We start from the raw sequence: 57,671 nt of genomic DNA, 5'->3' as shown, positions 1-57,671 counted from the left end.
AAATGGATTGCGATTCCGGGCTTGTAGCCGGAAAAAGGGTTGGTGAATTTACTGTATTAAGAGCGAGAACAGATGGGGCTGAATAAATGATTATTAAATATGAATTTCTACAATCAATAATACAAGCAATAGACACTGCTATTCCTGGCAGTGTGATTTTTAAACTTTATCAAACTAAAAATATTTATGGCACACATACAATTGAACGACGAAAATTTACCAGGTATTATCGGTTTAATGCATTACAGCCCCAAAACGGCAAAGCCTTTAAATGAGCTGGCTGAAGTGTTATTGGTGGACGATAACAGTTTAACACGCGGCGAAAGGGAATTAATAGCATCTTCTGTTTCATACTGGAATGATTGCCATTTCTGCCACACATCGCATGGCGCTGCGGCTGCTGCATTATTAAACCAGCCTGTTTCACTTATTGCAGATATAAAAAACGGCTTACAGCAAACAGCAGTGTCTGATAAAATGCGCGCCCTGCTTGCAATAGCCAGGCAGGTGCAAAAAGGCGGCAAGCATGTTACACCTGAACATATAGAAAAAGCAAAAGCTGAAGGCGCTTCTGATAAAGAAATTCATGATACAGTTTTAATAGCGGCTGCTTTTTGCATGTATAACCGTTATGTGGACGGGCTTGCAACTTGGGCGCCCGATACCGATGAAGCATTCATGCCAATGGGCGAGATGCTTGCAGAGAAAGGTTATAACGCTGTAACGCCGGTGGAAGCTGAATAAAGATTCTCTATTATAATACAAGCAAACACGCCCTGTTATTCTTAGCGGGGCAATTTTTAAAACAATCAGGATAATCACATAAAATATTGCGTTGTGTTATTAAATTTTAATAAACACAACAGGTAAAATATAATAACAAAAAATATCATAATATAAGCAATAGGCCTTGTTATTCATAACAGGGCATTTTTTAAAAAATAAAACTGCTGATTGGTTTTACAGCGACAATATGATTGCAGTGGATGAATGAGTAAAACACCTCAAAGCAGTAATATAATTTCTGAATACAACAATGAAAGACGGAACAGCACAAAAAATATATTACACATTACGCATTGCCTGCGCCATGTGTTTTATCGGCCATGGTTCGTTTGGCATTATTACCAAAGAGGTATGGTGTAATTATTTTGGGGTGTTTGGTATTGCCCGCGATGCATCATACATGCTCATGCCTTATGTTGGAATAATGGATATATGTATGGGCCTGCTTATACTGTTTTATCCATTAAGGGTTGTGTTTGGATGGCTGGTTATATGGGGCTTCATTACAGCATCGTTAAGGCCTTTATCAGGCGAACCATTTGCAGAGTTTATTGAGCGTGCAGGTAATTACGGTGCGCCGCTGGCTTTATTGCTTTTAACCTTTAAAGGCAATAACAATTTTAAAAGCTGGTTTAAAACTGTTGGTATTAATGATGTACAGTCAAACCCGGCAGTTATTAAAAGGGTTTATATCGCTTTAAGGATAATTGTATTCCTCTTGCTGCTTGGACACGGATGGCTTAACCTGATAGAAAAAAAATCTTTATTGAATCAATATGCATCGCTTGGCTTTTCCAATACAGTGCGTGTTGCGCATATTGTTGGTTCGCTGGAAATACTTGCTGCATGCATATCACTTATAAAGCCCCTGCATTCAGTGTTGCTTATATTTTTTATATGGAAGATGTTGAGCGAACTATTTTACCCGCAATGGGAAGTATTTGAATTTATTGAACGCGGGGGCAGTTACGGAGCAATACTGGCCCTATGGTTTATTACCAAACCTTCTTCCAGGTATTATTTTAATAACAAACAGCATGCAGGCGTTTCGGCGATGCTATAGTGATGAATGATGCGTAATGAGATCACTCACTATTCACTATTGACAACTCACGATTAACTTAAAGGGAATATATATAGCGAGGTTCCAGGAAACTATTGAAAAAACAAATTTGTACGAATGAAAAAAAACGGATTATTTTTTTTAGCGTTTTTAGGGCTGCAGGCCTCGGTTAAAGCACAGCAGGACACTATTCCAACAAGGCTGTTAGACACCGTTACGGTAAGCACAAAATTAAAAGGCAGTTATTATTTACCTGCCGTTGAAGGCACGGGTTTATTCGCCGGGAAAAAAACAAATGTGTTGTATGCAGCCACAATGGATGGCAATCTGGCGGCTAATGTTCAGCGCACTGCATTTGCAAAAATACCGGGCCTGAATATGTGGGAAATGGATGGTGCGGGTACACAGTTAAACATTGCAACACGCGGCACCGATGCGCATCGTTGCATTGAAATGAATATGCGGCAGAATGGTTACAACACTAATTCAGATATGTTTGGCTATCCTGAAAATCATTACACCGTTCCGCTGGAAGCCATACAGGAAGTGCAGTATATACGCGGTTCTGCGGCGTTGCAGTTTGGTTCGCAGTTTGGCGGTATGATGAATTTTATTTTGAAAGAGGCAGACAGTATCAAACCTTTTGCACTTGAAAGTGTGCAGACAGCAGGCTCTAACAATTTATTTAATTCCTATAATGCTGTTGGCGGCACCGCCGGTAAAATAAGTTATTATGCTTATTACGATTACAGGCATGGTGATGGCTGGCGTGATGAAGCCAGGTTTGATTATCATGCTTATTATGCCAATTTCAAATATAGTTTCAACAGCAAAGGCAGCATTGCTTTGCAGTTTTCAAGAATGGATTATGTGCAGCAAATAGCAGGTGGCTTGGATGATGATCAATTTAAACAAAATAATAAACAGGCCACAAGGGCAAGAAATTATTTTCAGCCATTTATAAATATACCGGCGCTTGTCTTCAATTATAATTTATCAAACCGCACACAATTGAATGTAACTGCACATGGCATATTTGGTGAACGTAACAGTGTGCAATTTATTAATCCGCCAAATATTGCTGATACATTCAATACGGCTATCGGTTCTTATAACCCGCGCCAGCTTGACCGTGATTATTATAAAGGCTTTACCACCGAAGCAAAAATTTTGCATAGTTATAATTTGGGCAAAAATGCAAGTGCGCTTTCTGCAGGTGTTCGTTATTTTAATGAAGACACAAGGCGCAAACAAAAAGGCACAGGTACAACCGGCAGCGATTTTGATCTTACGATGATTAAACCTTACGGCATTGACCTTAAACTGCATACTGCCAACTATGCTGTATTTGCCGAGAACATGTTTGCAGTTTCAAAAAACTTTATGGTTATTCCGGGCATACGTTATGAGGTCATCAATTCTTCTATGAATGGTGTATTGAATAATGCATCAGATCATGTGGCATATAAAGGCAAGCGCAGCTTTCCGTTGGCTGGTTTAGGGTTGCAATACCAGGTTGCAAAAACAGTTCAGGTATATGGAAATATTTCGCAGGCATACAGGCCGTATATCTATGCGAATATTACGCCGGCAACACAATTGGACCAGGTTGATCCAAACCTTAAAGACAGCAAAGGTTATGATATTGACCTGGGCATAAGGGGCAACATCAATAATGTATTTCGTTTTGATATTAATCCTTATTATTTATTTTATGGCGACAGGGTTGGCCTGTTATCTTTTGTTGGCAATGATAATGCAACACATCTTTTAACCACAAATATTGGCAATTCTGTTTCGAAAGGCGTGGAAGCTTATACGGAGCTTGTTGTTTGGAAAAACGGTTATACATCCTTTTTATCAGTGTTTAATTCTTTGGCGTATAATCATTCAAGATATACAAGCGCTGAAATAAATAAGTCGGGCGTTAATACCAGCATTAAAGGAAACTATGTTGAAAATTCGCCAGACTGGCTTGAGAAAGCAGGCGTTAATATGCAGTACAGGAATTTCAGTACAGGCTTTCAGTTTAGTTATACAAGTAAATGTTACAACGATGCTTTAAATACAGTAAGCAGTACAAACGGCGTTACCGGTTTAATTCCCGCTTATCATGTATGGGACTGGAATTTTAGCTGGAACATAGTTAAGCAGTTTACCTTATCCGGTGGCATTAATAATTTCACTAATGAAAAATATTTCAACCGCAGGATCACCATGTATCCCGGCCCCGGCATTTTACCTGCAGACGGAAGAACGTTTTATATAACGGGCAGAATAAAAATTTAGGTTCTTATTACGATGAAAAACGAAAGGGATGCGTGAAGCATCCCTTTCCTGTTTTAAGAGTGGGTTTTATATTTTTTAGGTTTGCCTCTTCTTAAATAAATAAGCATGACAATACCGCCAATGAGTAAAGGCCAGATGCTGATAAGAAACAATATAAGATTACTAATGAACAATGTGCCTGTTGAAAAAGCATCTGTCATTTTTATGAAGAAATTCGGCTTTTCATCTTTTGACGTTGAGCCATTGATATATTGATAATAGCTAAGATTAATGGTGCTGTATGCAGATGAATGCTGCAGGTAATTTATTCTTCCGTTTGCCGCTTCAATATCTTCCTGTATATCATTTATTTCATTTTGTACCTGCAGGATTTCATTCATATTTTTTGCCTGTTTCAGAAGCTGCAAATATTTATCACGTACAGCTATTTTCGCCTGCATGCGTGCTTTTGTGTCAACGGTTTCGCCTGTTACATCTGCAGTTGAAATATTCTTGTTCATTATTTTAATGCCATCACCGCCAAACGAATTTACCAGTGCATCAAACTGGGCAACAGGCACCTTGATGGTAATTGTGTTTTCAATCCTGTAATCTGTTTTCTGCTGATTTTCCCCTGCTATGTAAGCCCCATATTGTTTCAGTGAATTGTGAACAGATGTATTGAACATTTTATAATCTTTTACCTGTAATTGCACATCAGCCGTTTTAATTATTTTTCTGTCCCAGTCTGCATTGCCATTTTTCGTTAAGCCCGGAACATTGTTTACCGAAGGCGAACCAGTTGTGTCGGCTGCTGTTACCTGCTCTTCCTGCTTTCCGGTTGACTTATCTTGATCTGTTATGGTTTGATCTTCTAACTGAATATCCTTCGTTTCCTTTGCTCTATTGCAAGCGGGTAGCATCATGGCAAGTATTGCCATACAATAAATATAGCGTTTCATATAAGTTGATTATTTGGTTGATGAATTGAGATGCAAAAAAGAACCTGTTTGCATAAATGCAGGCTTACTATTTATGCGGTTAAATCTTTTTATTTTGGTGATGAATGTTGTTGCAAACAATAGCTGTTATGCTGCATTATAAACACAGCACACTTTAATTTAATAAACTTGATTTTTAGAAACTGAAATGATTTGCAAGCCTGCATGAATTAATTACCGGGCAGTAATTTTTGTAACCATCTAAATGCGTTAAAAGAAAGTAAAATGGAGAATGGCTTGAATAGTGAATAGCGAATGCTGTAAAATTGAACTGAAGTGTGAGTAAAGGGTTGTCAATAATGAATAACGAATGACTGATAAAGTAAAGCAGTAAATGGACCCGCAGCTTTCTTTCTTGCAGCTTGAGGCTTGTAGCTTACAGCAGATGAATTACTCACTATTCACCCACTGGCAACTTCCTATTTCATCCCGCCTAACTGCATAACAATATCCCATTCTTCATCTGTAACGGGTTGAACAGATAACCGCCCAAGCCTTACCAGCGCCATATTTTTTAAACGATCATCTGCTTTTACCTGTGCCAGTGTAACGGGCTTCTTTATCTTCTTCACCGGCTTTAAATCAACAACCACCCAGTTTGCATCATCAGTTGTGGGGTCCTGGTAAGCTTCTTTTGCAACTTTGGCAATGCCTACAATTTCGGTGCCTTCATTGCTGTGATAAAACAATACTTCGTCACCCTTTTTCATTGCCCTTAAATTATTTCGGGCAGCATAGTTTCTAACGCCATCCCAGAATGTTTGCTTGTCTTTTACAAACTGGTCCCAACTGTATTTAAAAGGTTCTGATTTTACAAGCCAGTAAGCCATAATCTATTGGTTAAATAATTAAAAAAGATAATTGCTATATTGAAATATATGATGCATTGTGAATTATCACCACTCACGGTTCACCATTCACTTATAATTTACTTAAACATTCTTTCAAACTATCTTTCCAATCCTTCAACTGAATATTGAAAGTGTTTACAATTTTTGTTTTATCAAACACAGAGTATGCAGGCCGTTTTGCAGGTGTTGGATAAGCTGATGTGGGAATGGGATTTACTGCACAATCTAATTGCTTAATGTCTCTTATAGCAACAGCAAAATCGTACCATGATATATCACCTTCATTGCTGAAATGATAAATACCGGGAAAGCCGTGAGCTGTGAGCTGTGAGCTGTGAGCATCTTCTTCCGTTTTTCTACCACTTACAGATGGGCGCTCATTACTTACAATTTGTATTATCGCTTCTGCCAGATCTTTTGCATAAGTGGGTGAGCCGAACTGATCACTTACAACATTAAGTTCCCTGCGTTCTTTCATTAAACGCAACATGGTTTTTACAAAGTTGGCGCCATACGCACTATATACCCATGATGTGCGGATAACAATAGTTTGCGGGCTATTATTCAGTGCAAGTTGCTCACCCGTTAATTTGGTATAACCATAATAATTTACCGGGTCGGTTTTATCATCTGTTTTATAAGGCTGCGTGCCCTTTCCGTCAAAAACATAATCTGTAGAAATATGAATGAGCCTTGTATTATATTGATGGCATTGTTTTGCAATATTGCCAACTGCTTCAGCATTTATTTTATAAGCCGTTGCCTGGTCTGTTTCTGCTTTATCAACTGCCGTATAAGCAGCACAGTTGATAAAAAAAGCAGGCTTGTATTTTTCAAAAGCCTCTTTTAGAATGTCTTCGTTTGCAATATCCAAATCATCCCTGTCCGTAAAAATAAACTGATGCTTATCTTCGGATGCAATGTCTTTCAATTCGCTGCCAAGCTGCCCTTTTTTTCCTGAAACTAAAATATAGTTCATACAAATTATTCTCTTACCAGGTTGTTTTTATAATTAGAGAAACGGTTAAATTTATTTCTGCTTTGTAAATTCTTTAGGCAGTTTATACCATTCTTCGCTTGACAGGTTTTTAAAATATTCATACGTTTTTTTCAGGCCTTCTGCTCTGCCTGTTTTGGGTTCCCAGCCTAAAATATTTTTTGCTTTTGTAATATCCGGCTGGCGTTGTTTGGGATCATCAACCGGTAATGGTTTATATGTAATCTTTACACTTGCGCCTGTAAGTTTCAGAATTTCTTCAGCAAAGTCTTTTAAAGAAATTTCGTGGGGGTTTCCAATGTTTACAGGCATTGCATAATCGCTCAGCAGTAAACGATAAATGCCTTCAATCAGATCATCAACATAACAGAAAGAACGCGTTTGGCTGCCATCGCCAAACACTGTTAAATCTTCACCACGTAAAGCCTGGCCAATGAATGCGGGCAATGCACGGCCATCATTTAAACGCATGCGCGGGCCGTAAGTATTGAAGATGCGAACAATTCTTGTTTCCACGCCGTGATAGGTATGATACGCCATCGTTATAGCTTCCTGGAAACGCTTGGCTTCATCGTACACGCCACGCGGGCCAACCGGGTTTACGTTGCCCCAATATTCTTCTGTTTGCGGATGAACAGCAGGATCGCCATATACTTCGCTGGTAGATGCCACCAGTATTCTTGCTTTTTTATCTTTTGCCAATCCAAGACAGTTATGCGTGCCAAGCGAACCAACCTTTAATGTTTGAATAGGTATTTTTAAATAGTCGATAGGGCTTGCGGGTGATGCAAAATGCAATATGTAATCAAGATTTCCAGGCACATGAATAAACTTTGAAACATCGTGATGATAATATTCAAATTCCTTCAAAGGAAAAAGATGCTCAATGTTTTTAATATCTCCTGTTATAAGGTTATCCATTGCAACAACCTGGTAACCTTCTTTAATAAAACGGTCGCATAAATGCGACCCTAAAAAACCTGCGGCGCCTGTAATAAGAATTCTTTTGCTCATAATATTTTTATTTGTAAATGTTTAGCCTTGGTGGTAGTGCAATGATAAGTAATATGTACTAAAATATTGTTTGATAAATGAGGCTGCATTTGCAGTGTGCACGTTAATTAAAAAATGCGAGCATATTTTCTGTTATGTATTTCAGTTGCTCATTATCTAATTCGGGGTGCATTGGTAATGAAATAACCCGTTCTGTTAACCAGTCCGTAACGGGCAGGTCATATTCAAAACCACCAAAGGTTTCAAACATTTTTTGCCTGTGGCCGGGCACAGGATAATAGATCATGTTTGGAATTTTTTTATCTGAAAGATAAGCGCTCAGTTCATCACGCAAACCTTTTTTATCGCTGTCTAAAATAAGCGTGTATTGATGAAAAACGTGCCTGTTGTTTTTTGCCCTGAATGGTGTTTTTATAGTGGAATGATTAGCAAATGCTGCATCATAATAATCGGCCACTTTTATACGTGCATTAATGTTGGCATCAAGATACTGCAGCCTTATATTTAAAATAGCAGCCTGAATGGTATCAAGCCTTGAATTACAACCCACCACATCATGATAATACCTTTTGCTCTGGCCGTGATTGGCAATCATCGTAAGTTTTTGCGCCAACGCATCGTCATTTGTAAAAATTGCTCCGCCGTCACCATAAGCGCCCAGGTTTTTTGCAGGATAAAAAGATGTGGTTCCAATGGTTCCAATCGTGCCTGCTTTTTTACTGCTGCCATCTTTAAAAAAATAATCGCCGCCAATAGATTGCGCATTGTCTTCTATCACAAATAAATTATGTTCTTCCGCTACCTGCATCACAGCTTCCATATCACAGCTTTGCCCATATAAATGCACCGGTACAATGGCTTTTGTTTTTGGGGTAATGGCCTTGCGCAAACTATCAATATCAATATTGAATGTTTGTTTATCCACCTCTACAAAAACAGGTTTTAAACGCAGCAAAGCCACCACTTCAGTTGTGGCAATGTAAGTGAACGATGGTGTAATAACTTCATCGCCGGGCTGCAGGTCTAAAGCCATCATGGCTATTTGCAAAGCATCAGTTCCGTTGGCACATGGAATAACATGCTTTACATTCAGGTAATCTGCCAATGCTTTGCTGAATTCCTGCACAGGCCTGCCGTTTATAAACGCAGCGCTTTCTATAACATCAATAACAGCCGTATCAATTTCTTTCTTTAAACGTTGATACTCTGTTTTTAGGTCAACCATTTGTATAGCACGCATGAGAAAAATTTGCGGGCAAAAGTAGGAAAAGTTAAGGAGTATGTTTTTCAGGGTTCATTACTGTCATAAAAAAGCCCCCGCATGGCGGAGGCTTGGTGATTGGTGTTTTTTTATTCATTATCGCCTAAACTGTAGGCATTATTTTCTTCGTCTTCTTCACCAATATCTTCTTCTGCATCGTCAAGGTCTTCCCCCGGAATATCAAGGTCATCTCCGGAAAAATCTTCCCCTTCATTTAAATCTTCTCCATCTTCATCAGTATCATCAAGTTCAGATTCAAACAGGTTTTCATTATCCTCCGTATCCGTTTGTTCCGTTCTTTCAAGCGCAATCTTCTCATCTTCCGTTACGTCAGCATCGTCGCTTGAAGGTTCTTCAGTTATACCTGGATCATCTTCTTCATCGGGATCACCATCCGGTTCGTCTGTTGTTTCAGGTTCTTCATCGCTTGAAATAATAAGATCATTTTCGTCAATTTCTTCGCCCACAGGCAACCGTTCACTTGCATACTCGGCTTCATCTTCGCCAAAAAGGCCAACACCTTCTTCATCATCACTTGAAATGGTTGTATCAGCCATTTCACGCAATTCGGGTACGTGAACATTTTCCTGGCCGGGAATATCTTTTACATCGGGTAAGTCAATTGTTGTTTCTTCAGGCTCAAGCTTTGCCTTATCTTTTTCTGAATCATGAATGTCGGAAGTTAAATTTTTATCAGCCATATGCTTTTTAATTTGGAAGTTACGAAAACAATGCCATGAAGTATTTTGTTTTTTTAAGAACTATTTATTTAATACTAAAATGATATTGGTTAAACGTAGCGTAAAAATATCCACATAAATAAAAATATCAGGCGGGCTGCTTAGAAGGAAAATTTATGGCTTGGCATTTGAAACAATTACACCATTCTAATCTTTACAAAAAATAATAATTTATGAAAAAGTTAATAGGTATTATTTGCGTAGGATGCCTTGGAGTGTTTGGCGCCTGCAACAACAGTTCTTCAAACCAGGACAGCGTAGATAGTGCGCAGGACATGAACGACAGTATGCTGCCCGATAGCAATTCATCTGCTATGAATTCAGCACCAGCATCGGAAGAGGATGCAAAATGGGCCGTGGATGTTGCCAATGCGGGCATGACAGAGATTGAATTAAGCAAAGTGGCACAAATGAAAGCGGGCGACCCGAGGCTTAAAGATTTTGCTGATATGATGGTAACAGATCATACTGCCGCTGCTGATAAATTGAAACAACTTGCAGCCGCCAAAAGCATTACACTGCCGGATAAGCTGAGTGATGCTTCTCAGAAAATGCTGGATGACCTGAATAAAAAAACAGGTAAAGACTTTGATAAAGCCTACACAAATGATATGCTTGACGGGCATAAAGATGCCGTTGATGCTTTTGATAAAGGCAGCAAGAATTTACAGGACGCCGATTTAAAGAATTTCGCTTCTACAACACTGCCTACCCTTCAAATGCACCAGGATTCAATAAAGGCAATAGCAGGAAAAAAATAAATCCACTATAATCAATAAAAACCGTCTTCTTAAGAGGCGGTTTTTTTATGTATATAAATTGTGAAGATGATTGTTTGAATTAAAGTTGATGTAAGTGCCATATATAATAATTTTATTTTTTGTTTCTGCATGTTTACATTTTTCTACAACATTTTTATAAAGCTTTATCCCATTGGCGCTGCTATAATATCGCCATTTAATGAAAAAGCTGCATTATGGATAAAAGGCAGAAAAAATATTTTTAATAAAATAAGTGCGGCAATTGCTGATGATACATCGCTAAAGATCTGGATGCATTGTTCTTCACTTGGTGAATTTGAACAGGGCAGGCCGCTGCTTGAAAAATTCCGGCAATTACATCCTTCTTATAAACTGGTGTTGACTTTTTTTTCACCTTCAGGCTATGAGGTGCAGAAAAATAATAAAGTTGCTGATTATATTTTTTACCTGCCTGTTGATTCAAAACCAAACGCAAAAAAATTTGTTCAATTAATCCGGCCTTCGCTTGTTGTTTTTGTAAAATATGAATACTGGTATTATTATTTAAAAGAAATTAATAAGCGCAATATCCCGTTAATACTTGTATCGGGTATTTTCTTTCCTGGTTTTTCTTTTTTCCAATGGTATGGAAAACTGCAGAGGCAAATGCTCACGTTTTTCACGCATTTTTTTGTGCAAACGGAAGATTCTAAAAACCTGTTGCATTCAATTAATGTTAATAATGTAACCGTATCCGGCGATACCAGGTTTGATCGTGTTTTGGAAGTAGCGTCTGAATTAAAACAGTTTCCTGTAATTGAAAATTTTATTAGCGATAAAAAAGTTGTTGTCGCCGGCAGCACGTGGACAGAAGATGATGAAGCGCTTGATCATTTCGCCAACACACGCCCCGAGTTAAGATTTATAGTGGCGCCGCATGATATAAGTAAAGAAAGGCTTGAAGAATGCTGCAAATTGTATAAGCACGCCATATTATTTTCTGAATATGAGAAAGCTATTGCCGGCAGTCAGCCGTTGCCTAATAACATCAATACATTGATTATTGATAATATAGGCACACTTAAATTTCTGTACCGTTACGCAACTATATGTTATGTGGGCGGCGGTTTTGGCGATGATGGTATTCATAACATTCTTGAAGCAGCCGTGTATTATAAACCTGTTTTATTCGGGCCGGCATTTGATAAATTTTATGAAGCCTTGCAACTGATTGATAAGGGCGGCGCCTTTGATGTGGAAGATGCCATTGAACTGGAAGCACAATTAGACGACCTATTGCAGGATGAATATTTATACAGGCAGGCCTGCCGTATTGCCGGTGATTATGTAAAAGATAATGCAGGCGCAACAGGCATTATTATGAAGTATATTCAGGAAAAACGCCTTCTTACCAGTTGATCGAATAAAACGGATGCCGGGCTGTTTTCGTTCCAGCCAAGTTTTAATTTCAGTTCCCTTTTTATCCATAGTTCCGCTTCGCCATAAATATTAAAACTATTGATGGTTTTAATGCTGCGGTCATACATGGTTTGATCACCGCGGAACAATTCATTGATAAAAAGATACTGATCATTAATGCCAATGCCTTTCCGCAAATCTTTTATGGGCCCTGTACTTATATTTTGCGCAACTTCTTTTTGTGAAGATGATTGTTGTTTCAGCCTGTCATTCAAACTTTCCTGTTGCGAGAGCGTTTCATTAACTTCCTGTTGTTTCAGTGCAAGTGTTGGTATTTCTACCATTGGATTGAAATAATCAAATTTATCTTCTTCTTCATCCGGCTGAAATACCGCTTCTTCATTTTCTTCAGTTTCTATAATTGGCTCAGGTTGCTCCGGATCTGTTGATGCAGGAGGAAGTATTGTTTCAATGCTGGTTTCACTCACAAAAGCGCCGCGGGCGGCGGGATAAAATACCGCAATGGATTGCTGCCTGTGCTGTTCATTTTGGGCAGACCTTTCCAATTCAGATAAAAGCAACTGCGCTGTTATGCGCAATTGTTCATTTCCTGCTTTACTGTCATACAGTTCCTGTAAACGAGCTATTAATAAGCCGGCTTTTTCCATAAGATATCTATATTTGAAAGCTTTACGTTATGGAATAACGATGTAAAGTTAAAATTTATTTCGATGTTTATTGAACCACATATAAAAGGCGGTAAGCGGGGATGGATTGAAGTGATCTGCGGTTCTATGTTTAGCGGTAAAACGGAAGAGCTTATACGCAGGCTGAAACGGGCGCGTATAGCGCATCTTAAAACAGAAATATTTAAACCGGCCATTGATACGCGTTATGATGAAATGAATGTGGTAAGCCACGACGAAACCACCATTATAGCGCAGCCGGTGCAACATTCACAAAACATTTTATTACTGGCAGATGATGCCGATGTTATTGGCATTGATGAAGTGCAGTTTTTTGACAGCGGTATTGTTAGCGTTTGCGAACAGCTTGCTTTAAACGGCATACGCGTAATTGTTGCCGGGCTTGATATGGATTTTTCAGGTAAACCTTTCGGCCCTGTGCCGCAATTGCTGGCGGTGGCCGATTATATTACCAAGCTGCATGCCATTTGTGTGCATTGCGGCAATATTGCCAATATATCGTACCGTAAAACAAAACAAAGCGGGCAGGTGGTAATTGGTGAACTGGATGTGTATGAGCCAAGATGCAGGGTTTGTTATGAGAAAGGGGATGAGGTGTGAGGATGGTTGACTGAGTTGAAAGGAATTGGTAATTTGGAATTGGAAGCAAAAAGAAAAAATGTGCATATTGGCATATTAGAAAACATGCTCAAATTATCCATCATTATAAACCCCGCAGTAAACAAATAGAAATATTTGTTTTGCGGTATGAAACAAGACCTCGCTAAGTTTAAATATTAATACCTAGCAAATAAATCAATGAAACCTGTCTTAATCTTATTCTTTTGTATCCTGATAATATTTGTCAAAGCGCAATCAATCAGCGCTTTTAATCAATATATGCCTAACAATAACCAGGTACTTTTTGTAAAAACGCCTTCTGCCAGTTCAATAAAAGGAAATATGTTTTTGTATGAAAGAAAGAATGAAAAACAATCCTGGAAACTTGCAGATTCATTTCCTGTAACTGTTGGCCGTTCAGGACTTGCAAAAGATGCACATAGTGTAATTCCCTTGAATGATAATTTACCTGTTAAGCAGGAAGGCGATGGCAAATCTCCATCCGGTATTTTTAAGTTGTGGAAAGTGTTCAGTTATCATAACCTCCAAAATTTAAAAATGCCTTTTGTGCAGGTTGATACAAATTTTTATTGTGTAGATGATGTTAACTCCCGTTATTATAACCAGTTAATTCTTGCTGATACTGCCATAAAAGATTTCAACAGTTTCGAACACATGAAACTCAGCAGCAACGGTTATGAATACGGTGTTTGGGTTTTATACAACAGCAATCCTGCAATCGCCGGTAACGGCTCCTGTATTTTTCTGCATGTGTGGAGAGATGAAAATACGCCAACATCCGGCTGTACTGCCATGGCAAAGGAAAATATGCTGAAGTTAATTCACTGGCTTGATGAGAAGAAAAATCCTGTGTTATTGCAAGTGGTTGAAGAATAGTTGAATAGTTGATATGTTGATTGAGTTGATATGTTAACTACGTTTTGCATTGATAGTGCACGCAAGTAATTTTCTAAACCAGTCAACTTACCAACCTGTCAACTCGCTCCGTAAGCATTACAGCGGCTTCGGTTACATTAAGCTGAAAATTGCCGCCTGCTTTTAATGCATAATTTTCGTTTACATGGCCAACCGGGAAATCGAAACAAACCGGGTAATTATATTCTTTCACTTTATCAAATATCAGCTCGTATAATTCTTGCCCGAATGGAATAGTTGTGTCTTTCATATCGGCAAATTTGCCAACGATAAGACCTGAAAGACTGTCTAATTTGCCTGCACGTTTTAGTTGCAGCAACATTCTGTCTATGTTGTATAAATACTCGCCAATATCTTCAATAAACAGTATTTTATTTTTTGTGCTGATGCCTGATCGTGTTCCAACAATATGTGCCAGCAAAGAAAGATTACCGCCAATCAATTCCCCTGTGCCAATACCATTCCTGTTTAAATGATGAACCGTGGTTGTATAAGATTGCAATTTGCCTGTAATGCTATCACAGATTGATTGAATATAAATTTTATTTTCTTCTATTTCATTAAAAGCGGAAGCCATTGGCGCATGTAATGAGGCAATGTTATAGTTTGAATAGACGTGGCAAAGAAGGAGGGTTATATCGCTGTAGCCAATGATCCATTTGGGATGCTGTACAAATTTTCTGAAGTTAACATGGTCAATAATCCTGCTTAAACCATAACCGCCCCTTGCACAAAAAATGGCTTTTATATTTTCATTATCCAGCATGGATTGCAGGTCATCTAACCGTTCCTCATCAGTACCTGAAAAATAACTGCATTGGGCGCCTAATGTTTTTCCACGTTCAACTTTAAATCCCCATTGATGCAATGTATCGATGCAGCGCTGCATTTTTTCAAGCGGCATGCAACCGGAGGGACAAATCATGCCAATTCTATCGCCAGGTTTTAAGTATGGAGGAATTATAGCCATTTGTTTAAGTATTGTTTTTACATTGCCTGCTGGCTGTATTTTTCAAAATAAAATTATTTTTATCAGTAAGGATGAATATTATGAAAAGGCTACAGGTTTTATTTTTTGCTTTTATATTTTTTGTGTCATGCGGCAATAATGAAAATGATACTGTACAAAAAAGTTTTGCAGATAAATCAATCAGTAACGGCAGAACAACTGCAAAGAAATTTTTATTTGATAATACCAAAGCAGAAACTGCAGGCAATGCCGATTGGGTAATTGATGAAGATAATAATCTTGCAAAGCGGTTGCCAACACCGGCGCAGGAAAACATTAATGCATCAACACCTGAAACTTACTGGACAGGCGCTTTATCATCATGGGGTATTGCATTGGTAAAACAAAAACAGCAGGTAGAAACTTTACAGGAAAATGGCCACATTACTTATGGCGATTCAAAAAATATGCAAGACCTCTCGCATTACGATGTTTTTATTATTGATGAACCCAATATCCGTTTCAGCAATAATGAAAAATCGGCTATTATAAATTTTGTAAAGAATGGTGGCGGGTTGTTTATGATTGCAGATCATGATCATTCAGACCGCAATAATGATGGCTGGGATTCCCCTGCTATATGGAATGATTTAATGGATAATAATACCATTCAAAAAGACCCGTTTGGCTTTTCTGTTTATAAAACCAATATCAGCCAAAGGTCTTCCAATATTACAGCAGTTAAAAACCCGGTTACACAAGGCTTGCAGGGAGAAGTAACATCCCTGCAATTCAATAATGGCGCAACTATTACGCTTACGTCGCCCACTGCCAAAGGATTATGCTGGATGAATAATTACCCGCAAAATAACATACGTGCAATGGCTGCTTACAGCACTTATGGCAAAGGAAGAATAGTTGTTATTGGCGATAGTTCACCTGCTGATGACGGCACCGGCGCTAAAGGCAACAAGCTGCATGATGGCTGGAATGCTGTTGGTGAGAACCATTCCAACTTTTTTATTAATGCATCGTTGTGGCTGGCGAAGCTGCAATGATAAAGCAGGCAAATGTCAGTATTCAGCTATTGGCAAATAAGAGACCAGGCATTAATCTAGCGCCTGGTTCAGATCATTAATAATATCATCCGCAAATTCAAGTCCCACAGAAATTCTTATTAAGCCTGGCGTAATGCCCACATTCAATCTTTCCTGCTCGGTAAGTTTTGAATGTGTGGTGCTGGCAGGGTGTGATGCTATGCTTCTTGTATCGCCGAGATTGGCCGTCATAGAAAGCATCTTTAATTTATTCAGGAATTGCCTTCCTTTTTCTACGCCGCCTTTTACTTCAACACAAACAATGCCTCCGCCTGCTTTCATTTGCTTCTTTGCAATTTCATACTGCGGATGGTCTTCCATAAAAGGATATTTCACCCACTCCACATTTTTATGTTGCTTTAATGCCTGCGCCACTTTCATTGCATTCTCGCAGTGGCGCTGCAACCGCACATCCAATGTTTCAAGGCTCTTGCTTAATACCCATGCATTAAACGGCGACAATGAGGGGCCTGTATTGCGGCTGAATAGGTAGATGTCCTTAATCAAATCTTTTCTCCCAACAACAATACCACCTAAAACGCGGCCTTGCCCGTCAAGCCATTTTGTTGCAGAATGCACAATTATGTCCGCACCATATAATATGGGTTTTTGCAGCAAAGGCGTGGCAAAACAGTTGTCAACATTATAAATAAGGTTATGCTGCCTGGCAAATTTTCCAGCCCATTCCAGGTCAATAATTTCAAGCTGCGGATTGGTTGGCGTTTCAATAAATAACATCTTGCTGTTAGGCTTTACGGCTTTTTCCCATGCCGCTTTATCATCAGCATCAACCAAAGTAGTTTCAATGCCGTAACGCGGTAAAAATTTTGTGACCATGGTATGTGTACTGCCAAATACCGAACTGCAGCATATTAAATGATCGCCCTGTTTTAGCAATGCAAACATTGATGCAAACACCGCTGCCATGCCCGATGCTGTTGCATAGCCTGCTTCAGCGCCTTCCAGTGCACACATTTTTTTTATAAACTCGTCAACGTTGGGGTTTGTAAAACGGCTGTAAATATTTTCTTCCCTTTCATCCGCAAATGCAGCCCGCATGGTTTCTGCTTCATCAAAGCAAAAACTGCTTGTTAAATAAAGCGGCGCGGAATGTTCTTTTTCGCCGGTTCTTTCAATTTGTATTCTTATTGCTTCTGTTAATTCATTGCGTTTATTGCTTGTCTCGCTCATTTATTTGAGTATTGTTTATTGAATATTGATTGTTTAAAGAGCTTTGGTAAAGTCCGGAGGCTTTGCAGAGTGGCAGCTACTCATCGTTCATCACTCATTTTTCCACTTTCACACTCCACTTAATATCAGCGCCTGCCCGTCTTAATGTTTCAGCTACGGAGCAATATTTATTGATGGATAATTCAACGGCCCGTTGCGCTTTGCTTTCATCAACATCGCCATAAATTATAAATTCAAGCTCCACTTTTTTCCACACAGAAGGTTCAACACCAGCTTCTCTTTCACCCCGCACAATAGTTTTATAATCTGTTACGTCCTGTCTTTGTTTTTTCAGAATTGATATTACATCCATGCCACTGCATCCTGCAAGTGCCATTAATACCATCTGCATTGGCCTTACGCCAAAATTATCCCCGCCATGCTCCGGGCTGTTATCTATTTTAACAGATTGTCCGTATTCATCTTTTACTTCAAAACCATAATCTCCATGCACCCGGTTTAATTCAACTGTTATCATTTTTAATTTTTATTTGCCTGCAAAAATACTGTATGTTATTAATTTGATTTTATATTATGGATATTGGAAACACATATTGTTAAATTTGCCTCACATTGCAACAGTAAAAAAATCAATGAAAGATTTTTCCAGGAAAATTTATACCAATATCCGCCTTAAACTAAAGGGTGCATTCGATGCCATCAGCAATGAAAATATTAAAAGTAATATTCTGCAGGCAGTGCCTTTCTGGATAGCTTCAATTATAACAGGGTTGATTGCCGTTCTCTATACAAAAATGTTTGCGCTATCTGAATCCATAAGAGGCTGGATATTTCATTCACATTCCTGGCTTTTCTTTATAATAACACCTGTTTGCTTTATTATTTCATGGTGGGTGGTTGCAAAGTTTTCGCCTTATGCAAAAGGCAGCGGCATTCCACAGGTTATGGCAGCTATTGAATTGTCCACGCCGAGGTATAACAGCAAAATAAAAAAGATGCTGAGCCTTCCTGTTATTTTCGTAAAGATCATTTCTTCTTTAATTATGACATTGGGCGGCGGCATTATAGGCAGGGAAGGGCCCACTATACAAATTGCGGGTTCTATTTTCAGAAAAGTGAACGAGTGGCTGCCTGCTTGGTACCCGAAAATTTCAAAGCGTATTATGATCATGACCGGCGCTGCAGCCGGGCTTGCAGCGGCATTTAATACGCCGCTTGGCGGTATTGTGTTTGCTATTGAAGAGCTTACCAAAACACATCTCAGTTATTTTAAAACGGCCATTTTTACGGCTGTTATTATTGCCGGTTTAACTGCGCAAGGCTTCCTGGGCTCATATTTATATTTAGGCTACCCGCAAATCAATGCGCTTTCATGGTGGATATTCAGCGTAGTGATAGTTGTGGGCGCTGTAGCCGGTTTTCTCGGTGCATACTCAAGCCGTGTTGTGCTGCTTATACAGAAATGGAAGTCAACATTTAAATTTCAATACCAGCATATTTTATACCTGGTATTTTGTGCGCTTCTTATTGCCAGCTTTGCTTTTTTCTTTAGTGCGGATTCAATTGGTTCCGGTAAAGATTTAATGGTGAAAGCGTTATTTACTTCAGAAAAATATACAGCGTGGTATATGCCGGTACTTAGAATAACGGGCACCATTTTCTCATTTACAGCCGGTGGCGCCGGTGGTATTTTTGCGCCTGCATTAAGTGCCGGGGCAAGCATAGGCTCGCTGGTATCAGGCTGGTTTAATTTAAATGGGAGCGATGCCAACATTATTATTCTTTGTGGCATGGTAAGCTTCCTTACAGGTGTTACACGCTCGCCATTTACCTGTGCCATTCTTGTTTTGGAAATGACTGACCGTAATAACCTTATTTTTCATTTAATGTTTGCAGGCCTCGTTGCAAGCATAGCTTCGCTGCTGGTGGATAAGCATTCATTATACCATCATCTTAAAGACCAGTACCAGCATGAATTAATGCATGAAGACGATGAAAAACCACAGCAAACTGCGGGCGACATAAAAGCAGGAAGCGGCACATAAAAATGAATAATTCCAGAATTCAGATGATATACTTATTTTGATTGCGTGAAAATATTTATTCGCTTTTTTCAGTTTTTATATTGGTTGTATGCAATGCTCATGTTCATTGCTTTAATGCTTATCGTTTTTGTATTGGTATTGTTTTACCTGCCCCTGGGTAAAGTAAAGGCGGGAAACCTTGTTTATAAAACATGCCATATATGGGGTGTTATATGGTATTTTCTTATTGGGATAAAACATAAAGAAATTTATGAGGCGCCGCATAACAGGAATAATCAGTACATTTTTGTTGCCAATCATTCTTCTTACATGGATATTCCTTCCATTGTAATGTGTATGCACCAGCCGGTGCGTGTATTGGGTAAATATGAAATGGTGCATTACCCGGTTTTTGGTTTTATTTATCGCGTGGCAGTTATTTTGGTTGACAGAAGCGATGCAGCGCACCGTGCGCAGAGCCTGCGTGCTTTGAAAGCGGCCATCGGGCATGGCATTTCTATCTTTATTTTTCCCGAAGGCACATTTAATGAAACAGCAAACCCGTTAAAAACATTTTATGATGGCGCTTTTCGCACGGCTGTTGAAACGCAAACGCCCATAAAGCCAATTTTGTTTGTTGATAATGATAAAAGGCTTAACCAGGAAAGCATTTTTTCATTAACGCCGGGCATTTCGCGTTGTGTTTATTTGGATGAAATAAGTGTTGAAGGTTATACCGATAAGCAGGATATAAAATTATTGAAGCAAAAAGTATATGCTGTTATGGAGGAAGGATTGAGAAGGTACAAAGCTTCCGTCTCATAAAAGAAAACCTGGTAAGCCACTGTTGTATTTATCACTCAAAAATATTAGCTATTATATTCGCATACGGATGAATAATAATGAAGTTGAAAATAGGAATGATGGCTCCGGCGGCACCCTTTACGCCGAAATTATTATTCCGCTTGCTTTACCGCAAACTTACACGTGGCTTATCCCCTCCCAATTTCAGCAATCCGCAAAGCCGGGCATTCGCGTAGAAGTGCAGTTAAGAAATAAACGTTATTCCGGCATTATTAAAAAACTCATTCATCAAAAGCCAAACGATTTTCAACCAAAACCTATTCTTAATATTTTGGATGATGAGCCGCTGTTACACCAGCAACAATTGCAATTGTGGCAATGGATAGCAGAGTATTATATGTGCAGCGAGGGTGAAGTAATGCAGGCTGCCATGCCGGCCAACCTTAAATTGTCAAGCGAAACTATTTTGGTTTGGAATGATGAACATAATGAGGATTTTACCAATTTAAATGATAAAGAATATATTGTTGCTGAAGCATTAAGCATAAAGAAAGAACTAAAGCTGAGTAAGGTGCAGCAGTTGCTGGATGCATCGTATGTTTACCCGGTAATAAAGAAGCTGATTGAAAAAGATGTTTGCCATGTGTGGGAAGAGCTGAAAGAAAAATATAAAGAGAAGACAGAAACCTATATTGTGCTTCATCCGCAATACCATGATGAAGAAAAGCTGGCCGCATTACTCAATACTTCAACAAGGGCGCCGAAACAAATGGAATTATTGCTGTCTTATTTGCATTTAATTAAAGAAGATGGCGAAGTAACACAATCATCATTATTGAAAAAATCCAATGCCGCCGCAGCACAATTAAAAGGGCTGGTTGATAAAAATATTTTGCTTGCAGAAAAGCGTTCAATTAACCGCATAAGAAGCCTGCCAAAAGATATTCATATTGATTTCACTTTATCACCTGCGCAGCAAACTGCTTTAAATGAAATTAATGATTCATTCAAAGAGAAGAATGTTTGTTTATTACACGGCGCTACGGCAAGCGGTAAAACACAGATTTATATTAAGCTGATAGAACAATATATTCAGCAGGGCAAACAGGTTTTATATATGCTGCCGGAGATTGCATTAACAGCACAGGTTATACGCAGGTTGCAAAAACATTTTGGCGGTTATATTGCCGTATATCATTCCAAATTCAATGCGAATGAGCGTGTTGAAATATGGAACCGCATTAAAAACGGTGAGCTGAAAGTGTTGCTGGGCGCACGTTCTGCGTTGTTCCTGCCATTTAAAGACCTGGGTTTAATTATAGCAGATGAAGAACATGATGCTTCTTATAAGCAGCAAGACCCGGCGCCACGTTATCATGCAAGGGATACGGCAATTTATTATGCTTCTTTGTTTAATGCAGGCGGCAGTGCAAAAGTTTTATTGGGCAGCGCCACGCCTTCGGTTGAAAGCTATTTTAATGCGCAAACAAAAAAATATGCACTGGTTGAATTGAAAGAACGTTATGGCAATGCAGTACTTCCTTCAATAGAAATAATTGATCTTACAAAAATTGCTTCCAAAGATAGGGTGCCGGTTTCTCCGCAACTGAAAGAAGCTATTGATGAAACGCTGGCACAACATAAACAGGTATTGCTTTTTCAAAATCGGCGCGGTTATACGCCTTACATGGTTTGTAATGTTTGCGGCTGGATTCCGCAATGTAAAAATTGTGATGTAACCTTAACGTATCACAAGGCAAAGAACAAAATGATTTGTCATTATTGCGGTACAGAATATCCGGTTTTATATACCTGCCCGCAATGCGGCAGCCACGATTTTAAACAAAAGAATTTCGGTACGGAAAAACTGGAGGAACTGGTTGTTGAAACATTTCCTGCTGCCAAAGTTGCCCGCATGGATTATGATACCATGAAAGGCAAAAACAATCATGACACGCTGATAAAATTATTTGAACAGCAAAAGATAAACCTGCTGGTGGGCACGCAGATGATTGTAAAAGGTTTGGATTTTGAACATGTGAACCTTGTAGGTATTTTGGATGCTGACAGCCTTTTATATTTTGCTGATTTTCGCGTAAATGAGCGTGCTTTTCAACTGATGGAACAGGTGAGTGGGAGGGCAGGCCGTAAAGATGATAACGGCAAAGTATTGATACAGGTGCGCAATACGCATCACCCCGTTTTAAAATTTGTAAAAGAACACGATTATAAAGCCTTGTACGATTTTGATATTCAAAGCAGGCAGTTTTATCATTACCCGCCATTTACAAGGCTTATTCATTTTTCTTTCCGCCATAAAGAAAATCATATAGCGGAAGAAGCTGCAAATATTTTTACGGCAGGCATTAAGAAAGATTTTGAACCATACATAACCGGGCCCGCTCAACCTGTAATTAACCGTTTACGCAATAAATATATCTGGGATTTATTATTGAAGTTGCCGCGTAATTCAGAACTTATCAATAAATGTAAAATGCAGGCCGAACAGCAGATCGCTATTTTAAAATTCAATAAGCGTTACAGCAGCGTGGATATTGTTCCTGATGTTGATCCGGTATAATGGTAATCATCCTGCTAAAACATTTCATGCAACTTCTTGCAAAGGCAATGACTTTTATCCATTATTTTTATCTCAACTAAAATTGCTGTATGACTTTCATCATCAAAACAAAAAAGCTCTGCATGGCAGTGTGCATGGCGTTATCCATCATTGCCTGCAATGCACAAACAACTATTAGAACAGGCAGTACACCTAACCCGGATGTTGACTATAAAAAGCTCGCCAATATAGATACATTGGCGAATGGTTATGTAAACCGGAATTGGATAAAAGGCGTTGCGACCATTGTTGTGAAAAATGGGCAGATCATTCAATACAAAGGTTATGGTTATGCTGACGCAGCTTCTGAAAAACCAATGCAAAAGAACAGCATCTTTCGTATTGCGTCGCAAACAAAAGCCATTGTGAGCACCGGCATTTTAATTTTATATGACCAGGGAAAACTTTCGTTAAACGATCCTGTTTCAAAATATATTCCTGAGTTTGCACATGAAACGGTATTAGATAAATTTAATGCTGAAGATACTACTTATACAACCGTTGCTGCTAAAAGGGATATTACCATAAAAGACCTGCTTACACATACAGCGGGCATAGATTACGCAGGCATTGGCAGTGATAATATGAAAGCCATTTATGCGAAAAATAATATTCCATCGGGGCTTGGTGTGATTGATGCTGACCTGTTAACCACTGTAAAAACACTTGGCAAACTGCCGCTTGCATTTCAGCCTGGAACACAATGGCGTTATGGCCTGAACATCGATGTGCTCGGCTGTTTAATTGAAGTGATCAGTGGCATGAACCTTGAAGATTTTCTCCGGGAAAATATTTTTGAACCATTGGGCATGAATGATACATGGTTCAACCTGCCTGCTGATAAATCCAATCGTTTAACGAGTGTTTATACAGAAGATTCATTGCATAATATTATTCCCTGGAGCAAGACAAATTTTGGTGTTGACCCTACTTATCCTTTAATCAGCAAACATTATTTTTCAGGTGGCGCCGGCTTATCATCCACCACTTACGACTATGCTGTTTTTTTACAGATGATTATGAATGGCGGCAGCTATGGCAGCAAAACAATTCTTTCAAAACGCACAACACAAATGATGCTGCACCCGCAACTTGATTTTCTTTTTAACGGTAAGAATAATTTTGGCCTCGGCTTTGAAATTACAACCGATAAAGGCAGCGCAGACGGCAGCCGCAACGAAGGAAGTTTTGCTTGGGGTGGTTTTTTCGGTACAACATATTGGGCCGATCCGAAAGAACATTTAATATGTTTGATAATGACGCAGCAAACACCCAATTCTCATAACCAGTTATCACAACAATTTGAACAACTGGTATATGCGAGTTTAAAATAAACGAGGTTAACGGCGCCATATACTTCAAAAATATTTGGCCCTAACAATCAAATCAATAAATAATATGGGTAAAACAAGATTGGAAGCTTTCAGTGACGGCGTGCTGGCTATTATTATAACGATCATGGTGCTTGAATTAAAAATACCTGAAGGTGCAAGCATGCAGGCGCTAAAACATGTCCTGCCTGTTTTTCTCACCTATGCTTTAAGTTTTATTTATATCGGTATTTACTGGAACAATCATCACCACTTAATGCATCTGGTTAAGCATATAAGCGCCGGTATAATGTGGGCAAACCTTAACCTGCTTTTTTGGTTATCGTTAATCCCGTTCGTTACAGGCTGGATGGATGAAAACCATTTTGAACCGCTGCCTGTAGCATTGTATGGTATATTACTGGCAATATGCGGCATTGCTTATACCATACTCCAGGTAACGATTGACAAATGCCATAAAAGTGAAGGCGCTTTAAAACAAATAATGATGGCACAGCGCAGAAAGGGCATTATATCTTTTATTATTTACATTGCTGCCGCACCTTTGGCATATATAAATACAATTATTGCAGGCTCCCTGTTTGTGGCCGTAGCAATTATGTGGATTATTCCTGACAAAAAAATTGAACGCGTAACAACAACAGAAAGTGAATAACTTTAATCCGTGCTTTTAAAACAAATATCTCTCTACCGATAAACAATTAATATGACAACAAGACGATCTTTTATTAAAACAACATCCCTTGCTTCTGCTGCATTATTCATTAAGCCCGGCTCTATGCATTTTAAAAATTCCTACATCGGTTTACAGCTTTATACTGTAAGGGATGCTATGGGAAAAGATCCGGCTGGCACGCTGGCTAAAGTTGCATCTATTGGTTATAATTCTGTTGAAGGCGCAACTTATACCGGCACAGAAAATTTTTATGGAATGGTTGCAAAGTCTTTTGCTGCACTGCTTAAACAAAACGGTTTAATTATGCCAAGCAGCCATTACCGTCTGGGTGAAGACAAGGAAAATGGTAAAGATGTTATGGGCACTATATTGCATGATTGGGATAAAGCGGTTGATGACGCAAAAGCAGTTGGTGTTAAATACATGGTTTGTGCATGGCTTTCACCGGCTGAACGTGGCAATATTGATCATTATAAATTACTTGCAGAACGTTTAAACAAGGGTGGCGAAACCTGCAAAAAAGCAGGCATCCAGTTATGCTATCACAATCATGATTTTGAATTTACAGAAGATAACGGCCAACTGCCTTATGATATACTTTTAAAAAATACTGATAAAGACCTTGTAAAATTTGAGCTTGATCTTTACTGGGTAACAAGGGCAGGCCACAACCCAACTGCTTTGTTTAATGCAAATCCCGGCCGTTTTCCATTATGGCATGTAAAAGATATGGACAACACGCCGAAGAAGGCTTTTACCGAAGTGGGCAACGGCGTAATTGATTTTAAAACCATCTTTAAAAGCGCAGATAAAGCCGGTTTAAAATATTTCTTTGTTGAACAGGATATAACGCCGGGCGATCCTTTCATCAGTATTACAAAAAGTATTGATTACATAAAAAAGAACCTTATTTAAGCCGTTAATGATTAATGATAACAGCGCATGCAATCATAAAAATTAATTAACATTTACAAAATAAATGTGCAACGGAACTTTGCGGGATTAAATGTAAAAAACACAATTCTATTGTGTGTGAAAAAAGTTACTAATTTCACGCCGTTGCAGGAAGTGTAATTTTCACATCTTGCACTAACATTCTCCATGAAAGCGATTATCCCGGTTGCAGGCGCAGGCGCTAAGTTGCGGCCACATACATATACACAGCCAAAGGCACTTATTCCAATTGCCGGTAAAACAATTTTAAGTTTTATTGTTGACCAGTTGCATGAGGCAGGCGTTCATGAATTCATTTTTGTAATAGGATATTTGGGTGAGAAGATACAGGAATATGTGCTGCAAACATACCCGCATCTTACTTGTCATTTTGTGCAGCAGAACGAACGGCATGGTACAGGCCATGCGGTGGAGTTAACCAAGTCTTTTATTGGCCATGACGAAGTTTTGGTTACACTTGGCGATACTATTTGCGAGTACAATATTAAAGAAGTGATTAATTCGCCGGGCAATTTGCTTGGTGTAAAAAAAGTGGACGACCCGCGCAATTTTGGCGTAGCTGAAATTGATGGCGAAGGCATGATTGAGCACGTAATTGAAAAGCCTGCTATCCCCAAAAGTAATATGGCGCTGGTAGGCATCTATAAAATAAAAGATACTGGTATTTTATTTGGATGCCTGGAACAATTGTTTTCACAAAACATAACCAGCTTTGGTGAGTATAATTTAACAGATGCGCTGGATTGTATGATACGGCGCGGCGTAAAATTTAAATCGTTCAAAGTAAAAAACTGGTTTGATTGCGGCAAGAAAGAAACATTGCTTGAAACCAATACTATTCTCTTGAAAAAATTCGGCGGAACCGTAGATACAAATCTTCAGAGGGAGAATTCTATTATCATTCCACCGGTAGCTATTGGGCCGGGCTGCAGGTTAAGAAATTCTATTGTTGGCCCGCATGTATCCATCGGCGCTAATACCACGCTGGAATATTCTGTTATACGCGACAGCATTGTGGGTGCTTATACTAACCTGTTTGAAGTGGTGCTTGACAATTCGCTTATCGGCAGCGATGCCAGTGTGAAAGGCTTAAGCCGCACATTGAATATTGGCGATAATACCGAAATAGATTTTGGATAAATTTTTTGTATCGTTAATATGATATAAAGCCTTTACCAATTAACTAATAACCTTAAACAGCAACGCTGCAAGCACACCGCCTGTAATTGGCCCCAGCACTGGTATCCAGCTATATTTCCAGTCACTGCCGCCTTTATTTTTTATAGGGAGAATGGCATGCATAATGCGCGGGCCTAAATCTCTTGCAGGATTAATGGCATAACCGGTGGGGCCGCCCATACTCAATCCAATGCCCAGCACAAGCAATGCAACAGGCAAAGCATCAAGCGAACCTAATTTATCAGCGGGGGAAACAATAAACAGTACTGCAAGAACAAACGCAAACGTTCCTATTATTTCTGTAATTAAATTATGGCTTGCATTTCTTATGGATGGAGAAGTACAAAATACAGCCAGCTTGGTAGAAGTATTTTCGGTTGCATCAAAATGTTGTTTATAAGCTATCCAAACCAGCAGCGAGCCTATCATAGCACCAAGCATTTGTGCAACAATATATATAGGAACCAGGCCCCAGTCGAATTTTCCGGCTGCAGCCAATGCAATGCTTACGGCCGGATTAAGGTGGGCGCCACTTGCAGCAGCGCTCACAAACACCCCCGTAAAAACAGCCATGCCCCATCCCATTGTAATTACTATCCAGCCACTGCTGAACCCATTTGTTTTATTTAATACAACATTGGCAACCACACCATCGCCAAGAATAATTAATAAAGCCGTTCCTACAAGTTCGCCTGTAAAAGCAGTCATACGTTAGAATGTTTTTTTATGCAATCGAGATTATTGATTAAGGGCTGTAAATATATAATGATTGTTAAAACAATCCGTGCAATCTTTTAATCTGCAATCTGCCTAAATCAATGTTGAGGCTAAAATAATCTCATCTTTATTAAAGTAATTTTATTTTTCAATCGTCTTCTTTACAAATTATACAGGCATGGCTGAAATAGCCGCAGAGAAAAATAATATCATACAAATTATAAAATCATATAGCCGGCAATTGTTTGGCTTTATACGCAGCCGTGTGCCTACCAATGAAGATGCCGAAGATATTTTACAGGATGTTTGGTACCAGTTGAGCAACCAGCCCTCAGCAGATGAAATTGAAAGTATGAGCGGCTGGCTGCACCGTGTGGCCCGCAATAAAATAACCGATAAATACCGCAAGAAAAAAGAACAAAGCCTTGATGATTATGCCGGCATGGAAGAAGATGAAGATGCATTGAATATTGCTGATATTTTAATGGCTGAAGATGATGGCAATACCGATACAAAAGAATTGCAGCAACTGTTTTGGGACGCATTTTTTAATGCGCTGGAAGAACTTCCTGCCAACCAGCGCGATGTTTTTATTTTAAATGAACTGGAAGATAAAACGCTGCAGCAGATTGCTGATATGCAGGGCGAAAATTTAAAAACAATCATATCAAGAAAACGCTATGCAGTAAATCATTTGCGCAAAAGGCTTGAAGACTTGTATAATGAATTCATAAATTATTAAAATATATGTTATGCCACGCAATAAAAAAATGTTTCCGTTCCCGTTTTTAATACTGCCAATTGTATTATTAGCAGGGCTTATTGTGATGTTGTTATGGAACGCAATTATGCCCGTTGCCATTCATGCATCAACGCTTAATTACTGGCAGGCGCTTGGTTTATTTATTTTATCGAAAATTTTGTTTGGTGGTTTTCGCGGAAGGCCGCCTGTAGGGCGCGGCGGCCCTGGAATGTGGCGTAACCGCGGCTGGCAGTTGCGGGAGAAATGGAAAAATATGAGTGATGAAGAAAAGGAAAAATTTCGCGAAGCAATGAGGCAGCGCTGCCGTGGCCCCCGGCAGGAATAAGACTTCATTCGCCTGCTTAATTTGATTATTTACCTACGGTTTTTGCTATTAAACCTAAAAGATAAAAGCCTGCAATAGCAAACAAAGATATTTTTGCACCTTTTATATAAGCAGGCGACTTACAGATTATAATTGCCTTATTAAGGCCAGCGCTTAAACTATCAACTTAAACATGAAGAAAAAACCAGGCATATTAAGTTTGCTGAAACCCTATTTAAGTATTGTATTATTATTAATACTGTTCACGCTTTTAAGCAATGGAATAAATTTATTAATACCAAAACTCATAGCATCCGGCATTGATAATTTTAGTGCAGCACATTTTTCTTATACTACAACTATAACGCAATTTCTTATAGCCGTTGTGAGCATATTTGTGTTCTCGTATCTGCAAAGCATCATTCAAACTTATGCTTCTGAACGTGTGGCAAGAGACCTGCGCACAAAACTGTCTGATAAAATATCAAAGCAATCTTATGCCTTTATTGAAGAAGCCAATCCTTCCAAATTATTAACCAACCTCACCGCCGATGTTGATTCCATAAAAATGTTTATCTCGCAGGCAATTGTATCTATTACATCGTCTGCATTCATTATCATCGGCGCAAGCGTTTTATTGCTTACCATTAACTGGAAACTTGCCTTATGCGTTATAGCCATCATTCCAATAATTGGCGTTACTTTTTTTGTGGTATTGAAAAAAGTAAGGGTGTTATTTATACAAAGCCGGGCTGTGATTGACTGGCTGAATAAAGTAATTAATGAAAGTATTTTAGGCGCTGCTATTATCCGCGTTGTCAATTCACAGCAAACAGAATATAACAAGTTTCTTGAAGCCAATACAAAGGCAAGGGATTTTGGTTTATCTATATTAAAATTATTTGCAGGCCTCATTCCTGTTATCACATTCACATCAAACATGGCCGCATTAACCATATTAGCATTGGGCGGTCATTTTGTTATTTCAGGCAGCATGAGCCTTGGCGATTTTGCCGCTTTCAACAGTTATCTTGCCATGCTTATTTTCCCGGTGCTTGTTATTGGTTTTATGAGCAATGTAATTGCACAGGCAACAGCTTCGTACCAACGCATCAGCAATATAATTGAAGCGCCCGATCCGCCTGAAACCGGCACAATAACAAAACCGCTTAAAGGCGCAGTGCAGCTTGAAAATGTAAATGTTATTTATGGCCAGACACCCGTGTTAAAAGATATAAGTTTTAGCGTTGAGCCTTCTTCACGCATAGCAATTATAGGCCCTACTGCAGCGGGTAAAACGCAATTGTTATACCTGCTTACCGGCTTAATAAAACCTGCTTCAGGCGATATAAAATTCGATGGGTATTCAATTGAAGAATATAACAGCGAAGCTTTTCACAGGCAGGTGGGTTTTGTTTTCCAGGACAGTATTATTTTTAATATGAGCATACGCGAAAACATTGCATTCAGCGATACGGTTACAGATGAGTTACTTGATAAAGCTATTTCAACTGCCGAATTAAAAACATTTATTAACAGCCTTCCCGGTAAATTAGATACCATTGTTTCCGAACGCGGTTCGAGCCTTTCTGGCGGCCAGAAACAGCGCATTATGCTGGCAAGGGCGCTGGCATTAAATCCTAAAATTTTATTGCTGGATGATTTTACATCGCGTGTTGACAACAATACTGAAAAGAAAATTCTTGATAACATACAAAAAAATTATCCGGGCCTTACATTGATTTCTGTAACGCAAAAAATTGCAACCGTTGAGCAATACGACCAGATAATTTTATTAATGGAAGGCGAAATTATCGCTACAGGTAAACACGAACAACTGGTGCACACGAGCCCTGAATATGTTCAATTATTGAATTCACAAAAAAGCACCAGCAGTTATGAATTACAATCTTAATGAAATTGTTGATAATAAGAAGAAACTGTCTACCTGGCCTGCGCTCAGAAACCTGCTGCAGTTAATAGCCCATGAAAAGAAGAACCTGGTGCTGGCATTTGCTATTATATTGCTGAACGCGATAATCAATCTTATCGGGCCATTACTTATTGGTTATACCATTGACCGTTATGTGCAGCATAAAGATTACAATGGCGTGTTGGTATTTTCATCCATATTGCTGGTGATTTACCTGATGGGTTTGTTCACAAGTTATTTTCAAACCAAGATTATGGGCAGCATTAGCCAGCGCATGTTATTTACTTTACGCAATACTATTTTTCATAAGCTGCAATCGTTGCCTGTTGCCTTTTTTAATGCGAATAAAGCAGGCGATCTTATATCAAGGGTAAATAATGATACGGATAAAATAAACAGCTTTTTTTCTCAAAGCCTTATGCAGTTTATTGGCAGCATTATGACCATGGCCGGCGCTGGTATTTTTCTTTTATCCATACATTTTGAACTGGGTGCGGCGGCGCTTGCACCCGGGTTGCTCATTTTTATTTTTACAAAACTTTTGTCGCCGTGGATAAAGAAGAAGAATGCAACCAATCTTAAAAGTGTTGGCAGCTTAAGCGGCGAAATACAGGAGAGCCTTGATAATTTTAAAGTGATCATCGCCTTCAACCGCCGCGATTATTTCAGGGAACGTTTTGATGAAGTTAATCAGCAGAATTATAAAACAGCCGTTGGCGCAGGGCTGGCTAATAATTTATTTTTACCGGTATATAGTTTCTTTTCAGGACTTGCGCAATTAATAGTGTTAACCCTTGGCATTTATCTTATTATAAACGGAAGTTTTTCTATTGGCCTGCTGGTAAGTTTCCTGGCTTATGTTACTTATTTCTACAACCCGCTTCGGCAACTGGCTGCATTATGGACAAACTTCCAGGTGGCTATGGCAGGTTGGGACAGGATATCTAAGATACTTTCAATGCAAACTGATCTTGTTGCAATTAATAACAATCATTCAACTGCATCTGATGCATTGATTGAATTTAAACATGTACATTTTGGTTACGACAGCAAGGAAGTATTGCATGATATTTCACTCAAATTATCCAGAGGAAAAACGTATGCATTTGTGGGACCAACCGGTGGAGGGAAAACAACAACTGCTTCTTTAATTGCACGTTTATATGATCCTGTAAACGGCACAATTTTTCTTGATGGAAAAGATATCCGCACTTACACGCCGGAAGACCGTTCGAAAAAAATCGGCTTTATATTGCAGGAACCGTTTTTATTTACAGGCACAGTAAAAGATAACATTTTATATGGCAATGATGCATATAAAAATTATACAGATGAACAGGTTGAAGGCCTTATTCATGAAGCAAACCTGCAAAGCCTTATAGATGTTTTTGATGGAGGTTTACAAACAAAAGTTACATCGTCCGGCAATAATATCAGCCTTGGTCAAAAGCAACTAATAGCATTTATGCGGGCTGTATTGCGCAATCCTGAAATATTGATTTTAGATGAAGCCACCGCGAACATCGATACAGTTACGGAGCAACTGCTGGAAGATATTTTAAACAAACTTCCTGAAAGCACAACACGCATTATTATAGCGCACAGGCTTAATACTATTGAAAATGCTGATGAAATCTATTTTGTGAATGCAGGTGAAGTTATACGTGCAGGTTCCTTTAACGATGCCATAGATAAATTGCTCCATAATAAACGCGTAAGCTGATAATACTCGTGGCAGGCAATTTGCAGTTTATTAAACATTCAATTAATGAATGGTGAGTGGTCTATTGTGAGCAATTACGGGTTTTGCTATTAAGCAGCACGCACGCCTCACTACTGACAACCCGCGATTAACTTAACGCAAAATTGTTTTATTATGTTAACGAAAATTACTGATGTGCCCGATTATGTGGCTGCATTTAAAGCCACAGGCGAAGTAGATAAAGATGATTACAAAAATATTTTGATGCCTGAAGTTGAAAGGATAGATAAAGAACATGGCCATATTCATTTTTTATATATGCTGGAAACACCTGTAAAAAACTTTTCTGTTGGTGCATGGATAGAAGATGCATGGACGGGCCTGAAACACTACAGGGGCTGGAAAAAAATTGCCATTGTAACGAATGAGCAGGCCGTAGAAACCATTACCGATAAAATAGGCGCCATTATTCCCGGAGAAACAAAAGGTTTCAGATTATCAGAACTTGAAGTTGCCAAAAAATGGGTGGCTTCGGAAAACTGATTACAGCGCTACATAAACAATATAGGTTTCTTTATTAATGATAATACATTCAGAGGAATTTGCCGGCCACAGATGCACAGGTTTTTATCTGCGCATCTGTGGTTAAAAATAAAATTTACCACATAAAAACCCTATACTCAATCTTCATAACCAATTCAAACAACCTTTCCATATTTCATAAATCATTAAGGTGAATACCTGAGTGGTTCTTTTTACAAAAAAAATTCAGATGTTTTAAAGTAATTCTTCTTTCTGTTCGTCTTCTTAATAAATACTCATTTAGAAAATTTATTTTATGAAGACAACACAAATTTTAAAAGCAATAGCATTTGGCATACTTGCCGGTGCAGCAATATTTTTTATTCCATTTCCATTTCGTTTCTTTTTTGGCTTCTTTTTAATATTCTTCATTATACGCGCTTTTACGTGGAAAAGATGGAGCAGGGGATATGGGCGGAGAAACTTTGGCGGTCATTATTTCTGGAACCCATCTTACACACAGCGCTGGCAAAGCATGAGCGAAGAAGAACGTAAAACTTTCATTCAGAAAATGGAAAGCGAGTTATTTAAAACAAACATTGCATCTGAATAGTGCATCATTTAAAAAATTTCAATTATGAGAAGAGGTGGATTATTTTTTATAGGATTTATATCAGCCATTATAACCATTATCAGTTTAAACATGGCATTGGGCAGGCCTGGTTATTACCACAACCGCTTTGCACGATATGAACGGTTTCATCATTGCGATGATCGTTATTATGATCATCATAACCGCGATGATAAAAACCTGCAGAACGAAAACAGGCAAGACAGGGATTCAGGCTACAGTTATTAATTATAGTAAAACAAAAAAGAGAGAAGTATGTACAACAAACATTCATTTGCACCATTTATGCGTGCTGCCCGCGGAAGGCATCATCATCCATTTATGCAATCAATATTTCGTGCACCGGTAAATATTTATAAAACTGAAAACAGTTTTGAAATAATGATTTTTGCACCGGGCAGGGTTAAAGAAAATTTCAATGTAAAAACACAGGGCAACGAACTGGTTGTTTCTTATAAGCCACAGGAAGGTTTGCAAAGCCCTGACTGGCTTAAGAAAGAATACAGCCGCGGCGCTTTTGAACGCACATTCACCATTGACGATTCTATTGATGCAAACAATATCAGCGCAAATTATATTGATGGTGTATTGCAGATAAGCTTGCCGGTGATTCCTGGCAAGGAAACACCACAACAGGATATACCTGTAAATTAAAAATTGTATTACTTATTAAAAAAGAAAGAGGCTGTTTAAGGCAGCCTCTTTTTTTTACAAGACAAACTGAACGACACTTTAGACAACTGCGGGCGCCGCATTTAAAATTTCTTCTGACACTTTCGGCGCATATTTTTCAAAGTTTTTTATAAATAAACCGGCAAGCATATTTGCCTGTTTATCGTATTCATTTTTATCTGGCCACGTATTCCGCGGATTTAATATTTCCTGCGGCACACCGGGACAAGTACAAGGCATCATCATACCAAATACAGGATGTTTTTCAAATGTTGCTTTCTTAAGATTGCCATTTAAGATAGCGCATATCATAGCACGTGTATAACTTAATTTAATACGGCTGCCAATGCCATAAGCACCGCCAATCCAGCCGGTATTTATCATCCACACATTTACATTATGTTCTTTCAGCTTTTTGCCCAGCATTTCAGCATATACCGAAGGATGTAATGGCAGAAACGGGGCGCCAAAGCAAGTGCTGAATGTAACTTTTGGTTCTGTAACACCTTCTTCAGTACCGGCAACTTTTGCTGTATACCCGCTTAAAAACTGGTACATTGCCTGGCCTGGTGTAAGCAGGCTTACCGGTGGCAAAACACCATAAGCATCGCAGGTTAAAAAGAAAATATTTTTTGGCGTTCCGCCAATACTGGGATGTGCAGCATTTGAAATAAAATCCAGCGGGTAGCTTACCCTTGTATTTTCCGTTATTTTTTTACTGGAAAAATCAATCTCATTGGTGCCTTCAAAAAATGTAACGTTTTCAACAAGCGCCCCTGGTTTTACAGCATGAAATATCTCGGGTTCTTTTTCTTCATTCAGGTCAATGCATTTTGCGTAACAGCCACCTTCAAAATTAAAAACACCAGTGTCTGTCCAGCCATGTTCATCATCACCAATGAGTTCTCTTTCCGGGTCTGTGCTCAGCGTTGTTTTGCCTGTTCCGCTTAAACCAAAAAATACAGCTACATCGCCCTGCCTGCCAACATTGGCACTGCAATGCATGCTTAATACCTGCTTATTACGCGGCAGCAGATAATTAAGAATGGAAAAAATGCCTTTCTTTATTTCGCCGGTATAGCCCGTACCGCCAATTAAAACCGTTTTATGAGTGAAAGAAATAATAGCGAAGTTTTCCTGGCGTGTGCCATCGGTTGCCGGATTGGCTTTAAAAGAAGGCGCCTGTAAAATATGCCAGCCGGGCCTGAATGTTTCCAGTTCCGCTTCGGTTGGCCGTATAAACATATTATGGACAAACAAATTGCTCCACGGGTTTTCATTAATTACGCGGATGGGAAAGCTGTATTTTTCATCGGCGCAGGCATAACAATCTCTTACCCAAACGTCTTTTTGCGAATTGAGGTGCCGCGTTAATTTCTCCCTTAACTGTAAAAAATATTTTTCATCAATAGCAATATTAAAATCGCTCCAGTTTATACTGTTTCTTGTAACTGCGTCCGCCACAAAAAACCTGTCTTTAGGGCTTCTCCCTGTGAAAGCGCCGGTTAGCACGCATAATGCGCCGGAACTGCTAAGCACACCTTCTTTGCGGTGTAAAGTTTGTTCTGTGAGTTCATCAGGCGAAAGCTGGTAATGAATGTGAGGCACGGTCAGCCCGATTTTTTTTAACTGAGCGGCTGGTACAAAAGCTGTTTCAACTGCCATAGGATTTTTTTAGTTAAACAGATAGAAAGGGCAAATGTATTTACAAAAACTTACTACCGTTAGTTTTTTTATTATTTTTTTGTTTGATTAAACTTTTGGCTTGAAAAACCAACTAACAGGTCGAATTAAGAAACTCTTAGATTTTCGCAGCGGGCACTTGGTAAATAATTTTTAATTTAGCCCAATTATTTAAAAACAATTTGCATGAAAAAAGTTTTTGCCCTAATGATAGCATTAGCCGGAGTAATATCTGTTAATGCCCAGCAGGATCCGCAACCGGTGGAAGACATTTCAAAAGTGATCCAGTTTAAAGAAACAGACCACGACTTTGGTAAAATCCCTTATGGTAAGCCGGCAGAATTTAACCTCGATATGAAAAATATTTCTGCTGATTCTGTAGCGATTGAAGATGTAAAGGTTGGCTGCGGCTGCACCACACCTAAATGGAAACCCGGCCCCTATGCTCCCGGCCAGGATTTTGATATAACTATTGGTTTTAACGGTTATACAGAAGGTAACTTTTCAAAAGTGGTAACGCTTTATTTTAAAGGCGGGTTAAGCAAGGTTATAAAATTTCACGGTGAAACCTTTAAATCACCCGATAATGCGGCCCCAGCCAATGGCGCGGTGAGCCAGTTAAAACAAGGAGGAAATTAGTATGAAAATTCTATTAAGCTGCATAGCTGCTTTGCTGTTTATTACGGGCGCCAATGCACAATCAGACAGTATTAATGTATTTAAGGCAACTACGCATTCGTTTGGTAAAATAAAACAACATGTGCCGGCAACCACCGAGTTTTCATTTACTAATAATACCGGCAAACCGTTGATAATTGAAACCGCGGTAGCAGAATGCGGGTGTACTACTCCGGAGTATCCTAAAACGCCTATTCAGCAGGGAAAAAACGGAGCCATAAAAGTTACCTATAATGCTGAAAGCCCCGGTAAATTTACCAAGAGGGTTACGGTAAAATTCCTCAACGTTAAATACCCGGTAATACTTACCATAGATGGTGACGTTGAAACGAAATCGTAAATAAAAATAGTTTTTATAAAAGCCTCGCTATTGCGGGGCTTTTTTGTTTGATCCTTTTCAAACTCAGAAAATAACTTTTCACCTGGATTATTGAATAAGTACAAGATATTCCCATGCCTGCAGTTCAAAACTTTGAACTTCGCCAAGTTTATAAGTTATACCTGAAAACAGGTGTGTAAAACTGCCTTCAATTAAAGGGTGTGCTATTTTAAACTGCAGCCTGTCTTTATCACTAAAGTTCATTATAACAAGCACCTTATTCTTTTCTGTATAGCGCAGGAAAGCAAAAATGTAATCATTGTATTCGGCAGGCAATACATTCATGTGGGCGCCATCATGCAAAGCTGTATTTAAAGACTTAAGCTGCAGCAGGCTTGTATAAAAGCTTTCACGTTTTAAGGGTTCATTCCATTCAATATGATCTTTTTCAAAAAATTTAAGCCGTTTTAAATTGGGCAATTCCTGGCCACTGTAAATAAGCGGCACTCCCGGCCACACAAAGCTAAACACCGCAAGTAAGGCTGCCGCATTTCCATATTTCTCATACTCTGTCCCGTTCCAGCTATTTTCATCATGGTTAGATGTAAAGAACAATTTTAATGCGCCGGGCGGATATTCCTGGTATTCTTTTAAAACAAGTTTCAAATCGTGCAGGCCTGCAAAATTATTTACCAGTTTTTCCGTGGCGTGCATCCATTTCCAGGCATAGGTTACATCAAACACTTTATGATATTCCGGCACTTCGCATTCTGCCAGCCAGAATAATGGTTTGATGGTTTCGCATTGTTGCCTCGCTTCAACCCAAAAATCAAGTGGCACCAAATGCGCCATATCGCAGCGAAAGCCATCAATATCGCACTCCTTCACCCAGTATTGCATACTTTCAATCATGGCGGCACGCAGGTCTTTGTTCTTATAATTTAAATCAATTACATCTTCCCAGCCATGGCGCTCAACAAAATTTCCTGCGGCATCTTTCTCATACCAGTCGGAATGCTCTTTTGTCCAGTGATGATCATACCCGGTATGATTGGCAACCCAATCTATTATTAATTGTAAGCCCTGTTCGTGTGCCTGCTTTACCAAATCTTTAAAATCATCCAGGCTGCCAAATTCAGGATTGATGGAAATATAATCACTGCAGGCATAATAACTGCCTAATGCCCCTTGCCTTTTTTCAACACTTATTGGCGTTATCGGCATCAACCATATTATTTTTACGCCCATTTTTTTTAGGCGTGGCAGGTGTTTGGCAAATGCATTAAACGTTCCTGCTGCAGTAAACTGTCGAATATTTACTTCATAAATACTGGCGCTGCTTTTCCATTCCTGTGTATATATGTTTTTGGCCATAGATGAATATTGCAACAGCAAAATAAGCCAACTGTAGCAAATAGCTTGCATTCAGAACAAATACTATTATTTTGCTGTGTTAAAATGAGCAATGCACATCTTTCCCGCAGAATAAGTTTATTACAGGCCAGTGCCATTAACATGATTGACATGGTGGGCATAGGCCCATTTGTGGTAATGAGTTTTGTGGTTGAAAAAATGCATGAAGAGTATTCATTTCTCTATGCGTGGATCGCCGGCGCTGTCCTGTCTTTTATTGACGGGATGGTGTGGAGTGAGTTAGGAGCAACTTTTCCTCTTGCCGGCGGCAGCTATAATTTTTTGAAAGAAGGTTTCGGCGAAAAATGGGGCATGCCTGTGAGCTTTTTATTTGTATGGCAAACTATGATACAGGCGCCGCTGGTTATTGCTTCTGCAGCCATTGGTTTTGCACAATATTTTAATTATCTCGTTCCGTTAAGCGGGTTGGAAAGCAAAATCGTAAGCGGCGCTGTGGTGGTGCTTATCGTTTTTCTGTTGTATAGAAAGATAGAAGCAATTGGTAAGATAAGCGTAATGCTTTGGATTGGTGTGTTTGTAATAATGGGCTGGATAATTATCGGCGCCTTTATGCATGGAAATGTAACGATGCCTTTGCAGCATTTGAATGATAATATAGAGCTGAACAGCGGCTTTGCAGCGGCATTGGGTTTTGCCTGCGTAAAAACAGTGTACAGTTATTTAGGCTATTATAATGTTTGCCATTTGGGCGGTGAAATTGTTAACCCTGAAAAAAATATTCCGCGCAGCATGTTTATTTCCATTGCCGTTATTTGTTTTTTGTATTTAATGATGAATATAAGCGTGGCTTCTGTTTTGCCTTTGCATACCATTGCCGGGAGCAGCTTTGTGGTGAGTGAATACATTAATGTTATTGCCGGGCCAACAGCCGCTATGATTGCAACGGCCATTATTTTGTGGGTGGCATTTGCATCGGTGTTTTCGGCAACACTTGGTTATAGCCGCATACCGTATGCTGCAGCAAAAGACGGTGCATTTTTCGCTGTATTTGCAAAACTGCATCCCACCAAAAACTTCCCTTATATTTCTTTGCTGATATTAGGTGGTGTTGCTTTTATTTTCAGTTTGTTGTTTCGCCTGGGCGATGTTATTACAGCTATTTTGGCCATGCGTATATTAATACAATTTGTGGGGCAGGCAATTGGTTTATTGTTATTGCATAAAAGAAAAGGGCGTAACTTTTTTAAATGGAAGATGCCTTTGTTTCCATTACCTGTTTTGCTGGCAATAGCTATGTGGTTATTTATCTTTCGTTCTACTGAAATACACATGATGCTGATTGCAGGCATTATTATTCTTGCAGGAATAATAGCATATTTTATTAAAGCATATTATCAAAAAGAATTCCCTTTTAAAGATCAAGCATTGATGAAGGAAGTTGAAAACTTTCCTAAGAACGAATCTTAATTTTGGGTTTATTTCACTTAACTGCATTCCTTAAATTTGGAGTATGGCTTCAGAAAGCAATAAATACAAACTTGATAGAAATGCTTTTAAAATAAGAAGCTTTGAAGAAGCTGATGATTATGTGAGGAATTATAAAAATTATTCATTCCAGGAAAGGTTATCTATTGCCCTTTACCTTACATCAATAGCCTATCAATTTGACAAAAACAATCCGTCCCGGCTGGATAGAAACTGTTTCAAAATGTCAAAACGCAATTAAATGGGCAATATTCTTAATGAAGATTTTCGTGATTTTATAAATGCTTTAAATAATAACCAGGTAAAGTATAGTCTTGTTGGCGGCTTTGCCGTAATACTGCATGGCCATTCCAGGGTAACCGGCGATATGGATATATGGGTGTAACCTGCTGAGGAAAACTAAAACTTTTAAAAGCTTTTCAGGAATTTGGTATGTCAACTTTTGATATGACAAAGGATAATTTCTTTAATACAACTACATTCGATGTTTTCTCTTTTGGAAGAAAACCTCAATAAATGAAAATTTACTTTACACAAGCTTTTCCAGCACATGCACCACAATAGGGCAAAAGGTTGCATTTTTTAAGGTGATGTTTTGCCGCTTAATAAATACATCTTCATTGGTATAAGGAAAACGTTCACAGTCTGAAGGACGCATTTCGTAAATGCTGCAATAATTATCCGCACCGAGAAAAGGGCAGGGGGATGATTTTACCACGTAATCGCCGTCTTCATCCAGCCTTAAATAGGTATTAATAAAATCGCTTTCTTTTTGCCTGAGATGTTTGCTAATGCGCTTAATATCCGGTGTTTTAAACCGCGGCGAATAATTCTTGCAGCAAGCGGCGCAATCAAGGCAATTTATTTTTTCAAAAGCTTCTTCATGCAATGCAGGCAAGGCTTTCAGCACTTTGTTTTTATCAGCGCGTTGTAAAAATTGTTTGTATTTTTTGAGTTGAAGTTTATCGCTTAGCATCAGCACAAAGGTATTTCAAACAGGTTGCTTAATTTTATAAAAAATTAAATATGGCTTACGATAAATCTGAATTAATGCAGCTAAGTAATGAGGAGAAGAGAGCCCTGGCTTTTGACTTGCTGGACAGCATCGATGATGAATTTGCAGCAAAAGAAATTCCTGAATGGAAATTGAATTTGATAAAGGAGCGGCTGCAACTGGATAAAGAAGGGCCGGATGGTGCCCTGCCCTGGAAAGAGGTTAAGAAAAAATATATACGATGATAAATTTTGAGCTTGTTATCACAAAGCGTGCTCAGATTGATATTGATGAAATTTTTATTTGGTATGAAGAGCAGTCGGCAGGTTTAGGCACAATATTTATCCATGAATTTGAAGATGTATTAATTAAAATAAACCGCAACCCATATTTCGCTTCAATTATAGAAAAAGAAGCACGGAGCACATCTATGAAAATTTCCTTATGAAGTTGTTTATTACATTAATGAAGAGAGAATGGAAGTAAGGATTATTGCAGTCGTCCATCAGCATAGAAACCCAAGATTTTTCAGGGAACGTTTGGGTAAATAATCATTGCAGATTTTATATCGCATCTTTCAACATATTAATTAAAGAATTCATTCAATGCGCAAGTATTTTGCGCTTTGTTTTTTATTAGCCGCTGAAGGGTTATTTATATTTTTTGATAAATCAATTGCAACGTTTTTAATTAAGCCGGTGTCAGTCGCACAGCTTATTTAAGAAATAATGAAAACGAAACTGGCTATTTTTTTGATTACGATTGTTGCAGTTTGCGCATGTTCTAAAAAAGAACCTCTTGCAAAACACGAATATATTAGCTTTTATTACGAGCAAACCATGTGCAGCGACCCCTGGGAAACCAGCAACGACGATAGCATAACCCTGGAAAATGCTGCGGGTTACTTAAATGCACGCGATTTATATGTTGGCGGTCTATCCATAGAACAAAGCGATAACCCTGGCGTTGTCTGCGCCGCCTGCGGTTGCAAAACCGGCAAAACCATTTATGTAACCACCCTCAACAGCAATAGCATTAAAAACTCTTTTATAGAAATTGGGTTTAAGCAGAAGTAGCGGCCTGGTTGTTTTTCTAACGCGTCTTTCACAACACAACAATTATTTTTGTATTTTTTTAAATTAAACTGCTGCAAACTGTTTGATGGATTCTCTAAGGGAACAATGGCTCATTTTAATTTCAACCCCCATTTATTTTATTATAATCGGGCTCGAAATTTTGCTTTCACATCTTGGTCATCGCAAAGCTTACACTTTAAAAGATACGATTACCAACCTGTATTTAATGCTGGTGAATTCCGGTATTGACCTCACCTTCCGCATCGTGTATCTTGCTATTCTGCAATATTTTTTTCTGCATGCTGTAATGCAATGGCACAATGCCTTTTTATATTGGATGATATTATTGCTGGCAGAAGATTTCCTATATTACTGGCTGCATCGCTTCGATCATAAAATCCGCTTTTTCTGGGCCACGCATGTTACGCACCACAGTTCTGAAAAACTAAATTTTTCCGTAGGTTTTCGTTCATCTGTATTCCAGCCGCTTTACCGCTTCATTTATTTTATCCCGCTTGCATGGTTTGGCTTCAGGCCGGTTGATATTGTATTTATGTATTCAGCCACACAAATCTGGGGCATTTTTGTGCACACGGAAATGATCGGTAAAATGGGCTGGCTGGAGCATATCCTGGTCACGCCTTCGCATCATCGTGTGCATCATGCATCCAATCCAAAATACCTTGATAAAAACATGGGCATGTTTTTAATTGTGTGGGATAAATTATTCGGAACATTCCAGGAAGAATTGCCCAAAGAGAAATATCAAACCATAAAATATGGCCTTACCAAAAACATCGAAAACCAAAATGCGGTAACCATTATTTTTCACGAATGGAGGCAGATGTGGAAAGATGTTTTCCAGCGAGGCATCAGCTTCAGGCAAAGGCTTGGCTATTTGTTTGGCCCGCCTGGCTGGAGCCACGATGGCAGCCGCATGACAAGTGATGAATTGCGGGCCTCAGAAAAGATTGGGGAGGGCGCATGCAATGAAATCCCTATAGATCCTATAATTGTAAATCAATTGATTCCCAATTCAATAAGCAAGGCGCCATAATATTTAATTTTATTAAATTAATGCTTTTTTGAAACTTGCAACCGCACATTCACACATTATCCACGATCACTTTTATTAACGGCTGATTGCGCGTAACTTTGCGCATCTTTTTTTAATCCCTTTTTCTACAGGAGTTAGTATGAATCTATTTGAATCTCAGTCCGGCGAATTTGCAGGGCGGCATATTGGCATTGATAACGAATCATTAAAGGAAATGCTGAAAGTGATTGGCGTTAACAGTTTAAGCGAACTGGTGCAAAAAACTGTTCCTGCAAACATTCGCATGAGCCATGAGTTGAAGCTGCCTGAAGCTATGAGCGAATATGAATATCTTCAGCATATAAAAAATATCTCCCTTAAAAACAAGATATTTAAAAATTACATTGGCCAGGGGTATTACGATACCATAACGCCTTCGGTTATTTTGAGAAATATTTTTGAAAACCCGGGCTGGTACACGCAATACACGCCTTACCAGGCCGAGATTTCACAGGGCCGTTTGGAAAGCCTGCTAAACTTTCAAACCATGGTAAGCGATCTTACAGGTTTGCCTGTTGCCAATGCATCGCTGCTGGACGAAGCAACTGCTGCGGCAGAAGCCATGACCATGTTTTTTAACCTGCTTAACCGTGATCACGATCATATTGAAAGGGCAAAATTTTTTGTTGACGAAGCAATATTCCCTCAAACAAAATCAGTACTAATTACAAGGGCAAAACCTGTTGGTATTGAGCTGGTATTTGGCGATTATAAAACTGCTTCAATAGATAAATCTTTCTTTGGCGCCATTGTTCAGTATCCCAACGATAAAGGTTCTATTGAAGATTACCGCGAGTTTATTCACGAAGTGCATAACAATAATGCTTTTGTTGTAATGGCTACCGATTTGCTCGCATTGACTTTATTAACTTCTCCCGGCGAATTGAATGCAGATTGTGCAGTAGGTTCTGCACAACGGTTTGGGGTTCCGCTGGGTTATGGCGGCCCGCATGCAGCCTTTTTTGCAGCTAAAGATGAATTTAAAAGAAACATTCCCGGCCGCATTATCGGCGTAAGTGTTGATGTGCAGGGCAACCGTGCTTTGCGCATGGCTTTGCAAACAAGAGAGCAGCATATAAAACGTGAAAAAGCTACATCCAACATTTGCACGGCGCAGGCTTTATTAGCCAATATGGCGGCAATGTATGCTGTGTATCATGGCGCTGAAGGTTTAAAAAATATTGCAAAGCGTGTTGCTGTGCTTACGCAAATTGTTGCTGAAGGTATAGAAGCAAGAGGGTTTCAACTTGTATCGCAAAATTATTTTGATACCATTACCATTAAGGTGGATGATATAAAACCTATAAAAGAAAAAGCGGAGCGCCAGAAGATCAATCTTCGTTATATCGATAATAATTTGATTGGTATTTCGCTGGATGAAACGGTGATGCTGGATGATCTCTACGATCTTATCAATTGTTTTGAAAACGATATTGACCCTGTTGGATTTGAAGTGGAAGAAAACGCGGAGCCGGCGCATATTCCGTCTTTTGCAAAAAGATCATCTTCTTTCTTAACGCATCCTGTTTTCAATATTCACCGCAGCGAAAGCCAGATGATGCGCTATATAAAATTGCTGGAGAATAAAGACCTCTCTTTAAACACTTCCATGATTTCGCTTGGCAGTTGCACTATGAAGCTGAATGCTGCAACTGAAATGATACCGTTAAGCTGGAACCACTGGAGCAAAATACACCCTTTCGCACCAAAAGAACAGGCAGGCGGTTACCAGTTAATGATTGAAGAGCTGGAAGATTACTTAAGCGAGATAACCGCATTCGATGCCTGCAGCCTGCAGCCCAACAGCGGCGCACAGGGCGAATACGCAGGTTTGTTAACTATAAAAGCTTATCATGAAAGCAGGGGAGATGCGCACAGAAATATAATGCTGATACCCATTTCGGCGCATGGCACTAATCCTGCTTCTGCAGTAATGGCGGGCATGAAAGTGGTAGTGGTAAAGGCTTTGGAAAACGGTTATATTGATGTGAATGATCTGAAGACAAAAGCTGAACAGCATGCAGCCAATCTTGCAGGTATTATGATAACTTATCCAAGCACGTATGGTGTATACGAAGAAACCGTAAAAGAAATTACAGAGATAGTGCATGCCCACGGCGGGCAGGTGTATATGGATGGCGCCAACATGAATGCGCAGGTTGGTTTAACTGCGCCGGGTTTAATTGGTGCAGATGTTTGCCATCTGAACCTGCATAAAACATTTGCTATTCCTCATGGTGGCGGCGGCCCCGGCATGGGCCCGATTTGCTGTAAGGAACATTTGAAACCTTTTTTGCCGTCGGTTGTGAATGGTGAGTGGTCAGTGGCATCTACTCACAACTCACAACTCACAACTCACAACATTGTTTCCGCTGCACCTTACGGTTCAGCCTCCATTTTATTAATCAGTTATGCTTACATAAGATTGCTGGGTAAAGATGGTGTGAAAAAAGCAAGCGAATATGCCATACTGAATGCCAACTATATGCGGGCAAGGCTGCAGGAAGCTTTTGATGTTTTATACCTTGGCACCAACGGAACCTGTGCGCATGAATTTATTGTTGATTTACGTCCATTTAAGAAATCGGCAGAAGTAGAAGCAGAAGATGTTGCCAAGCGTTTAATGGATTATGGTTTTCATGCACCCACGCTAAGTTTTCCGGTGCCTGGAACTATTATGATAGAACCTACAGAAAGTGAAGATAAAGCAGAGCTTGACCGCTTTTGTGATGCGCTGTTAAGTATTCGCGGGGAAATAAGAAATATAGAAGAAGGCAAAGCTGATAAAAAAGATAATGCGTTAAAGAATGCGCCGCATACGCAGGCAATAGTTTGTGCAGATGAATGGAACCACGCATATACAAGAAAAGAGGCTGCCTTCCCATTATACTATGTAACGCTTAATAAATTCTGGCCTTCTGTGGCAAGGGTTAATAATACGTATGGCGACAGGAACCTTATATGTACCTGCGAGCCGGTAAGCGCTTATACAACTGAAGCATCTGAATAATATTTCTGGTAAATAGATTTTGCCTTTAGGGAAGGTTATGAAGCAATAAAATTTTTAATCAAGGGCGCCGATAATCTTATCAATATTAAGGCTATTGGCCATGGCGGTAAATATGGAATAATAAACGCCTTTATTGTCAAAAAGTTCTTCGTGGGTACCCACTTCGGCAACGCGCCCTTTCTCTAACACAACAATATGATCTGCATCAATAATCTGCGATATACTGTGTGATATGATGATGACAGTTCTGTCTTTTTTAATGGCATCCAGGCTGTTTTTTATTTGCTCTGTTGCAATGGCATCAAGGCTTGCGGTAGGTTCATCCAAAAAAATAATGGCCGGGTCTTTTAAAAATAACCTGGCGATGGCAATGCGCTGCTGCTGCCCGCCCGATAATAATTTTGCTTCCGATTCATAGCCTTTCGGCAAATCCATAATCTGCTCGTGTATATAAGCCTTTTTTGCCGCATCAATTATTTCATCCCGCGTTGCATCTGTTTTTCCATACTGGATATTTTCGGCAATGCTCCCGTTAAAAATGTGGTTCTTTTGTAAAACAAGGCCAATATTTTTTCTTAATGCCTGTGTGTTATAACCAACGAGATTAATATTGTCCAATAGTATTTCACCGCTTGCAGGTTCGTAAAATTTATCCAGCAAATTAATGATGGTGCTTTTTCCGGCGCCGCTTAAACCAACCAATGCAGTAGTTTGGCCTGCGGGCACTTCAAATGAAATGTTTGATAAGGCTTTTGTTCCGTTGGGATATTGAAAATCCACCTTATGAAGTTTGAAATGACCGTTTACTTTTTGGGGGATGTAATCACCGCTCGATTCTGTTTCATTATCTGCTTCAAGAATTTCAAAAAAGGCTTCGGAATAAATCAATGCATCATTCAACTCATCATAAATACGGTGCAGTTGGCGTATAGGGCTTGATACATTGCCGAACAACATAACATGGTACATAATAGCGCCAATAGTCATATTTCCATTCAATACAAAATAAGCAGTGAGAATAATGATGATAACAACGCCGATCTGTTCAATAAAACTTTTAATACTGTCGAATATAAAATTAGTTTTGCGCGTTTGCATCTGGTTCTCCGTCATATCATACTGAATTGTTTTATGACGTTCTGCTTCCAGCGGCTCACGAATAAATGATTTGATGACTGTAATAGATTCTATAAGACTGATAATCGAACTGCTTTTTACTTCGCGGTACCGGCGCATCTTTCTCCTGAACCCGCCTAATTTATTTGCTTGTTGCTGGCTTACAAAAAAATAAACAGGAACAATGCATAAGCTTACCAAACCAATATAAAAATTGGCATAGAACATAAAGAACAAAGCCACAACAGCATTTGCAAACAAAGGCAGAATATCAATAAAGAAATTTTGAACAAGCCTTGTTAAACTGCTTATGCCCGAATCAATTCTTGTTTGCAATTTGCCGCTGTCGTTATCTGATGAAGTATAAAAGGCCATTTTATAAGACAGTATCTTTTCAACGATGGTCTGCGAAAAATCCCGCGCTATATATATCCTTAATTTTTCACCATAAAACTTTTGCCCGAATTGTATCAATGAATACAAAAGTTCTTTGCCCAGCAACACGGCACTTATAATACCAAGAAGATAAAAGCCTTCCTGCAACGGCTGCTTATTTACCATAAGTTTATTAATGGAGTCAACCGTATATTTTAATATGAATGCATTTACCTGTGCAGCAAATGAACCTACAGCCGTAAGTACAAGCGTTGCGGCAACCAGCTTATTGTAAGGTTTTACAAAAGGCCTTATTTTTTTAAACAATGCTTGTAATGTCAAACCATTTACGTTGATGAGGTTAACGTAATTTTTTTATGTAGATATTTCTGAAATCAATTTCCTGTCCTTCGCTTTGCAGGGCAATGAAACCGCTGCTTAATAATTTACCATCCTGTTTTTGAGCAGGATCATAGCCATTGGCAACGCCGCCGCCTATTTGCGGTTTTGAATATTGCAATACCGTATCGCCGTTAATGATGTGCGTAATAAGCGAATCGCCCAATACAATTAATTCACCTTTCACCCATTGGTCGCCGTAATAAGTTTTGGAACTTGAATTGATGCAATGGTCAGGAGAAATTCTTCCTTTATACACCACATCAGTTCCCGGCGAACACATATTGCCGGTAGGCCTTGGCTCGCCTTCTTTAACACCGCCGAGCAACTGCATCTCAATGGATATGGGCCAATCCTGTTCCTTCGGCATTGTTTTCGGGTCTTGTGAATGAAACATTACGCCGCTGTTCAGTAAAGTATATTCCGGCGCGGTTTTCATCCATTGGCCCACAAAACGGTATTCAAATTTGAGGTGAAAATAAGAGAAGGGCGTTTTATAATACAGGTGGCCAAATTGCTCATTAAAATCTTTGTACTGATTGTAGTGCACTTTTATCATACCATCTTCTACCCGAAATGTGTTGCCAAAGTTTTCATTGTATTCATGATGATGGATTTTTACATTCCAGTCTTTAATGTCTTTGCCATTAAAAAGCTGTATCCAGCCATCGTTTTCATTGGCTATGGTTTTAGCAGTTTTTGGAGTACAGCCTGATAGCAAAACCAGCATTAAGTTTAGTGCAAAAAAGTATTTCATGAAGTGAGATTTGTAGCGATAAATATAAGAAGTGTAAGGCTTTTTGAAATAATGATTGTTAGGGCGATTGACATGCCTGCTGCTTATCCTAAAAACCAAAAGATATAAGTACAGTCCGAACAAACAAAACAAGTTGCTGATCTGTCCGTCCAGTCTAAATTAAAAAAAGTGGACGATGATCTGTTAAGCTGTGCACGCCGCGTCCAGAAATATTTATTTGCGCATACTGGGCAAACAAGCTGGTGGCCCTTTACTTCAACCGTTTGGGGTTCTTTTTTGCTGAATAATTTCATAATGGATGAAATTACTTTAAATGATGAATTCATAACTGTATGAACCATATTTTTGCAGCAAAAAAATAACCTCATGAAAAAAATATTTATTATTTGCGCTGCTTTTCTTTTTCCTGCTTTCGCAATGGCGCAGCCACCGTCCGGCAATGCAAATCCCGGCGATAAATATGGAGAAATAATATCTGCAGATGATGCTATTGATGTGGCTGCTATTCCTGCAAAACTTGAAACTGCTTCCTCCTTTAATACCAAAATAAAAGCCAGGGTTTTAGATGTTTGCCCCAAAAAAGGTTGCTGGCTTAAGGTTGCTGTAAACGACTCAACAGAAGCTTTTGTAAAAATGAAAGATTATGCATTTTTTGCGCCTGTTGCCATTAAAGGAAAAACGGTTGTTATAGATGCGGTTGCCAGCATTAAAACCACACCGGTAAGTGAATTGCGGCACTATGCAGAAGATGCAAAAAAATCACAGGAAGAAATTGCTGCCATTACTGAACCTAAAAAAGAAATAAGCTTTCTTGCGAATGGAATAGTGGTAGTTGAATGATCAATCAAACAGGTGGCTATCCATAAATTTTTCATCCTCTTTATTAATAGCAGATGTATGTGAGGATTCTTTCATAAAAACATATACCAGCAGCGATATAAAAACACAGCCCGAAATATACCAGTAAAAATAATTTTCATGGCCCGCGGCTTTAAACCATAACGCAATGTATTCAACCGTTCCGCCAAACACAGCAACGGTAAATGCATAAGGCAGTCCCACGCCCAAAGCGCGTACTTCAGCAGGAAATAATTCAGCTTTAACTACTGAATTAATGCTTGTGTAACCGCTAACAATTATAAGTGCAGCTATAAGCAATAAGAATGCAATCCATTTTGATGATATTATACTTAAAGCAGTAAGCAACGGTACTGTAAACAAAGTGCCGAGAATACCAAAGCCGATAAGCAATGGCCGCCTGCCAATGCGGTCTGAAAGGCCGCCGAATGCAGGTTGCAGCAATGCAAAAATTAAAAGCGAACAAAAGGAAAGGAGTGTAGCATCCTGTTTACTGAGATGCACCGTGTTCACTAAAAACTTCTGCATGTAAGTAGTATAAGTATAGAACGCCATTGTGCCGCCAAGCGTAAGCCCTACAACAGTCATAACGGCTTTGGGATGTTTGAATAATTCCCGCAGCGTGCCACGCTGTATTTTTGTTGTGCGCTGCTTTTCAAAGGCAGTTGTTTCTTCAAGGCTTCTTCTTAAATAAAAAGCTACGATAGAAAGAATTGCGCCCACTACAAATGGAATGCGCCAGCCCCAGTTTTCCAGGTCTTTTTCAGTAAGTATATTTTGCAAAAAAATAAGCAAAGCTGTTGCAATCAACTGGCCGCCAATAAGCGTTACATATTGGAAACTGGAATAAAAGCCGCGGTTCTTTTTATCAGCCATTTCGCTTAAATAGGTTGCAGCAACGCCATATTCGCCGCCAACACTTAAACCTTGCAGTAAACGCGCTGTGAGTAATATTACTGGTGCTATAATTCCTATGGCATTATAGGTAGGTGTTGAGGCAATAAGCAACGAACCAAACGACATAAGCAGTACAGATACTGTCATGCTTTTTTTGCGGCCAACCCTGTCGGCAATGCGGCCAAAAAGCCATCCGCCCAAAGGGCGCATTAAAAACCCAAGCGCGAAAATGCCTGCTGTATTAAGCAATTGAATGGTTGAATTTCCTTTTGGAAAAAATGATGCTGAAAAATATAAAGCGAATGCTGCATACGTGTACCAGTCGTACCATTCCACAAGATTGCCAACAGAGCCGCCTACAATGGCTTTTATACGCGCCGATTTGTTTGATGTACCTGCATTAATTTTTTGCACGCGGAAAGCTAATGAATTGTAAGATATATTGTCGCTCCTATACTTACTAACATTGCTTTTTACACATGGCATTAATCTTTATCATTGCGCTTTTTTAATGAGCTGAAAGATGAGTGCAACGAATAACAACTTACCAAAGAAAACAATTATACTGCCCGCTGTAAAGCCTGGAAAGAAGAACGGGAAATATGAAACGGCTTTGCTGCTGGATTTCGTTTCCAAAACAGAACTTCCTTTTACCATTGCAGCATTATTGGTGTATGAAATAAATGGCGACCGGAATTATAAAGTCTTTCCATTAAACGGAGAAAAAAGCCTGCGTGATTTTAATAAGCTGCCACACGAAGTGGTTTATTCTATCCGTTTTCTTACAACAGAAAAACTGGCCGTAATAAAACAGGAAGCAGGAAGAAATTATAATTCAAACAATAGGAATGATGTTTCTTTTAAAACGTATGTAGAGCAAAAAATGCTCTCGCATATTTATTACCGCCTGCAGGAATTAAAGCCTTTCAATGCGCTTTTAAAATGGTATTGCAGGTATGCAGATGATCTTAATAACATTTTCATCAGGCCGGCTGCATTCAGCAACTATACACCAAAAATTTATTTTGAACTGGTGCGCACCCAAAGCGGTTTATTGCGCATGCTGGTATTGATAAATATTAATGAAGAATATTTTCCGCTTACTGATTTTACCAGGCGTGGTTTTTTATTGCAAAGCAAAAATGAATTCTTTTTGCTATCGCCAAAAGATGTGGATATACTAAATAAATATCCTCAAGGTTACGTGGATGTGCAACCTGAAAAAGAAACAGATTTTTTATTGCACACAGCAGAGCCGCTTTCAAAAAATTATACTGTAAACCGTGATGTATTGCTGCAGGATACGGTTGCCGATACAAGCCTTCAGCCAAAGATTTATTTAGGCGAACTGAATAACAGTTTCCTGATGATAACCACTAAATGGCAATACGGTGAATTTGAAATTGATGATGAGCCTGGTGATATGTTTACTGCAGTTGCAGATGGAAAAAGATATACGGTAAAAAGAGATGTTGCTGCGGAAAACGAAACGAAAGCATTTTTATGCGATATGCATGAAAAGTTTTCGAAGCAGAGAAATGGATATTATTACCTGCCTTTTGCTGAAGCTGAAAAAAAACAATGGTTTGTAAAATTTTATCGTAAGCTGATTGATAAAAACATTCCTGTCTATGGAATGGAGCAGTTAAAACATTTCCGTTACAACACGCATGTTCCTGTTATACATATTCATTTTGATGGCAAAGGAATAGACTGGTTTGATCTGCGTGTTGAAATAAACTATGGTGATCAGCAGGTATCGCTGGCTGATTTGCAGAAAGCCATCTTTAATAAGCAATCCTTTCTTTTATTAAAGGATGGAACCATTGGTGCTATTCCTGAAGAATGGGCGCAGGAATATGGTATGCTGTTTCGCATGGGGCAGGTGAAGAAAGACTCTATCAGGTTATCAGCATTGCATCATACTTTGCTTAATAATATAAAAGACGGCGAAGCTATCACTGCAAAGGCCATTGCAAAACAGTTTAAAGAAAAATGGCAGCGGCTACAGCAACATACAGAACGTTTATATACTGTTCCCAAAACAATTAAAGCTTCACTCCGCGATTACCAGCAGGCAGGTTTTGAATGGCTTTGCCTGCTCGATGAAATGCAATGGGGTGGCTGCCTTGCAGATGATATGGGGCTTGGGAAAACGTTGCAGGCCATAACTTTTTTGCAGCATGTTTCCAACCAGAAAAAGAAAGAAACGCATTTAGTGGTTTGCCCTACTTCTTTGTTGTACAACTGGGAAAACGAATTAAAGAAATTTGCGCCGGAGCTTACATGTTTTATTTATTATAAAGGCAGCAGGAATTATGATGCAGATACTTTCAAACAATACAATATCGTGCTTACAACTTATGGTTGCATACGAAGTGATATAGATCAACTGGAGCAATTTAATTTCGGTTATATAGTTTGTGATGAAAGCCATGTAATAAAAAACCCGGCGGCGCAATTGTCAAAAGCTGTTGTGCGGCTGCGGGCCCGTAACAGGATCATATTAAGCGGTACGCCTGTTCAAAACAATACCTTTGATCTTTATACACAAATGAATTTTATTAACCCTGGTTTACTTGGCAACCGCGAATTTTTCAAGTCTGAATTCTCGCAGCCTATAGATAAATATGGTGATAAAGAAAAATCAGCGCAGCTTAAGAAAATAATCTACCCGTTTTTTTTGCGCAGAACAAAAGAGCAGGTGGCTAAAGATCTTCCTGCAAAAACAGAGATCACTCTGTGGTGTGAAATGGAAGAGGAGCAACGGAAAATATATGATGCGCTGAAACATTATTACCGTGAAAGTTTGTTGCAGCGCATAGCTGAAGATGGTGTTGGCAGCAGTGCTGTTTATATTTTGGAAGGCCTCACTAAATTAAGGCAGGCCTGCAATGCGCCGCAGTTATTAAAAGATTATAAAGATGTTACAAATGCATCTGTAAAACTTGAAGTATTAGGGAATGAGCTGGAAGAAAATATTGGCGATCATAAAGTGCTGGTGTTTTCACAGTTCACCGGCATGTTGCAGTTAATTGCAGATGCTTTAAGAAATAATAATGTTCCATTTTTATATCTTGATGGAAGCACTAAAGCAGAACAACGGCAGGGCCTTGTTCAGCAGTTTCAAACAACAAATGAAGCAAAGATATTTTTGATAAGTTTAAAGGCTGGCGGCGTTGGCCTTACCTTAACCGCTGCAGATTATGTATATCTTATTGACCCTTGGTGGAACCCTGCGGCAGAACAGCAGGCTATCGATCGCACACACCGCATTGGGCAGCAGCAAAAAGTATTTGCTTATAAAATGATTTGCCGCGATACAGTGGAAGAAAAAATACTTGCCCTGCAGCAGAAAAAACAATCGCTGGTGAAAGATATCATTAGTGAAGATGCCGGGTTTATAAAATCGCTGAGCGAAGAGGATGTGAAATATTTATTTGAATAGGATTGTGGCAGACTGAACCAGCCTTATCTAAAAGTATATTCCAACGTTTTTAAAAAAGGTTTTGTCAGGAATTGTAATAAGAATATGCATGAAGCTAAAATATTTTATTGCCGTTTTATTTGTTGCGATTACCGCCTGTAAAAAAGATGCACAAAAATTATCTCCGGGTTTGGAAGGCACATGGGAGTTAATTTCTTCGGATGGAGGCTGGAGCGGTCACCATGAATATGCACGGGGCAATGGCAACATTTTTACTTTTAATGATAATCATTATTCGCAGGTAATAAAATCAACTGATACAACTTATCAATACGCTGGCACCTTTAAAATTTATACAGGCAAACCTTGCGACTTTGCTAAAAAACAAACCCTGATAGACTTTGATAACAGTGGTTTCGCAAGCAGCTTTTCTTTGTCGGAAGGCAGGCTTACCATCGGTACAACAGAATGTATTATGGATGGGGGAAGCTCAACGTATAAAAAAATACGGTGAGCTTTTGTAAGCCTTAACTATTCGTTTCATCTGATGTATATTTTCCAATTTGCTTTAAGAAAGCATACTGATTTTTTCTTGCCATACAGTTTTTATTCTTTATACTTGCTTTAAGAGTATTTGTAATGAAACCGAGCATGATAATTTTTTCATGCAAGGTAATGTGCATAGCGAGGTTCCCTGCCCGACTGAGCGTTCAGGCGGGCATGAGGCAATGAAAAAACAAACTTGTACGAATGAAAAGATACCTGACAACATATTTGCCGTTATTGATCTTTATACAGTTTTCCTGCAATACAAAACCAAAAGCGCCTGCAACAACGGTATCGGCTGATGCTCCCGAAATGTTGGTAAGCCCTGCAGGAAAAGATTCCATGCTGTTACTTACTGACAGGCCGCCCAACCTGGAAACACCGTTAAAATATTTCCTGGAAGATTACACGCCTAATAATGTATTCTTCGTTCGCTGGCATTTGTCTTCCCTTCCTTCAAAAGTGGATATTGACACTTTTCGTTTGCGCGTTAATGGCAACGTAGCCACGCCACTTGAGCTTTCTATGGAAGACCTCAAAACAAAATTCAAACCTTATACTATAACGGCTTTATGTCAGTGCGCAGGCAATTCAAGAAGTTTTTTTGATCCGCGTGTGGCAGGTGGCCAATGGAAAAATGGCGCCATGGGCAATGCAAAGTGGACGGGCGTTAAACTTAAAGATATACTGGAACTGGCTGGCGCTAAAGCAAATTCAAAAGATGTTAGTTTTAATGGACTCGACGGCCCGCCGATGGATAGCACGCCTGATTTTGTAAAGGCGCTGCACTATGATCATGCAATAGATGGTGAGGTAATGATTGCTTATGAAATGAATGGAGAACCGTTGCCTTTACTGAATGGCTATCCGCTCAAGCTGGTGGTGCCAGGCTGGTATGCCACGTATTGGGTGGGCATGTTAAGCGAAGTGCAGGTGCTGGATAAACCATTTAAAGGTTTCTGGATGGAGAAAGCTTATCTCGTGCCTAAGGGTGTTGTCAACGGCAATGAAAAACCGGACTCGTTAAGTAAAGACATGGAGCCGATAAATAAAATGGATGTGCGTTCTTTGTTTGTTTCGCCCGAACCGGAAAACACTATTGAAGTTGGTAAAGCAACAGATATACAGGGCCTTGCTTTTGATGGCGGTGATGGCATAGAAAAAGTAGAAATTTCACAGGATAGCGGCAAAACATGGAAGCCGGCCAGGCTTGATGCAGACCTGGGAAAATATTCCTGGCGCCGATGGCATTACAACTTTACGCCTGCGGAAAAAGGTAACTATGTTTTTTGGGTGAAGGCAACAAACAGCAAAGGATTATCGCAGCCATTTCATCAATGGAACCGCAGCGGTTACATGCGTAATGAAATTGAAAGCCTTGCTATAAATGCACAATAACAAATAATATGAGTATGAATTATAAAGCCCTGTTAGCCGTTATTGTAATTGTGATTGTTGCAGCCTGCAATAACAGTCAGCCGCTTCAGCCGGTTGCTGATACCGGCGTTACAAACCTGAATGCTATTATTTCAGAGCTACCCGATAAACCGGGGTATACAACTTTTAAACAAAACTGTATGAGCTGCCACTCTGCACGCTACATACAAATGCAACCTGATTTCCCCGAAAAAACATGGACAACCATAGTTACCAAAATGCAGAAAAATTATGGCGCACCTGTTCCTGATTCATCCGTTCATGAAATTGTACAATACCTTGTGTCTATAAAAGGAAAGGGATAGACAAAGCATTATTGATGATCAATTTTAACCAAATAATTTAATAGCTTTTATACTTTTATTTCATCGTGTTTTTTCATGGCAATTCTATACAGCATCAAGCCCATTAATGCAAAAGCAATAACGCCAAGTAATTTGTATATATCAACGCCAAGCGCTTCTTCCAGCGAATGTTTAAGATTTATTTTTTGAAGTGAGGCGGCAACACTTTCGCTGCCTGCAATTAATAAAGCAACTATCACCCCTGCCAATGCCCCGCCGGCAACCAGGCCTGTTGCAAATAAATTGCCTTTGCCCAAATCATCTTCAGCCTCTACTTCTCCTTTGCGTTTTTTACGCCAGTCAACAAAACCACGTATAGCGCCGCCGCAGAATATGGGCAACGTGGTGCTTAACGGAAGATAAACACCTATGGCAAAGCTTAAAGAGTTTACACCGCATAGTTCCATTACAACAGCCAACGCAACGCCCACAAATACAAACTGCCAGTCGAGGTTAAATGATAAAATACCTTTTATCAATGTAGCCATTAATGTTGCCTGCGGGCCTGGAAATTTATCAGTGCCGATGGCATGCGAGTAACCCTGTGCCACCATATCAGCAGTAGGTTTATCAAGCACTTTTATAGTAATGCCAATAACCAGCGAAGAAACGATTGCACCGATAAATAAAGCTATTTGTTGATTACGCGGCGTTGCACCAACCAGGAAGCCGGTTTTCAAATCCTGCGAAGTAGCGCCTGCATTAGCTGCTGCAATACAGATCATACCGCCAACAACCAACACCATGGGCTCATAAGTTTTTCCACTCCATCCAATACTTATAAATACCAGGCACGTGCTCATTACAGTGGCTATGGTCATACCACTTACGGGATTATTTGTTGTGCCGATAAGGCCAACAATGCGGGATGAAACCGTAACGAAAAATGCACCGAATATTACCACCAAAACGCCCAGCAATAGTTTACTGCCAATTGAATTGCCGGGTATCATGGAGATGAAGGCGATCAATGCAATTAATGCAAGGCTTCCAAATAAAACTATTTTTAAGCTAAGGTCTTTTTCGGTACGCAGTTGCGTGCCGCCTTCTTTATTGTTTTTAATAGAACCAATACTTTCTTTAAAAGAAGTGATAATAGTGGGGATGGTTTTTAATAATGTAATAAAACCTCCTGCTGCCACTGCACCTGCGCCCACCTGCCGCACATAAGCGCGGTAAATGGCATCAGCGCTGTCATCGAATAAATGCGTAACAGGGTTCCAGCCGCCGGGGCCGCCGGCTGTTTGCACATCTTTTAAATAACCAAGCTTTACCAGTTGTTCAGCAATAACAGTCTGATCATGGATTAACGTGGCCAGCAATGGATGAAACACCAGCCAGCTTAATA

Annotated in this window: 57 protein-coding genes (2 of these 57 cut by a window edge); 39 read left to right on the top strand and 18 right to left on the bottom strand. The window is 39.3% G+C overall.

Annotation, left to right across the window (positions count from 1 at the left end; genetic code table 11):
* The 4 genes from BM015_RS14810 to BM015_RS14795 form a co-directional block, all read left to right on the top strand.
* Positions 1-86, top strand: the 3' portion of a protein-coding gene (locus tag BM015_RS14810; protein ID WP_090660077.1) for a vanadium-dependent haloperoxidase. The gene continues 1,462 nt to the left of window position 1, outside the view; the window shows 86 of its 1,548 coding nt (coding positions 1,463-1,548); its start codon lies off the left edge, out of view; its stop codon occupies positions 84-86.
* 100 nt (positions 87-186) lie between these two features.
* On the top strand, positions 187-744 hold the full coding sequence (locus BM015_RS14805) for a carboxymuconolactone decarboxylase family protein (RefSeq protein ID WP_090660074.1): 558 nt from the start codon (positions 187-189) through the stop codon (positions 742-744).
* A gap of 292 nt (positions 745-1,036) precedes the next feature.
* Entirely contained in the window at positions 1,037-1,849 is an 813-nt protein-coding gene (locus BM015_RS14800) for a hypothetical protein (RefSeq protein WP_090660071.1), read from the top strand.
* A gap of 117 nt (positions 1,850-1,966) precedes the next feature.
* Complete coding sequence (locus tag BM015_RS14795) at positions 1,967-4,138, top strand: TonB-dependent receptor family protein (protein WP_090660068.1); 2,172 nt, start codon at positions 1,967-1,969, stop codon at positions 4,136-4,138.
* Between the two features lie 53 nt (positions 4,139-4,191).
* On the opposite strand, the gene BM015_RS14790 is transcribed toward BM015_RS14795, so the two are convergent.
* From BM015_RS14790 to BM015_RS14765, 6 genes are all read right to left on the bottom strand, one after another.
* Positions 4,192-5,079, bottom strand: a complete 888-nt coding sequence (locus BM015_RS14790; RefSeq protein WP_090660066.1) for a DUF4349 domain-containing protein — start codon at positions 5,077-5,079, stop codon at positions 4,192-4,194.
* A 458-nt stretch (positions 5,080-5,537) separates the two neighbouring features.
* Positions 5,538-5,948, bottom strand: coding sequence for an EVE domain-containing protein (locus BM015_RS14785; RefSeq protein WP_090660063.1), 411 nt, complete (start codon positions 5,946-5,948; stop codon positions 5,538-5,540).
* Between the two features lie 91 nt (positions 5,949-6,039).
* Positions 6,040-6,948 carry a dTDP-4-dehydrorhamnose reductase gene (gene rfbD / locus BM015_RS14780; RefSeq protein ID WP_090660060.1) on the bottom strand — a complete coding sequence of 303 codons (909 nt, stop codon included), beginning with the start codon at positions 6,946-6,948 and terminating at the stop codon, positions 6,040-6,042.
* A 51-nt stretch (positions 6,949-6,999) separates the two neighbouring features.
* Positions 7,000-7,980: a UDP-glucuronic acid decarboxylase family protein gene (locus BM015_RS14775; RefSeq protein WP_090660057.1), complete on the bottom strand. Its 981-nt coding sequence runs from the start codon at positions 7,978-7,980 to the stop codon at positions 7,000-7,002.
* A gap of 103 nt (positions 7,981-8,083) precedes the next feature.
* A complete protein-coding gene (locus BM015_RS14770; RefSeq protein ID WP_090660053.1) occupies positions 8,084-9,220 on the bottom strand; it encodes a DegT/DnrJ/EryC1/StrS family aminotransferase in 1,137 nt (378 codons plus the stop codon).
* Positions 9,221-9,330: 110 nt separating this feature from the next.
* A complete protein-coding gene (locus BM015_RS14765) occupies positions 9,331-9,942 on the bottom strand; it encodes a hypothetical protein (RefSeq protein WP_090660050.1) in 612 nt (203 codons plus the stop codon).
* Between the two features lie 212 nt (positions 9,943-10,154).
* Here BM015_RS14765 and BM015_RS14760 point away from each other — a divergent pair, with 212 nt between their 5' ends.
* Both BM015_RS14760 and BM015_RS14755 read left to right on the top strand, forming a co-directional pair.
* Entirely contained in the window at positions 10,155-10,742 is a 588-nt protein-coding gene (locus tag BM015_RS14760) for a DUF4142 domain-containing protein (protein ID WP_090660047.1), read from the top strand.
* 129 nt (positions 10,743-10,871) lie between these two features.
* The gene (locus BM015_RS14755) at positions 10,872-12,140 is read left to right on the top strand and encodes a 3-deoxy-D-manno-octulosonic acid transferase (protein ID WP_090660043.1); all 1,269 of its coding nucleotides are present in this window, start codon (positions 10,872-10,874) and stop codon (positions 12,138-12,140) included.
* Here the strand turns inward: BM015_RS14755 and BM015_RS14750 are convergent.
* A complete protein-coding gene (locus BM015_RS14750) occupies positions 12,113-12,808 on the bottom strand; it encodes a hypothetical protein (RefSeq protein ID WP_090660040.1) in 696 nt (231 codons plus the stop codon). The two genes, BM015_RS14755 and BM015_RS14750, sit on opposite strands and share 28 nt — an antisense overlap.
* Before the next feature lie 63 nt (positions 12,809-12,871).
* Between BM015_RS14750 and BM015_RS14745 the strand changes: the two genes are divergently transcribed.
* Positions 12,872-13,447, top strand: coding sequence for a thymidine kinase (locus BM015_RS14745; protein ID WP_090660037.1), 576 nt, complete (start codon positions 12,872-12,874; stop codon positions 13,445-13,447).
* 279 nt (positions 13,448-13,726) lie between these two features.
* Complete coding sequence (locus BM015_RS14740; protein WP_177191918.1) at positions 13,727-14,344, top strand: L,D-transpeptidase family protein; 618 nt, start codon at positions 13,727-13,729, stop codon at positions 14,342-14,344.
* A gap of 82 nt (positions 14,345-14,426) precedes the next feature.
* Here BM015_RS14740 and BM015_RS14735 read toward each other — a convergent pair whose 3' ends face one another.
* Entirely contained in the window at positions 14,427-15,353 is a 927-nt protein-coding gene (locus BM015_RS14735; RefSeq protein ID WP_090660031.1) for a S66 peptidase family protein, read from the bottom strand.
* An 80-nt stretch (positions 15,354-15,433) separates the two neighbouring features.
* Here BM015_RS14735 and BM015_RS14730 point away from each other — a divergent pair, with 80 nt between their 5' ends.
* Positions 15,434-16,390 (top strand): hydrolase, encoded by a 957-nt coding sequence (locus tag BM015_RS14730; protein ID WP_143075879.1) that lies wholly within the window; start codon positions 15,434-15,436, stop codon positions 16,388-16,390.
* 51 nt (positions 16,391-16,441) lie between these two features.
* Here the strand turns inward: BM015_RS14730 and BM015_RS14725 are convergent, their stop codons facing one another.
* Complete coding sequence (locus BM015_RS14725; protein ID WP_090660023.1) at positions 16,442-17,620, bottom strand: trans-sulfuration enzyme family protein; 1,179 nt, start codon at positions 17,618-17,620, stop codon at positions 16,442-16,444.
* Positions 17,621-17,714: 94 nt separating this feature from the next.
* Positions 17,715-18,137 (bottom strand): OsmC family protein, encoded by a 423-nt coding sequence (locus BM015_RS14720; RefSeq protein WP_090660020.1) that lies wholly within the window; start codon positions 18,135-18,137, stop codon positions 17,715-17,717.
* Between the two features lie 115 nt (positions 18,138-18,252).
* On the opposite strand from BM015_RS14720, the gene BM015_RS14715 reads away from it, so the two are divergent.
* The 7 genes from BM015_RS14715 to BM015_RS14685 all read left to right on the top strand — a co-directional run bounded on the left by BM015_RS14715 (position 18,253) and on the right by BM015_RS14685 (position 27,169).
* A complete protein-coding gene (locus BM015_RS14715) occupies positions 18,253-19,665 on the top strand; it encodes a chloride channel protein (RefSeq protein ID WP_090660302.1) in 1,413 nt (470 codons plus the stop codon).
* A gap of 99 nt (positions 19,666-19,764) precedes the next feature.
* Positions 19,765-20,469, top strand: coding sequence for a lysophospholipid acyltransferase family protein (locus BM015_RS14710; protein WP_245751443.1), 705 nt, complete (start codon positions 19,765-19,767; stop codon positions 20,467-20,469).
* Positions 20,470-20,536: 67 nt separating this feature from the next.
* Positions 20,537-23,029, top strand: coding sequence for a replication restart helicase PriA (gene priA, locus BM015_RS14705; RefSeq protein ID WP_090660017.1), 2,493 nt, complete (start codon positions 20,537-20,539; stop codon positions 23,027-23,029).
* Positions 23,030-23,118: 89 nt separating this feature from the next.
* Positions 23,119-24,402, top strand: coding sequence for a serine hydrolase domain-containing protein (locus tag BM015_RS14700; protein ID WP_245751441.1), 1,284 nt, complete (start codon positions 23,119-23,121; stop codon positions 24,400-24,402).
* A gap of 64 nt (positions 24,403-24,466) precedes the next feature.
* Positions 24,467-25,054, top strand: a complete 588-nt coding sequence (locus tag BM015_RS14695) for a TMEM175 family protein (protein WP_090660015.1) — start codon at positions 24,467-24,469, stop codon at positions 25,052-25,054.
* Between the two features lie 51 nt (positions 25,055-25,105).
* Positions 25,106-25,990 carry a sugar phosphate isomerase/epimerase family protein gene (locus BM015_RS14690; protein ID WP_090660012.1) on the top strand — a complete coding sequence of 295 codons (885 nt, stop codon included), beginning with the start codon at positions 25,106-25,108 and terminating at the stop codon, positions 25,988-25,990.
* Between the two features lie 186 nt (positions 25,991-26,176).
* Entirely contained in the window at positions 26,177-27,169 is a 993-nt protein-coding gene (locus BM015_RS14685) for a sugar phosphate nucleotidyltransferase (RefSeq protein ID WP_090660009.1), read from the top strand.
* Between the two features lie 39 nt (positions 27,170-27,208).
* Here the strand turns inward: BM015_RS14685 and BM015_RS14680 are convergent, their stop codons facing one another.
* Complete coding sequence (locus tag BM015_RS14680) at positions 27,209-27,916, bottom strand: MIP/aquaporin family protein (protein ID WP_090660006.1); 708 nt, start codon at positions 27,914-27,916, stop codon at positions 27,209-27,211.
* A 187-nt stretch (positions 27,917-28,103) separates the two neighbouring features.
* On the opposite strand from BM015_RS14680, the gene BM015_RS14675 reads away from it, so the two are divergent.
* From BM015_RS14675 to BM015_RS14640, 8 genes are all read left to right on the top strand, one after another.
* Positions 28,104-28,667, top strand: a complete 564-nt coding sequence (locus BM015_RS14675; RefSeq protein ID WP_090660003.1) for an RNA polymerase sigma factor — start codon at positions 28,104-28,106, stop codon at positions 28,665-28,667.
* 10 nt (positions 28,668-28,677) lie between these two features.
* Complete coding sequence (locus BM015_RS14670) at positions 28,678-29,013, top strand: HMG-box domain-containing protein (protein WP_218148504.1); 336 nt, start codon at positions 28,678-28,680, stop codon at positions 29,011-29,013.
* A 172-nt stretch (positions 29,014-29,185) separates the two neighbouring features.
* Positions 29,186-30,907, top strand: a complete 1,722-nt coding sequence (locus BM015_RS14665; protein WP_090659998.1) for an ABC transporter ATP-binding protein — start codon at positions 29,186-29,188, stop codon at positions 30,905-30,907.
* On the top strand, positions 30,891-32,648 hold the full coding sequence (locus BM015_RS14660) for an ABC transporter ATP-binding protein (protein ID WP_090659995.1): 1,758 nt from the start codon (positions 30,891-30,893) through the stop codon (positions 32,646-32,648). The genes BM015_RS14665 and BM015_RS14660 overlap by 17 nt, the downstream gene beginning before the upstream one ends.
* Before the next feature lie 153 nt (positions 32,649-32,801).
* Entirely contained in the window at positions 32,802-33,170 is a 369-nt protein-coding gene (locus tag BM015_RS14655; RefSeq protein ID WP_090659992.1) for a SpoIIAA family protein, read from the top strand.
* A gap of 295 nt (positions 33,171-33,465) precedes the next feature.
* A complete protein-coding gene (locus BM015_RS14650) occupies positions 33,466-33,762 on the top strand; it encodes a hypothetical protein (RefSeq protein WP_090659989.1) in 297 nt (98 codons plus the stop codon).
* A gap of 24 nt (positions 33,763-33,786) precedes the next feature.
* Positions 33,787-34,008 (top strand): hypothetical protein, encoded by a 222-nt coding sequence (locus BM015_RS14645; protein ID WP_090659987.1) that lies wholly within the window; start codon positions 33,787-33,789, stop codon positions 34,006-34,008.
* A gap of 27 nt (positions 34,009-34,035) precedes the next feature.
* Entirely contained in the window at positions 34,036-34,434 is a 399-nt protein-coding gene (locus BM015_RS14640) for an Hsp20/alpha crystallin family protein (RefSeq protein WP_245751439.1), read from the top strand.
* A 78-nt stretch (positions 34,435-34,512) separates the two neighbouring features.
* On the opposite strand, the gene pckA is transcribed toward BM015_RS14640, so the two are convergent.
* Entirely contained in the window at positions 34,513-36,117 is a 1,605-nt protein-coding gene (gene pckA, locus BM015_RS14635) for a phosphoenolpyruvate carboxykinase (ATP) (RefSeq protein ID WP_090659984.1), read from the bottom strand.
* A 204-nt stretch (positions 36,118-36,321) separates the two neighbouring features.
* Between pckA and BM015_RS14630 the strand changes: the two genes are divergently transcribed.
* Positions 36,322-36,774 (top strand): DUF1573 domain-containing protein, encoded by a 453-nt coding sequence (locus tag BM015_RS14630; RefSeq protein ID WP_090659982.1) that lies wholly within the window; start codon positions 36,322-36,324, stop codon positions 36,772-36,774.
* A gap of 1 nt (position 36,775) precedes the next feature.
* Positions 36,776-37,153, top strand: a complete 378-nt coding sequence (locus BM015_RS14625; RefSeq protein WP_090659979.1) for a DUF1573 domain-containing protein — start codon at positions 36,776-36,778, stop codon at positions 37,151-37,153.
* Between the two features lie 87 nt (positions 37,154-37,240).
* On the opposite strand, the gene BM015_RS14620 is transcribed toward BM015_RS14625, so the two are convergent.
* Positions 37,241-38,506, bottom strand: a complete 1,266-nt coding sequence (locus tag BM015_RS14620; protein ID WP_090659976.1) for an alpha-amylase family glycosyl hydrolase — start codon at positions 38,504-38,506, stop codon at positions 37,241-37,243.
* 84 nt (positions 38,507-38,590) lie between these two features.
* Between BM015_RS14620 and BM015_RS14615 the strand changes: the two genes are divergently transcribed.
* From BM015_RS14615 to BM015_RS21610, 3 genes are read left to right on the top strand one after another with little or no spacing between them, the layout of a single operon-like run.
* Complete coding sequence (locus BM015_RS14615) at positions 38,591-39,973, top strand: APC family permease (protein WP_090659974.1); 1,383 nt, start codon at positions 38,591-38,593, stop codon at positions 39,971-39,973.
* A 43-nt stretch (positions 39,974-40,016) separates the two neighbouring features.
* On the top strand, positions 40,017-40,232 hold the full coding sequence (locus BM015_RS14610) for a hypothetical protein (RefSeq protein WP_090659970.1): 216 nt from the start codon (positions 40,017-40,019) through the stop codon (positions 40,230-40,232).
* Positions 40,233-40,376 carry a hypothetical protein gene (locus BM015_RS21610; RefSeq protein WP_177191917.1) on the top strand — a complete coding sequence of 48 codons (144 nt, stop codon included), beginning with the start codon at positions 40,233-40,235 and terminating at the stop codon, positions 40,374-40,376. It begins immediately after the preceding gene.
* 144 nt (positions 40,377-40,520) lie between these two features.
* On the opposite strand, the gene BM015_RS14605 is transcribed toward BM015_RS21610, so the two are convergent.
* A complete protein-coding gene (locus tag BM015_RS14605) occupies positions 40,521-40,967 on the bottom strand; it encodes a YkgJ family cysteine cluster protein (RefSeq protein WP_090659967.1) in 447 nt (148 codons plus the stop codon).
* A 50-nt stretch (positions 40,968-41,017) separates the two neighbouring features.
* Here BM015_RS14605 and BM015_RS14600 point away from each other — a divergent pair, with 50 nt between their 5' ends.
* The 5 genes from BM015_RS14600 (at position 41,018) to gcvP (ending at position 46,167) form a co-directional block, all read left to right on the top strand.
* Positions 41,018-41,230, top strand: coding sequence for an addiction module protein (locus BM015_RS14600; RefSeq protein WP_090659964.1), 213 nt, complete (start codon positions 41,018-41,020; stop codon positions 41,228-41,230).
* Positions 41,227-41,433 (top strand): hypothetical protein, encoded by a 207-nt coding sequence (locus tag BM015_RS14595; protein ID WP_090659961.1) that lies wholly within the window; start codon positions 41,227-41,229, stop codon positions 41,431-41,433. The genes BM015_RS14600 and BM015_RS14595 overlap by 4 nt, the downstream gene beginning before the upstream one ends.
* Before the next feature lie 280 nt (positions 41,434-41,713).
* The gene (locus BM015_RS14590) at positions 41,714-42,061 is read left to right on the top strand and encodes a hypothetical protein (protein WP_090659958.1); all 348 of its coding nucleotides are present in this window, start codon (positions 41,714-41,716) and stop codon (positions 42,059-42,061) included.
* 85 nt (positions 42,062-42,146) lie between these two features.
* Positions 42,147-43,118 (top strand): sterol desaturase family protein, encoded by a 972-nt coding sequence (locus BM015_RS14585; protein ID WP_090659955.1) that lies wholly within the window; start codon positions 42,147-42,149, stop codon positions 43,116-43,118.
* 139 nt (positions 43,119-43,257) lie between these two features.
* The gene (gene gcvP, locus BM015_RS14580) at positions 43,258-46,167 is read left to right on the top strand and encodes an aminomethyl-transferring glycine dehydrogenase (RefSeq protein ID WP_090659952.1); all 2,910 of its coding nucleotides are present in this window, start codon (positions 43,258-43,260) and stop codon (positions 46,165-46,167) included.
* 54 nt (positions 46,168-46,221) lie between these two features.
* On the opposite strand, the gene BM015_RS14575 is transcribed toward gcvP, so the two are convergent.
* Together BM015_RS14575 and BM015_RS14570 are read right to left on the bottom strand one after the other, a co-directional pair.
* A complete protein-coding gene (locus BM015_RS14575) occupies positions 46,222-48,000 on the bottom strand; it encodes an ABC transporter ATP-binding protein (protein ID WP_090659949.1) in 1,779 nt (592 codons plus the stop codon).
* A gap of 19 nt (positions 48,001-48,019) precedes the next feature.
* Entirely contained in the window at positions 48,020-48,814 is a 795-nt protein-coding gene (locus BM015_RS14570; protein ID WP_090659946.1) for a 3-keto-disaccharide hydrolase, read from the bottom strand.
* A gap of 366 nt (positions 48,815-49,180) precedes the next feature.
* Here BM015_RS14570 and BM015_RS14560 point away from each other — a divergent pair, with 366 nt between their 5' ends.
* On the top strand, positions 49,181-49,654 hold the full coding sequence (locus tag BM015_RS14560) for a DUF4920 domain-containing protein (protein WP_090659944.1): 474 nt from the start codon (positions 49,181-49,183) through the stop codon (positions 49,652-49,654).
* On the opposite strand, the gene BM015_RS14555 is transcribed toward BM015_RS14560, so the two are convergent.
* Positions 49,655-50,983 carry an MFS transporter gene (locus BM015_RS14555; protein ID WP_245751437.1) on the bottom strand — a complete coding sequence of 443 codons (1,329 nt, stop codon included), beginning with the start codon at positions 50,981-50,983 and terminating at the stop codon, positions 49,655-49,657.
* A gap of 109 nt (positions 50,984-51,092) precedes the next feature.
* Here BM015_RS14555 and BM015_RS14550 point away from each other — a divergent pair, with 109 nt between their 5' ends.
* From BM015_RS14550 to BM015_RS14535, 4 genes are all read left to right on the top strand, one after another.
* On the top strand, positions 51,093-54,017 hold the full coding sequence (locus tag BM015_RS14550; protein ID WP_090659938.1) for a DEAD/DEAH box helicase: 2,925 nt from the start codon (positions 51,093-51,095) through the stop codon (positions 54,015-54,017).
* Between the two features lie 88 nt (positions 54,018-54,105).
* On the top strand, positions 54,106-54,510 hold the full coding sequence (locus BM015_RS14545) for a hypothetical protein (RefSeq protein WP_090659935.1): 405 nt from the start codon (positions 54,106-54,108) through the stop codon (positions 54,508-54,510).
* A gap of 236 nt (positions 54,511-54,746) precedes the next feature.
* Positions 54,747-55,940: a molybdopterin-dependent oxidoreductase gene (locus BM015_RS14540; protein WP_090659932.1), complete on the top strand. Its 1,194-nt coding sequence runs from the start codon at positions 54,747-54,749 to the stop codon at positions 55,938-55,940.
* A gap of 14 nt (positions 55,941-55,954) precedes the next feature.
* Positions 55,955-56,284 (top strand): hypothetical protein, encoded by a 330-nt coding sequence (locus BM015_RS14535; RefSeq protein WP_090659929.1) that lies wholly within the window; start codon positions 55,955-55,957, stop codon positions 56,282-56,284.
* A gap of 47 nt (positions 56,285-56,331) precedes the next feature.
* On the opposite strand, the gene BM015_RS14530 is transcribed toward BM015_RS14535, so the two are convergent.
* On the bottom strand, positions 56,332-57,671 hold the 3' portion of the coding sequence (locus BM015_RS14530) for an OPT family oligopeptide transporter (RefSeq protein WP_090659926.1). 727 nt of this gene lie beyond the right edge of the window; the window shows 1,340 of its 2,067 coding nt (coding positions 728-2,067); its start codon lies beyond the right edge, outside the window; it ends in the stop codon at positions 56,332-56,334.

It is taken from the genome of Parafilimonas terrae, assembly GCF_900115755.1.
GTDB lineage: Bacteria > Bacteroidota > Bacteroidia > Chitinophagales > Chitinophagaceae > Parafilimonas > Parafilimonas terrae.
Note: the sequence above shows the minus strand (reverse complement) of the source record. Positions and strands in the feature narration are given on the sequence as shown.

Excerpts from the sequence above, each read along its gene's own strand:
- BM015_RS14805 (WP_090660074.1), top strand. The coding sequence starts at position 187 with ATGGCACACATACAATTGAACGACGAAAATTTACCAGGTATTATCGGT.
- BM015_RS14800 (WP_090660071.1), top strand. The coding sequence starts at position 1,037 with ATGAAAGACGGAACAGCACAAAAAATATATTACACATTACGCATTGCC.
- BM015_RS14795 (WP_090660068.1), top strand. The coding sequence starts at position 1,967 with ATGAAAAAAAACGGATTATTTTTTTTAGCGTTTTTAGGGCTGCAGGCC.
- BM015_RS14790 (WP_090660066.1), bottom strand. The coding sequence starts at position 5,079 with ATGAAACGCTATATTTATTGTATGGCAATACTTGCCATGATGCTACCC.
- BM015_RS14785 (WP_090660063.1), bottom strand. The coding sequence starts at position 5,948 with ATGGCTTACTGGCTTGTAAAATCAGAACCTTTTAAATACAGTTGGGAC.
- rfbD (WP_090660060.1), bottom strand. The coding sequence starts at position 6,948 with ATGAACTATATTTTAGTTTCAGGAAAAAAAGGGCAGCTTGGCAGCGAA.
- BM015_RS14775 (WP_090660057.1), bottom strand. The coding sequence starts at position 7,980 with ATGAGCAAAAGAATTCTTATTACAGGCGCCGCAGGTTTTTTAGGGTCG.
- BM015_RS14770 (WP_090660053.1), bottom strand. The coding sequence starts at position 9,220 with ATGCGTGCTATACAAATGGTTGACCTAAAAACAGAGTATCAACGTTTA.
- BM015_RS14765 (WP_090660050.1), bottom strand. The coding sequence starts at position 9,942 with ATGGCTGATAAAAATTTAACTTCCGACATTCATGATTCAGAAAAAGAT.
- BM015_RS14760 (WP_090660047.1), top strand. The coding sequence starts at position 10,155 with ATGAAAAAGTTAATAGGTATTATTTGCGTAGGATGCCTTGGAGTGTTT.
- BM015_RS14755 (WP_090660043.1), top strand. The coding sequence starts at position 10,872 with ATGTTTACATTTTTCTACAACATTTTTATAAAGCTTTATCCCATTGGC.
- BM015_RS14750 (WP_090660040.1), bottom strand. The coding sequence starts at position 12,808 with ATGGAAAAAGCCGGCTTATTAATAGCTCGTTTACAGGAACTGTATGAC.
- BM015_RS14745 (WP_090660037.1), top strand. The coding sequence starts at position 12,872 with ATGTTTATTGAACCACATATAAAAGGCGGTAAGCGGGGATGGATTGAA.
- BM015_RS14740 (WP_177191918.1), top strand. The coding sequence starts at position 13,727 with ATGCCTAACAATAACCAGGTACTTTTTGTAAAAACGCCTTCTGCCAGT.
- BM015_RS14735 (WP_090660031.1), bottom strand. The coding sequence starts at position 15,353 with ATGGCTATAATTCCTCCATACTTAAAACCTGGCGATAGAATTGGCATG.
- BM015_RS14730 (WP_143075879.1), top strand. The coding sequence starts at position 15,434 with ATGAAAAGGCTACAGGTTTTATTTTTTGCTTTTATATTTTTTGTGTCA.
- BM015_RS14725 (WP_090660023.1), bottom strand. The coding sequence starts at position 17,620 with ATGAGCGAGACAAGCAATAAACGCAATGAATTAACAGAAGCAATAAGA.
- BM015_RS14720 (WP_090660020.1), bottom strand. The coding sequence starts at position 18,137 with ATGATAACAGTTGAATTAAACCGGGTGCATGGAGATTATGGTTTTGAA.
- BM015_RS14715 (WP_090660302.1), top strand. The coding sequence starts at position 18,253 with ATGAAAGATTTTTCCAGGAAAATTTATACCAATATCCGCCTTAAACTA.
- BM015_RS14710 (WP_245751443.1), top strand. The coding sequence starts at position 19,765 with ATGTTCATTGCTTTAATGCTTATCGTTTTTGTATTGGTATTGTTTTAC.
- priA (WP_090660017.1), top strand. The coding sequence starts at position 20,537 with ATGAATAATAATGAAGTTGAAAATAGGAATGATGGCTCCGGCGGCACC.
- BM015_RS14700 (WP_245751441.1), top strand. The coding sequence starts at position 23,119 with ATGACTTTCATCATCAAAACAAAAAAGCTCTGCATGGCAGTGTGCATG.
- BM015_RS14695 (WP_090660015.1), top strand. The coding sequence starts at position 24,467 with ATGGGTAAAACAAGATTGGAAGCTTTCAGTGACGGCGTGCTGGCTATT.
- BM015_RS14690 (WP_090660012.1), top strand. The coding sequence starts at position 25,106 with ATGACAACAAGACGATCTTTTATTAAAACAACATCCCTTGCTTCTGCT.
- BM015_RS14685 (WP_090660009.1), top strand. The coding sequence starts at position 26,177 with ATGAAAGCGATTATCCCGGTTGCAGGCGCAGGCGCTAAGTTGCGGCCA.
- BM015_RS14680 (WP_090660006.1), bottom strand. The coding sequence starts at position 27,916 with ATGACTGCTTTTACAGGCGAACTTGTAGGAACGGCTTTATTAATTATT.
- BM015_RS14675 (WP_090660003.1), top strand. The coding sequence starts at position 28,104 with ATGGCTGAAATAGCCGCAGAGAAAAATAATATCATACAAATTATAAAA.
- BM015_RS14670 (WP_218148504.1), top strand. The coding sequence starts at position 28,678 with ATGCCACGCAATAAAAAAATGTTTCCGTTCCCGTTTTTAATACTGCCA.
- BM015_RS14665 (WP_090659998.1), top strand. The coding sequence starts at position 29,186 with ATGAAGAAAAAACCAGGCATATTAAGTTTGCTGAAACCCTATTTAAGT.
- BM015_RS14660 (WP_090659995.1), top strand. The coding sequence starts at position 30,891 with ATGAATTACAATCTTAATGAAATTGTTGATAATAAGAAGAAACTGTCT.
- BM015_RS14655 (WP_090659992.1), top strand. The coding sequence starts at position 32,802 with ATGTTAACGAAAATTACTGATGTGCCCGATTATGTGGCTGCATTTAAA.
- BM015_RS14650 (WP_090659989.1), top strand. The coding sequence starts at position 33,466 with ATGAAGACAACACAAATTTTAAAAGCAATAGCATTTGGCATACTTGCC.
- BM015_RS14645 (WP_090659987.1), top strand. The coding sequence starts at position 33,787 with ATGAGAAGAGGTGGATTATTTTTTATAGGATTTATATCAGCCATTATA.
- BM015_RS14640 (WP_245751439.1), top strand. The coding sequence starts at position 34,036 with ATGTACAACAAACATTCATTTGCACCATTTATGCGTGCTGCCCGCGGA.
- pckA (WP_090659984.1), bottom strand. The coding sequence starts at position 36,117 with ATGGCAGTTGAAACAGCTTTTGTACCAGCCGCTCAGTTAAAAAAAATC.
- BM015_RS14630 (WP_090659982.1), top strand. The coding sequence starts at position 36,322 with ATGAAAAAAGTTTTTGCCCTAATGATAGCATTAGCCGGAGTAATATCT.
- BM015_RS14625 (WP_090659979.1), top strand. The coding sequence starts at position 36,776 with ATGAAAATTCTATTAAGCTGCATAGCTGCTTTGCTGTTTATTACGGGC.
- BM015_RS14620 (WP_090659976.1), bottom strand. The coding sequence starts at position 38,506 with ATGGCCAAAAACATATATACACAGGAATGGAAAAGCAGCGCCAGTATT.
- BM015_RS14615 (WP_090659974.1), top strand. The coding sequence starts at position 38,591 with ATGAGCAATGCACATCTTTCCCGCAGAATAAGTTTATTACAGGCCAGT.
- BM015_RS14610 (WP_090659970.1), top strand. The coding sequence starts at position 40,017 with ATGGCTTCAGAAAGCAATAAATACAAACTTGATAGAAATGCTTTTAAA.
- BM015_RS21610 (WP_177191917.1), top strand. The coding sequence starts at position 40,233 with ATGGGCAATATTCTTAATGAAGATTTTCGTGATTTTATAAATGCTTTA.
- BM015_RS14605 (WP_090659967.1), bottom strand. The coding sequence starts at position 40,967 with ATGCTAAGCGATAAACTTCAACTCAAAAAATACAAACAATTTTTACAA.
- BM015_RS14600 (WP_090659964.1), top strand. The coding sequence starts at position 41,018 with ATGGCTTACGATAAATCTGAATTAATGCAGCTAAGTAATGAGGAGAAG.
- BM015_RS14595 (WP_090659961.1), top strand. The coding sequence starts at position 41,227 with ATGATAAATTTTGAGCTTGTTATCACAAAGCGTGCTCAGATTGATATT.
- BM015_RS14590 (WP_090659958.1), top strand. The coding sequence starts at position 41,714 with ATGAAAACGAAACTGGCTATTTTTTTGATTACGATTGTTGCAGTTTGC.
- BM015_RS14585 (WP_090659955.1), top strand. The coding sequence starts at position 42,147 with ATGGATTCTCTAAGGGAACAATGGCTCATTTTAATTTCAACCCCCATT.
- gcvP (WP_090659952.1), top strand. The coding sequence starts at position 43,258 with ATGAATCTATTTGAATCTCAGTCCGGCGAATTTGCAGGGCGGCATATT.
- BM015_RS14570 (WP_090659946.1), bottom strand. The coding sequence starts at position 48,814 with ATGAAATACTTTTTTGCACTAAACTTAATGCTGGTTTTGCTATCAGGC.
- BM015_RS14560 (WP_090659944.1), top strand. The coding sequence starts at position 49,181 with ATGAAAAAAATATTTATTATTTGCGCTGCTTTTCTTTTTCCTGCTTTC.
- BM015_RS14550 (WP_090659938.1), top strand. The coding sequence starts at position 51,093 with ATGAGTGCAACGAATAACAACTTACCAAAGAAAACAATTATACTGCCC.
- BM015_RS14545 (WP_090659935.1), top strand. The coding sequence starts at position 54,106 with ATGAAGCTAAAATATTTTATTGCCGTTTTATTTGTTGCGATTACCGCC.
- BM015_RS14540 (WP_090659932.1), top strand. The coding sequence starts at position 54,747 with ATGAAAAGATACCTGACAACATATTTGCCGTTATTGATCTTTATACAG.
- BM015_RS14535 (WP_090659929.1), top strand. The coding sequence starts at position 55,955 with ATGAATTATAAAGCCCTGTTAGCCGTTATTGTAATTGTGATTGTTGCA.